Here is a 57,671-nt window from a genome sequence, read left to right on the forward strand (position 1 = left end):
ATTACTGTAGCACTTGGATTCCCTAAAGGCGATAAATTAGAATTTATCAGTGAGAAGGCAACGGAACTTGGTGCAAGTTCAATCTGGGCCGCACCCTTCAAATGGTCTGTGGCCAAATGGGACAACAAGAAGCTTGCTAAAAAGAAGGAAAAATTAGATAAAATTGTTTTAGGGGCTGCTGAACAATCTCGCCGTCAAATATTGCCAGAAATCCGTTTTTTTGAAAAGCTGTCTGAACTAGTTGCTACATTTTCTCAATTTGATCAAGTGTTAATTGCTTATGAAGAATCTGCTAAAGCAGGAGAGCAAGAGAAACTGGCTCAAAGTATGGCGAGTTTAAAAGCGGGTCAAAAAGTTTTACTGCTTTTTGGACCAGAAGGTGGTATTGCGCCGGAAGAGATTACGCTATTTGAGCAAGCAGGTGCCCAGAGTATCGGGCTCGGACCGCGTATTATGCGTGCTGAGACAGCGCCGCTCTATGCCTTGGCGGCCTTTTCAACTTACTTTGATTTATTGAAATAAACCGAACAAAGAAACGAAAACTCGCGATTTAAGGACTAAAAGCGTAAATTAATAGGCAGAAATGTGTTAGAATAGTAAAAATATATCAAGGAGGAAAGTGGAGCTACTTCACAGGAAATAAAACATGCCCTCAGAACCAAATCTTACCGGAGATCAAGTGGTTAAACTTGCCTCCGCATACATGAATGAAAAAGATATCTTGCTGGTGCGTAAAGCTTTGCAGTGTGCCTCAATAGCTCATGCTGAGCAGTATCGTGCAAGCGGAGAACCTTACATTATCCATCCCATCCAAGTGGCGGGAATTTTAGCAAAACTACAGCTTGATGCAGCAACAGTATCGGCAGGTTTTTTGCATGATGTTGTTGAAGACACAAACTTTATACAGTCAGACTTGGTGGAACTTTTTGGTGAAGAGATTGCGAATATTGTTGATGGAGTAACGAAGCTTGGTAAGGTAGAATACAAATCGCATGAAGAGCAGCTTGCGGAAAATCACCGCAAGATGTTGATGGCCATGAGCAAGGATATTCGCGTTATTTTGGTCAAGCTTGCCGACCGTCTCCATAATATGCGCACCCTTAAAAATCTCCGACCAGATAAACAAAAACGGATTTCAAGTGAGACGATGGCGATTTATGCGCCACTGGCACACCGCTTGGGTATTGGAAGCATTAAATGGGAACTTGAAGATCTCTCTTTCCGCTATCTTAATGAAACAGAGTTCTATCGTATCCGCGGCTTAATGAATGAAAAACGTGCAGCGCGTGAAAATTTAGTGGAAGAAGTGATTGAAAAACTAAATGAGCGTATGAAAGATGCACAAGTTGATGCTGAAATCTATGGCCGACCAAAGCATATCTATTCTATTTATCGTAAAATGCACGATAAGAAAAAGCGCTTTGATGAAATTTATGACCTCATTGCCATTCGTTGTTTGACAAATTCGACAAGCGATGTTTACACCACACTAGGTTATATCCATGATTTGTGGAAACCGATGCCCGGGCGCTTCAAGGATTATATTGCTAATCCTAAAGCCAATGGTTACCAGTCGGTTCACACCACGGTTTACGGTCCTAAAGGGCCGATGGAATTCCAAATCAGAACCCATGAGATGCATCAGATTGCGGAGTACGGGGTTGCAGCACACTGGGCTTACAAGCAAGGGCGTAAAGCTAAAGTTGACGTTCATGAGATTTCGGAAACACTGAACTGGATTAACGAATTGGTGGAACTTCAAGAGCAATCAGGTGATTCCGCAGAAGAATTTGTTAAAGCGGTTCAGGAAGATATTCTTGGCGACAAAATTTATGTGTTTACACCAACAGGAGCAGTTCAGGAATTACCAGCTGGCTCTGGTCCGATTGACTTTGCATATGCGATTCATACGCAAGTCGGAGATCATGCAACAGGGGCGAAGATCAACGAGCGGATGCAACCTCTGAATTATGTTCTGAAAACAGGTGATAAAGTGGAAATTATTACTTCCAAAACGTCATTTGGACCAAGTCGTGATTGGATTAAGCTTGTTAAGACCAATAAAGCCCGCAATAAGATTAAACAATTTTTCAAGAGCCAAGATAAGGAACTCTCTATCCATAAAGGGCGTGAAATGCTGCAAACTGAACTTGCAGAAAATGGTTTCACACCGAACCAATATTTGGATAAAAAGCATCTGGACGAAGTACTTGAAAAATTAAGTTATCGGGACAGCGAAGCCCTGTTTGCTGCCGTTGGTTTTGGTGAAATATCAGCGACTTCTGTATTCAATCGTTTGACAGAAAGTGAGCGCCGTAAAGTTGAGAAAGAAAAGCTAAAAGCTGAATCTGAACAACTGATGAAGGGCGAAGTAAAACGCGAAAACAAAAATAAAAATGTCATGAAAATCCGCCATGATGGTGGTGTAAGTGTTTCTGGCGTTGACAGCATGTTGGTGCATATCAGCAAATGTTGTAACCCTGTGCCAGGAGACAAGATTGTCGGCTATATCACTAAAGGTCGAGGGGTTTCCATCCACCGTGCAGACTGTAAAAATGTCCGCAGTCAAGAAGATTATGAAAAACGTCTGATAGATGTAGAATGGGATGATTCACAACACCTTACTAAAGAATACGTCGCAAATATCCACGTGTATGCCTTTAATCGTCCAAATCTGCTTAATGATATCGTCCAAGTGTTGTCTAATACAACAAAAAGTTTGATTTCAATCAATGCTCATCCAACAAAGGATAAGAAAATGGCCAATATCCATCTTTCCATTGGAATAAAAAATCTATCTGATTTGACTTTGATTGTTGATAAGATTAAGATGACACCAGATGTCTATAGTGTAAAACGGACGAATGGTTGATATAAAAACATCAAAAAATTATCCTTTTGGATAGTTTTTTTGATAAAATTAAATTATGAAAATAGTAATCCAAAGAGTTAAAGAAGCTTCAGTAAAAATTGAAAATAAAATTAAAAATCAAATCACATCTGGACTATTACTTCTTGTTGCAGTAGAAGATGCAGATACAGATTTTGACTTAGATTATGCCGTGCGGAAGATCAGTAAAATGCGCATTTTTTCAGATGAAAATGGCAAAATGAACCTATCTGTGCAAGATAACTCTGGCGAAGTACTTTCTATCTCACAGTTTACACTTTATGCAGATATTCGGAAAGGCACGCGACCAAGCTTTTCGCATGCTGGGAATCCTGCTTATGCAGAAGCGATGTACCTTAAATTTAATGAAAAGCTTAACCAGATTGTCCCGACTAAAGCAGGAGAATTTGGTGCAGACATGGAAATCAGCCTAATTAATGATGGACCAGTAACAATAATCATAGATACAAAAGATGCACGAAAATAGAAAGCAGAGGGAAACCGATGACAGTAAAAAACATCATTTTTGATCTCGGCGGTGTGATTCTTGATTTGGATTTTGAAAGAATGGCGCATCAATTCCATAAATTGGGGATTCCGGAGTTTGAAGATTATTTCACCTTGAAAAAGCAGGCGGACTTTTTCGAAGCTTTAGAGTTGGGGCGCATTACACCAGAAGTATTTTGTGACCGTCTTCGAGAAGAAGCAAAAGTCGATGTGGAGAATGAAGCGATAGAAAAAGCTTGGAATCTTATTTTGAAAGATTTTATTCCAGAGAGGATGGATTTTCTGGAAAAAATTTCGGAAAAATATAACATTTTTCTCTTTTCAAACACTAACAGTATCCATGCCAAATGTTTTGAAAAAAGATGCTTAGAACAAATGGGAAGAACTTTGGATTCTTACTTTAAACAGGTATTTTATTCACATAGTTTACACTTGAGAAAGCCTGATCCAGTAGCGTTTGAGGATGTTTTGGAGCGTTCGGGTTTACAGGCGTCGGAAACTTTGTTTATAGATGATAATGCCGCTAATATAGCCGGCGCACATAAGGTTGGGCTCCAAACAATCCATCTCCAAAAGCCTCAGACCATTCTCGACTTAGAACTTGATGAAGGATAAGTAAATCGATAAATAAAAACTCCCAAGGGAGTTTTTTCGCTTTTCTGACTAGCCAAATTGAAGTAAATAGTATAAAATTTATAAAGCTAAATATTTTTAGGAGTATTCTATCAGTTATGTTTTATATATTTTTACGCGGTTTAGTTCGCTTTTTGCTTTTCATATTTAATGGTAAGGCTACATACCACCATACAGAACGCATCCCAGACAAGTCTGAGAATTATATCTTGGTAGCGCCACACCGTATGATCCTTGATCCTGTTTACATGGCTTTTGCGACACGTCCAAAACAGTTTATCTTTATGGCCAAGAAAGAGCTTTTTAAAAATCCTTTCTTTGCGTGGTGGATTAAAAAATGTGGGGCTTTCCCAGTCGATCGTGAAAATCCCGGACGTGAAGTCATTCAGTATCCAGTAAAGATGCTAAAGAAATCAGACAAATCTCTCATCATGTTTCCAACAGGTTCACGGCACTCTAACGAACTCAAAGGCGGTGTTACGATTATCGCTAAAATGGCTAAAGTTCGAATTGTTCCTGCTGTTTATCAAGGGCCTTTATCCATGAAGGGTATTTTTAAGCGTGAAAAAGTACAATTGAATTTTGGGGAACCTATTGATATTTCAGATATTAAAAAGGCAAACGCTGAAGGTATCGAGGAAGTAAATCGCCGTTTAGAAGCTGCATTTGCTCAACTCGATAAGGAAATCGATCCAAATTACAAATACGTTGCTAAATAATACAGTTGTATTTATATTTTTTTGGTAACTATTGGAAAAAACCTTTAAAAATGCTAAAATTAAGGAAATATCCCTTATTTGGATAGTAAACGGAGAATACATGGCAAATATTATTAAAAAATTAGTAGAAAACGACAAAAAAGAGCTCAAAAGATTGCATAAAATGGCTCAAAAAGTCGAAGCATATGAAGAAGAAATGGCTGCCCTTGCCGATGAGCAACTACAAGCCAAAACAGAAGAATTTAGAGAACGTGCAGCTGCAGGTGAGAGTCTTGACGACATGCTGTACGAAGTTTTTGCTGTCTGCCGTGAAGCAGCAAAACGTGTCCTAGGTCTTTTTCCTTTCCACGTGCAAATTATGGGGGGGATTGTCCTCCACAATGGTGACGTTCCGGAGATGCGTACTGGTGAAGGTAAAACTTTGACAGCTACCATGCCCGTTTATTTAAATGCGATTTCTGGCAAGGGTGTACACGTAGTAACCGTCAATGAGTACTTGACAACACGTGACGCAACCGAAATGGGTGAATTATACAACTGGCTCGGTTTGACTGTTGGACTTAACCTTAACTCGAAGTCACCAGAAGAAAAACGTGAAGCATACAACTGTGACATCACTTATTCGACATCATCTGAGCTTGGTTTCGACTATTTGCGTGACAACATGGTCACTCGTTTTGAAGATATGGTACAGCGTCCGCTTAATTATGCGCTTGTCGATGAGGTCGATTCAATCTTGATTGATGAGGCGCGTACACCGTTGATTATTTCAGGTCAAGCAGAAGGCTCTTCTGCGCTTTATTACCGTGCAGATCAGTTTGCTAAAACTTTGGTTGGCCGTGAAGATTATGAAGAAGGCGATGACTATAAGATTGACTTGCAATCTAAAACTATTTCTCTCACAGATGAGGGAATAGATAAAGCAGAACGTTTCTTTGATATTGAAAATCTTTATGACATGGAAAATGTTGCCTTGACTCACTTTGTGGACAATGCACTCCGTGCCAACTATATCATGCTTCATGATATTGATTATATGGTTGATGACCAACAGGAAGTCTTGATTATTGACCAGTTTACAGGTCGTACAATGCCTGGTCGTCGCTATTCTGATGGTTTACACCAAGCGATTGAAGCCAAAGAAGGTGTGCCGATTCAAGATGAATCGAAAACAATGGCTTCAATTACGATTCAAAACTACTTCCGTATGTACAAAAAATTGTCAGGGATGACGGGTACAGCGAAAACGGAAGAAGAAGAATTCCGTGAAATCTATAATATTCAAATTATCCCAATTCCAACGAACCGTCCAATTCGCCGTGTGGACCATCCAGACTTGCTTTATCCAACACTTGAAGCAAAACTGAATGCCGTCTTGGATGACGTGAAGAAACGTCATGCTGAAGGACAACCTATCTTGATTGGTACTGTGGCTGTTGAAACTTCTGAGATCATTTCGAAAAAATTGGTCGAAGCTAAAATTCCGCATGAAGTTTTGAATGCGAAAAACCACTTCCGCGAAGCACAAATCATTATGAATGCCGGTCAACAAGGCGCAGTAACCATTGCGACCAATATGGCGGGGCGTGGTACCGACATTAAGCTTGGCCCTGGTGTTAAAGAACACCCAAATCCAGAATACCAAGGTCTCGCGGTAATCGGTACGGAACGTCATGAAAGTCGTCGTATCGATAACCAGCTCCGTGGACGCTCTGGGCGTCAAGGGGACGCTGGTGTCTCTCAATTTTATCTTTCACTTGAAGATGACTTGATGAAACGTTTTGGTTCTGAACGTGTTTCTGCCTTCCTTGATCGTATGCGTATCAGTGGTGATGATGCCGTCATCAAATCGGGCTTGATCACACGACAAATCGAAGGGTCACAGAAACGTGTCGAAGGAAATAACTACGATTCACGTAAACAAGTCTTGCAATATGATGATGTGATTCGTGAGCAACGTGAAGTTATTTATGCACAACGCCATGAAGTGATTGTAGCGACTGAAGATATGACACCTGCTCTGTACGGTATGTTTAAGCGTACAATTGATCGCCAAGTTGACGGTCACGCAGCAACAGGTGATCTTCAGGAAGAAGCAAATCTGCTCAATCTTTATGAAACTGTTGAAAACACAATGCTTTCAGCGGATGTCTTTAGCATTGAGGATCTTCGTGGTAAAAGCCCACAAGAAATTAAAGATTTTCTTTTTGAAAAAGTCAAAGAACATTATGCAACACAAATGGAACGCTTGGGCGATGAAGAGCGTCAGATTGACTTCCAACGTGCTGTTATCCTTCGTGTAGTAGACAACAATTGGTCTGAGCATATCGATCATCTGGATCAAATGCGTCAGTCTGTAGGCTTACGTGGTTATGCACAAAACAATCCGATAGTTGAATACCAAGAAGAATCACACAAAATGTTTAATAACATGATTGGAGCTATTGAGTTTGAAGTGACGCGTTTGATGATGAAAGCTCAGATTCATCCGCAAACCGCAGTTCAAGAACAAGCGCCGCGTGTAACTGTAACGGCTTCACAAGAAAACTTGACAAATGTGGGTCAATCTTCTGCAGAAGGTATTGATTTCAGTAAAGTTGGCCGTAATGATATGTGTCCATGTGGTTCAGGTAAAAAATATAAGAACTGTCATGGCCGCGTTCACACCGCTTAGATAAAAAAGTGATAAAATAGACGAAACACCCTAAGTTAGGGTGTTTCATTTTTCTAAGTTGATAAATACAAAAGATATCAATAAATTGAAAGGAGAAAGATGTCTTTCAAAATAATAAGCCCAGAGATAAATATTGATGCAGTCAAAATGCTGGGCCACCTTGATAGCGCACAATATCAGCGAAAAGAAGCAAGAGACAGAGAATTAGAAGCAATTATCAAAGGGGAAGATTCCCGACTTTTGCTAATTATTGGTCCATGTTCCTCGGACAATGAAGAAGCTGTTTTGGAGTATGCGCATCGTTTGGCTAAACTCCAAGAAAAAGTAAAAGACAAGATTTTCATGGTAATGCGTGTTTATACAGCGAAACCACGAACAAACGGGGAAGGGTATAAAGGAATCATTCATCAGCCAGATGCATCAGGTGGAGCTGATCTTATCAATGGTATTCGTATGGTACGTGACCTTCACTATAAAGTCATTACACAAACTGGATTGACCACTGCTGATGAAATGCTGTACCCGGAAAACTTGCCTTTAGTAGATGATTTAGTTTCTTATTACGCAGTTGGCGCCCGCTCAGTGGAAAATCAGCAGCATCGCTTCGTGGCCTCGGGTATCGACGCGCCAACGGGGATGAAAAATCCAACTTCTGGCAATATCAAAGTTATGCTAAATGGTATTTACGCGGCTCAGCAAGAACAAGACTTTCTCTTTGGGCGTGCAGAAGTGCAAACTGAAGGAAATCCTTTAGCCCATGCCATTTTACGAGGTGGACAGGATGAGCATGGCAAAAATCTTCCCAATTACTATACGGATAACTTGCAGGAAGTTATTGAAAATTATGAAAAAATGGGTCTGAAGAATCCCTTTATCATCGTGGATGCCAATCACGATAACTCTGGGAAAAAATATATGGAGCAAATTCGAATTGTACGACAAACTTTAGTCAATCGTGATTGGGATGAAAAAATTCGCCGTTATGTACGAGGTTTTATGATTGAGTCGTATTTAGAAGATGGACGTCAAGACCGACCTGAAGTTTTTGGAAAATCAATCACTGATGCTTGTCTTGGCTGGGAGAAAACAGAGGCCTTGATTCAGGAGATTTATCAGGCAGAAATATAAAAATTTCAGCTGCTAAATAAAAAAGCCGGAATGATGAAGATAATTTAATGAAAAAATGATTGCAAACCTTTTCACTTTGTAGTATAATGTTAAAGTATAGATATGCTGAACAAAAAGGCATTATCGAATAAAAATTGAAATAAGGAGATTCCAAAAATGGCATCTAAAGAATTCCACATCGTTGCAGAAACTGGTATCCACGCACGTCCAGCTACATTGCTCGTTCAAACAGCTTCTAAATTCACTTCAGAAATTAACCTTGAATACAAAGGTAAATCTGTAAACCTTAAATCAATCATGGGTGTTATGTCACTCGGTGTTGGTCAAGGCGCTGATGTAACTATCACTGCTGAAGGTGCTGATGCTGATGACGCATTGAGCACAATCGCTGAAACAATGGTTAAGGAAGGTCTTGCTGAATAATGACATCTATGCTTAAAGGTATCGCTGCATCATCAGGTGTAGCCGTAGCGAAGGCATACTTGCTTGTTCAACCTGATTTGTCATTTGAGACAGTGACTGTTGAGAATATCGAAAATGAAGAAGCTCGTCTTGATGCAGCTCTTGCTGCCGCTCAAAGCGAGCTTCAAATCATTAAAGATAAAGCAGTAGATAGCCTCGGAGAAGAAGCCGCAGCCGTATTTGACGCACACATGATGGTTCTTGCAGATCCAGACATGACTGCTCAAATTAAAGCTACTATTGAATCTAAAAAAGTTAATGCTGAAGCAGCCCTTAAAGAAATCACTGATATGTTCATTGCTATCTTTGAAGGTATGGAAGACAATGCTTACATGCAAGAACGTGCTGCTGATATTAAAGACGTTACAAAACGTGTAATGGCAAACCTTCTTGGTGTTAAATTGCCAAGCCCAGCTTTGATTAACGAAGAAGTAATCATTGTTGCTGAAGACTTGACGCCATCAGATACAGCACAGCTTGATAAGAAATACGTTAAAGCCTTTGTTACAAACATTGGTGGACGTACGTCTCACTCAGCGATTATGGCACGTACGCTTGAAATCCCTGCTGTTTTGGGTACAAACAATATTACTGAACTTGTTTCTGAAGGCCAACTTATGGCTGTATCAGGTTTAACAGGTGAAGTTGTTCTTGACCCAACGCCAGAGCAACAAAGCGAATTCCATGCAGCTGGTGAAGCATATGCGGCACAAAAAGCTGAATGGGCTGCTCTTAAAGATGCTGAAACAGTAACAGCTGATGGTAAGCACTTTGAGTTAGCTGCAAACATTGGTACACCTAAAGACGTTGAAGGTGTTAACGACAATGGTGCGGAAGCTGTTGGTCTTTACCGTACAGAGTTCCTCTATATGGATGCTCAAGACTTCCCAACGGAAGAAGATCAGTACGAAGCTTACAAAGCAGTGCTTGAAGGCATGAATGGTAAACCAGTCGTTGTTCGTACAATGGACATCGGTGGTGATAAAACATTGCCATACTTTGACTTGCCAGAAGAAATGAACCCATTCTTGGGTTGGCGTGCTTTGCGTATCTCACTTTCTAATAGTGGTAATGCAATGTTCCGTACACAACTTCGTGCACTTCTCCGTGCATCAGTTCACGGGACACTCCGTATCATGTTCCCAATGGTTGCATTGGTTACAGAATTCCGTGCAGCTAAGAAAATCTACGACGAAGAAAAAGCTAAATTGATCGCCGAAGGCGTTCCAGTAGCTGAAGGTATCGAAGTAGGTATCATGATCGAAATCCCAGCAGCAGCAATGTTGGCTGACCAATTTGCGAAGGAAGTTGATTTCTTCTCAATCGGTACAAACGATTTGATCCAATACACAATGGCTGCAGACCGTATGAATGAACAAGTTTCATACCTCTACCAACCTTACAACCCATCTATCCTTCGCCTTATCAACAATGTTGTTAAAGCAGCGCATGCAGAAGGCAAATGGGCTGGTATGTGTGGTGAAATGGCCGGCGATCAAACTGCTGTTCCACTTCTCATGGGTATCGGACTTGATGAATTCTCAATGTCAGCAACATCTGTTCTCCAAACACGTTCATTGATGAAACGTTTGGACTCAACTAAGATGGAAGAACTTTCAAACAAAGCTCTTACTGAATGTGCAACAATGGAAGAAGTTGTCGCACTCGTTGAAGAATATACAAAATAAGAAAAACGCGAAGAAATTCGCGTTTTTTTGTTTTTAAGCACAATCATATTTTGGCGCTTTTTATTCTAATGAATAAAAGGACTAAAATAAAAAAGCCCTCAGAGGCTATTTTAATTAGAAGGGAAGTCCTTTAGAGAACTTGCTTAGTTTTTGTTCAGTTGTTTTTTCGATTTGAGTGAGCGCATCATTTACAGCATCTGCAACTAAATCTTGCAATGTTTCAGGATCTTCAGGGTCAATCACATCACTCTTGATCGTTAAGCTTGTCAATTTACGATCACCAGAAAATTCAGCGACGACTAAATCTTGTGCTGCTTTACCCAAAAAAGTAGTATTGGCAATTTCTTCTTGTGAAGCTTGCATTTGTTTTTGCAATTTTTGTGCTTGCTTCATCATGTTTTGCATATTCATCATCGTAGTTTATTATCTCCTTATTTCAAGACTTAAGCGCCTTGATTATTGCAAATATATAGTTTCTTGATGTCATTATTATACCATTTTTGTACATGATTTTGAAGCAGGTGAGAAAACAAAAAAACGTCTATTCATTAGACGTTTAAATAATATGCGGAAGGCGGGACTTGAACCCGCACAGCCAAGATAGGCCACAGGATCCTTAATCCTGCGCGTCTGCCAATTCCGCCACTTCCGCGAATTGGTACTTTAATATAATACCATTTTAGGAAGTGAAAAGCAAGAATAAACTGTAATAGGGTGTTCTCGTACTGTCAAAGAATTAACCGTTATAGTTTTTCAAGAATTTTTCAACAGATTGACGGTAGAGTTGAGGATTTGTCTCAAAGGCCTTGGCATGTGCAGCACCTTTAATTAAAAGCATTTCCTTTGGTGTTCCTGCCTTGACCGCTTGGTAGTTTTCCTTAAGCATTGATGTAGGCACATAAGTGTCTGAATCGCCGTGAATAAGGAGAATCGGGCGATCGTTTTGAGAGAGCGCTTGTGTCGCACTTGCTTCTTTTAAAAACCAACCTTGACGCACTTTATTCATAGCGGATAAACTATAGACAAGGGGAAATGGGGGAATATTGTAGGTGGATTTGGCTTGATAGGTGATTTCTGACCAGACATCAGTATATCCACAATCTTCAATAATACTGTTTACAGAGTCAGGTAATTCTGTTTCACTCGAAGCCATCATAACCGTTGCGGCTCCCATAGAAAGTCCAAATAAAGTAATACGGCTTTCAGGATTTTCTTGTGTTAATTTTTTTGACCAGGCAATCACGTCTTTTTTATCGTAGTAACCATAAGTAATGAGCTGACCTTCTGAGGCTCCAGCAGCACGATTGTCAGGCATAAGCACATTATAGCCTAACTCATGGAAGAGTTGCCCATATTGGCGCATCGCTTCTTTATTTTGGCGGAAACCGTGGACAACAATAACTGTTTTATTTGTTTTATGTTCCGCTGGAATATACCAAGCCTTGAGTTTTAAGCCACCATTTTCCATGGTAAGCGTTTTTTTATTCAACTTATCAAATTGTGTGACAAGAGGATAATTTTTACTTGATGCTTGAACTTGGCCCACGGGCGCATCATTTCGGACATAAGCAACAGAGTAGAAATAATAAGTAACCCCTAAATCAACGAGCAACAAAAGGCTTATGATACTAATTGTCCATAAAGCGAAAATTTTCTTTTTACGTTTTTTCATCGCATTATTATACCAAATTTTTTGAGAAAAATAGGAATACGAGCACTTGGGAGACAGGGCGTTTAAACCGGTGCACCCCATTGCGTATGAAAAAACCTTCCCACAAGAGCCAACAAATGTGTGGGAAGGAAAAGGAGTAGTCGGGAATCAAAGGGGATTGATTCTTTGAGCCATTATGTTTAGGGAAGCGAAATGAAGATCACTTTATTGGCTCTTGGCTACATCTATCTTTTATTTATCTTTATTCTAACATGGTTTTGAGCTTCTAAGTAATGATATGCAACAAGAATTAAAGCTGAAAAAGCGCTTTCTTGGAAAAAAGTGACTTTTCCTCTACTTTGTGTTAAAATAATGGAGATAATTTTTAGTATGGGAGAGAGTGGCTTGGCTATAAAAAAGACCTATCGTGTAAAACGCTCGAAAGACTTTGAACAAATATTTTTAGCGAAAAATAGCTTTGCCAATAAGAAATTTGTTGTATATAAACTCGATACTGAGCAACAGCATTTTCGTACAGGGATTTCAGTAAGTAAAAAGATTGGAAATGCGGTCACACGAAATCGTGTGAAGCGGCTCATTAGACATGCAGTTGCAGAGTTTTCTTCTCATTTAGAAGATGAAGATTTTGTGGTTATTGCACGTCCAGGAGTCGAAAAACTCAGTTTTGAGGAAGTAAGAAAAAATCTCAAGCATGTATTGAAATTGTCTAAAATTTATAAAGATGGAGAAAAGAATTGAAAAAGAAAATAACTTTGCTTTCGATGGCAAGTGCTTCTTTACTCTTATTGGCTGCCTGTGGACGTTCTGAGGTTACACAACATTCAACAAACTTTTGGGAACAGATAGTTTATGGATTTGCTCAGGTTATTCGTTTCTTGTCATTTGGTGGTATGACAGCTGTTGGTATTATTTTATTTACCTTGATTATTCGTGCGGCACTTTTGCCTTTGATGAATATTCAAATCAAGTCTAGCCAAAAAATGCAGGAAATTCAGCCTGAAATAAAAAAAATACAAGCGCAATATCCAGGTAAAGACGTGGATTCGCGTCGTAAAGTTCAAGAAGAAACACAAGAACTTTACGCTAAAAACAAGGTTAACCCTTATGCAGGGTGTCTACCACTCTTAGTGCAAATGCCAATATTATGGGCTTTGTACCAAGCTTTGACACGTGTAGATTTCTTAAAGCACGGAACTTTCCTCTGGTTTAATATCGGGGATAAAGATCCAACATTTATCTTGCCAATTTTGGCAGCACTTTTTACATTTGCGAGCTCATGGTTGACAATGAAATCAGCACCTGAGAAAAATGCAATGACAAGTACGATGACATTTGCGATGCCAGTAATGATTTTTGTTTTCGCAATCAATGTCGCAAGCGGTGTTGCTCTTTACTGGGTGGTGTCAAATGGTTTCCAAGTCTTACAAACTTTGCTTATTGCCAATCCCTTCAAAATAATTGCAGCGCGTGAAGCTAAAGCCCAAGCGGAAAAGGATAAAGTAAAAGCACGTGAGAAGGCATTAAAGAAGGCTTTGAAAAATAAAAAGTAAATCAGGAGATAGGAGTTTTAAATCATGACTATTTTTACTGGGAGAACAGTTGAAGAAGCAATAGAACGCGGCTTATATCGTTTAGGTGTAAAGCGCGAGAATGTACATATTCATGTAAAACAAAAAGAAAAACGTGGTTTTTTAGGATTTGGTAAAAAACGAGCCCTCGTAGATATAGAAGAAATCAAAGAAGAAACCATTCGTAAAGCGGATCGTTTAGCAGAACGTGGTGTTGAAGATATCAATCTCGGTGTGCCAAAAGCACAGTCTGCCATGGAAGCAACTCTTGAGTTAAGCCAAATTGTGAAAGCTGTACGTGCAGCTGAAAAAGAACAAGAAGGTGAATTAACTCCAGAAGAACGTGAAGTTATAATTGAAGAAGTTAAAGCAGACATTGCTCAAAGCAAAGATCCGCTTCCAGAAGTTGAAATTCCCGAGAAGGTAAAAGAAAAAGCTAAGGCTGTACCAATGGAATTAACAGCTGAGGAAACAGAGTTTGCGGATAAAATTTCGACTTACTTAACAAACATTACTTCTGAAATGGGTATTGCAATCACTGTAAATGTAGCAAAAGAAGGCACTTTGCTTGTTTTTAACTTAAATTCGAATCAAGATGCTTTACTCATTGGTAAACATGGGAAGATTTTGCAAAGTTTACAAACCTTGGCTAAAGCTTATGCGAACAGTATTTTAAGTACACGTGTAAATATTGCTGTCAATGTTGGCGATTATCATGAAAAGCGTAAAGCATATATTACAAGTTTGGCGCATCGTGCAGCAGAACGTGCCCGTTCTGGTGAAACGGTCTATATTAATGATTTACAGTCCAATGAACGCAAGATTGTACACACAATTATTTCGAAAGAAGAAGGTGTTTCTAGCCATTCTGAAGGTAACGAATACAATCGTTATATCACCGTTACAAAAGAAATTTGACATTTCCGATGATTTGGTGTAGAATATTTTAGTATGCTTTAAGCACAGAAATGAAAGAAAGGAACACCGCAAGAACGGTGGAGCTACTTTCCCAAGTGAAGTAGCCCAGGGATTTAACAAATGAAACGTACTTACCAACCACATAAAAAACCTCGTAAGACTACTCACGGATTCCGTGCACGCATGGCAACTAAAAACGGACGTCGTGTACTTGCAGCTCGTCGTCGTAAAGGACGTGCTTCACTTACAGTTTAATTGTAAAAAGATGCTCACCCTCGGGTGGGTTTTTTTCTTTTGGAAACATGATTCATAAAAAGGAACAAAAATAACTCTTGAGAAAGTAAAGCGTTTACTTTTATTGTGATATAATGAATTTATTGTAAAAGAAGAGGAGTTGTTGTTAATGAAAAAAATTCAGATTGCCGATATGCAAGCTTCACAAATTATCTTGGGCTGTATGCGTATCATAGAACCAGGAAAGAATCCCGTTAAAGTTATTGAGACAGCTTATGAAAATGGCATTAACTTTTTTGACCATGCGGATATTTATGGCGCGGGACAGTGTGAAACGGTTTTTGCTGAGGCTTTAGCACAAACCTCTATTCGACGGGAAGATATTTATCTCCAGTCGAAATGCGCCATCCGTCCAGGTATCGCCTTTGATTTTTCAAAAGAACATATTATCCAATCGGTAGAAGGGTCTTTAAAACGGCTACAGACAGATTATCTTGATACTATGCTCTTGCATCGCCCCGACACGTTAATGGAGCCAGAAGAGGTCGCAGAGGCCTTCTACGAGCTCGAGAAATCTGGAAAGGTTCGCTATTTTGGCGTTTCCAATCAAAACCCAATGCAGGTGGAGTTGCTTAAAACAGCAGTGAAGCAGCCGTTACTCTTTAATCAGCTTCAATTTGGCTTAAAACATACCGAAATGGTTGATGCAGGCCTCAATGTGAATATTCCTAATCAAGCCAGTCATATGCAAGATGGTTCAGTATTAGAGTATTCCCGCATTAATAAGATGACGATTCAAGCTTGGTCTCCTTTCCAACATGGTTATTTTGATGGCCCTTTTGTTGGCAATGATAAATTCCCTGAATTAAACAAAAAACTTGAAGAATATGCTGAAAAATACAATCTTACACCTTCAGGGATTGCGATAGCGTGGATTAATCGCCATCCAGCACGTATGCAGACGATAATTGGTACGATGACGGAACAACGGATTGAGGAAGTAACAAATGCGAGTGATCTGGTTCTCAGCCGTGACGAGTGGTATGACTTATATATGGCAGCCGGAAATATTCTCCCTTAAGCCCGTAAATTGATAGTTTAGCATTGAGCGACAAATGGCTCTAATAGAACCGTCTAGAGTGCCATTTATTCGAGTTGCTAGACGAAATAGATTGAATTAGTGTCAGAAATGATGTATAATTAGAGAGCATTATTAGAAAAAATTAATTAAAAGGATTTTTAAGCAGTTTGCTTGAACCTACCCCAAAGGAGGTACATATTATGAGTTTTACAGATGAAACAGTCCGCTTTGAATTTGATGATTCAAGTAAAAAAGAAATCGGCGAAACACTTGTAAATGTTTATCGTGCACTTGATGCTAAAGGTTACAATCCTATCAACCAAATGGTAGGTTATGTTTTGTCAGGAGATCCAGCTTATATTCCACGTCACGACGATGCGCGTAACAAAATCCGTCGTTTTGACCGTGATGATATTGTTGAAGAATTGATTAAAGAATACTTAAAAGCACACGGTGTACAACTTTAATGTACAGTAGAATTTTAGGTTTGGATGTGGGTACGAAAACTGTTGGTGTAGCTGTGAGTGATTTATTGGGAATGACGGCTCAGCCTGTCGAAACAATAAAGATTGACAGTGAAGCTGGTGAATTTGGTTTTGAACGCTTAGCAGAACTGATTACAGAATATAAGCCTTCAAAAATCGTACTCGGTTTACCCAAACATATGAATAATGATGAAGGTATTCGTGCGGAAGCTTCAAGAAACTATGGTGAAAAAATTACCGAAACGTTTGATGTCGCTATAGAATACCAAGATGAACGCTTGACGACAATGCAAGCAGAAAAAGTATTGATTGATGGTGGTGTCCGTCGTAAGGACCGTAAAAAATCAATTGATAAACTCGCCGCTGTCTTGATATTACAAAATTATCTTGATGCGCACAAATTATTTTAGAAGTAGGAAGTATTATGTCAGAACATACACATGACCATGACCACGAAGACCGTTTTATCACTCTTATTGATGATAACGGTAATGAAAGCCTTTTTGAAATCTTGATCACTATTGATGGCCAAGAAGAATTTGGTAAAAATTACGTCCTCGTTATGCCTGTTGATGGTGCAGAAGATGATAATGGTGAAGTTGAAATCCAAGCCTATTCATTTACTCAAAATGAAGACGGCACTGAAGGTGATTTACAGCCTATCGCTGAAGATTCAGATGCTGAATGGGATATGATTGAAGAAGTTTTTAATAACTTTATGGAAAATCAGGACGACGAAGTTTATTGATAAATCAAGAGTCAAAGCCTCTTTTTTTATTGCATTAATATTGAAATATTATAAACTATTCCAAAAAATTTTTAGCAAAAATTGAGTACTTTGAAGAAATTTGTTATAATTTAGTGATTACTCTTTGAAGGAAAATTAAATGAAAAAAAACTATGGTTCACGTTCACTAAGGCATGAACATAAAAAACAATTAGAACAAGCGGAAGAGATCGAGGAGCTTGAGGTTAGTGAAGACCTCGAACTTCCTGCGGAAGAGACTGGTTTTTATTCACGTCGTCATAAATCAGAAGCAAGTTTTGTACCAACCCGAGAAAAAAAGCCACGGCTTATGCCAGCCGACTGGTTATTTATTGGGCTTGTGTCCTTGGTGCTTAGTCTAAGTTTCTATGCTTTCCCTATATTTAATCTCCAACCTACAGGTGTACAGTCGCAATACCTCTATTCGGGAATGGCAATGCAGGCGGGCTTGGTCCCTTACAATGATTTTTGGGGCTCTGGCGGAATTGTCTTTTACCTGATTAATTGGATCGGTCATTTTGGTCAAACCACATGGCTCCTGTACCTTTTCCAAATTCTGGCTTTATTTATGAGCGGTGTGCAGGTCTATCGTTTGATTTCACAGCGCACACGTAGCCGATTGGCAGCACGTATTATCACAGGTTTTACCTTGGTTTCGATTGCAGGTTTGGCTCAAGGAGGCACAGCGCCAACCTTGATCGCTCTGCCTTTTGCATTATGGGCATTACAGTTTTTGGACCGTTATCTACGTCAAGATGCACGTGATGAAGCTTTTATCATCTTTGGTATGACTGGAGCTCTTGTTCTTGTCATATCCCCAATCATGACGATTTTATGGCTTCTGTCTTGTCTCGCTTTGCTTGTCTTTAATATTCAGAATAAAAGAATTGGTCGTGGTATTTATCAATTTTTAGCAATTTTATTTGGTGTATTATTGGTAGGTTATACTGTTGCTTTTTACTCCTTAAATGCACAAGTGCTGTATACATCAATCGAACAGTCCATTATCATTCCGCTGACGACATTAGGCTTTACAGATAATTTCTGGATGTCGCTTCTGAAAGCTCTTGTTTATCTTTTAGTATTTGGACTTGCAGCCAATTTCGTACATGGGGTGCGTAATATTAAAAGTTCGGGACAAACCTTTATCTGGCAACTTTTACTCTTATTGAGTTCAATTCTTGTGTTAGGATTTGTTGTTTTTTCTCAAGTATTCGAAAGTTCAAATTTACTTGCCATCCTGCCCTTACTTTTATTATTCGTGAGCGATACCATACAAGATGCGGTGGATCAACGCCAGAATATCTTACAAGATTATATGAAGGCCAAGCTTTTTGCGCCAATTTTGGCTCTACTCTTTGTGATAGGAGCCCCTATTGTTACACAAACGATGCATCAACAAGTTTTCTCTGAAGAACAACAAGTTGCGCAGTTTGTGAAAGCTGATACAACAAAAGAGGATAAGGTGTTGGCGATAGCGTCGGATAAAAACATTAATTTGCGGTCACAGCGTGTGGGAGGCATAGATGATTTCCCTCGCCATTATCCCGTTAGATTCCATCAGAACTTTGATTTGCTCTTTGCCAACGCAGGGAATAAGTATGTCGTGGTGCAAAGTGGACAGGATCTTTCAAATTCAGTACAAGAAACTCTTAAAGATTCTTACAAAAAAGTGGAAGTTGGTAACGTTAGTCAATTTTCTGTATATAAAAAGAAATAAGATATACATAATTGTATATCTTGTTTTATTATAATGAAAAAAGCGAATTTTCTGACTATTCCTGTTGTTTTTTGAATTTTTTTGTGTTATAATTCATTAAGAGTTTATTTAGAAAATAATATAATAGGAGAAAACCGTGGCTACTTTATTAGAAAAAACCCGCAAAATTACATCAGTTCTGCAAGATGGAGTAACTGATTTAAAGCAGGAGTTACCCTATGATAACATGACAGAGCGTTTAGCCAACGTGATTGACTGTAATGCTTGTATCATTGATACAAAAGGGAAACTTTTGGGCTATTCACTGCCATACGAAATTAACAACGATCGTGTTAATGAACTTTTCCATGTACAAAAACAATTGCCAGAAGATTATGCACGTGCGGCTATCCGTATCTATGACACTTTAGCAAATATCACGATTAACGAACCTTTGTCAGTATTTCCTGCAGAACTTTTAGGTGAGTATCCTAATGGTTTGACAACATGTGCACCAATCTATGGTAGCGGTATGCGCTTGGGAACATTTATCTTATGGCGTACAGACGGGAAATTCAGTGATGATGACCTTGTGCTTGCAGAACTTGCAACAACAGTTATCGGTGTTCAACTTTCCAATCTTAAACTTGAACAAATGGAAGAAAATATCCGTAAAGACACGATGGCCAATATGGCAGTCAATACACTTTCATATTCAGAAATGAAGGCTGTGAAAGCAATTCTTGAAGAACTTGATGGTGAAGAAGGACACGTTATCGCTTCAGTCATTGCCGATAAGATTGGCATTACCCGTTCAGTAATCGTTAATGCACTGCGTAAGCTTGAATCTGCCGGTGTTATTGAAAGTCGTTCGTTGGGAATGAAAGGAACTTACCTCAAAGTTCTTAACCAAGGTTTGTTTACAAAACTTGAAGGCCGTAACTTCTAACCTTAAAAGTAATAAAAAACTTCTCGTGGAGAGAGGTTTTTTACTTGTGGTAAATGCAGTAGGCAGTAAAGCCTAGCTGTATCAGTTTTTAAAGATTTTTGCTATAATTGAGAATGAAAATCTTTAATAGTTAGGGAAAATAACATGAGCAAGATTACAAAAGAACAAGTGGAGCATGTGGCAACTTTGTCAAAGCTCAAATTTGAGGAAAATGACCTTGATGCTGTGACGGATAAACTCGATAAGATTATCGAAATGGTGGAGCAGTTAGAGGAAGTCAATACGGAAAATGTAGAATTTACGATGAGCGTTGCGGATAACTTAAACCGCATGCGTGAAGATATTGCTGTACCAGGTGATGACCGTGATGAATTAATGCGTAATGTACCAACGAAGCAAGACGGCTTTATTAAGGTTCCCGCAATGTTGGCTGATGGAGGAGATGCATAATGGCATTGAATAATAAAACAATTAAAGAGTTGCATGACCTCTTGGTGAAAAAGGAAATCTCTGCTGTTGACTTGACACGGGCGACATTGGAAGATGTACATGCACGTGAAGCAGCAATGGGCAGCTTTATTTCTGTATTAGATGAAGAAGCGCTAGCGCAAGCAGCTGCTATTGATGCACGAGGGATTGATGCAGCAAAACTCACCGATGGTATTCCCTTAGCAGTTAAAGACAATATTGTCACTAAAAATATTGAAACAACTGCGGCAAGTAAGATTCTTTCTGGTTTTATCCCACCTTATGATGCAACTGTGGTTGAAAAACTTTATGATAATGGCATGGTTATTATTGGTAAAGCCAATATGGATGAGTTTGCAATGGGAGGCTCAGGGGAAACTTCTTCTGTTAAACCAACATACAATGCTTGGGATCAAACAAAAGTTCCCGGAGGTTCATCGTCAGGTTCAGCGAGTGCTGTTGCGAGTGGACAAGTACGCTTGTCATTGGGGTCCGATACAGGTGGGTCGATTCGTCAGCCGGCTTCTTTCAGTGGTATCGTGGGTCTGAAACCAACTTACGGACGAGTTTCGCGTTATGGTTTAATTGCTTTTTCGAGTTCACTTGACCAAATTGGTCCTTTTTCAGCTACTGTTGAAGAGAATGCACAACTTTTAAATGTTATCTCAGGTAGTGATGCTAAAGATGCCACAAGTTCAGAAGTAGCTGTGCCAGATTTTGGTTCAAAAATTGGGCAAGACATTAAAGGAATGAAGATTGCTTTACCTAAAGAATACTTTGGCGAAGGCATTGATCCAGCCGTTAAAGAGCAAATTATGGCGGCAGCGAAACACTTAGAATCTTTAGGTGCTATTGTTGAAGAAGTGAGCTTGCCACATAGCAAGTATGGGGTAGCTGTTTACTACATCATCGCTTCTTCAGAAGCAAGCTCAAATCTCCAACGTTTCGATGGTATTCGTTATGGTTATCGTGCACAGGATATTGAAAATCTTGAAGATGTCTATGTGAAATCACGTTCAGAAGGCTTTGGTGATGAGGTAAAACGTCGTATTATGCTGGGGACATTTAGTCTTTCTGCAGGTGCCTATGACAAGCACTTTAAAAAAGCTGGTCAAGTGCGTACACTGATTATTGAAGACTTTAATAAAGTGTTTGCTGATTATGACTTGATTCTTGGCCCAACAGCACCAACGGTTGCTTTTGGCTTTGATGAAAAATCAAAAGACCCTGTTCAAATGTATCTTTCAGATATTTTAACCATTCCAGTCAACCTGGCGGGATTACCAGGAATTTCGATTCCGGCGGGTTATGTTGAAGGCTTACCTGTTGGGATGCAATTGATTGGTAAACGTTACGATGAGGAAACAATTTATCAAGTCGCAGCAGCTTTTGAAGCAACGACAGATCATCATAAGAAAAAACCAATTATCTTTACAGAAGGAGGGGCAAAATAAGATGAACTTTGAAACAGTCATTGGACTTGAAGTCCATGTTGAGTTAAATACGAACTCAAAAATTTACAGCCCAACTCCAGCTGAATTTGGTTCTGAACCAAATGTGAATACCAATGTTATTGATTGGGGGATGCCAGGGGTTTTACCGACACTGAATAAAGGTGTTGTAGTGGCAGGGATGAAGGCTTCTCTTGCTATGAATATGTCGATTCAAAAGAGTATGCATTTTGATCGTAAAAATTATTTTTACCCTGATAACCCGAAAGCCTACCAAATTTCGCAAGCAGATGAACCTATTGGCTACAACGGCTCTATTGAAATTGAGCTTGAAGACGGTACAAAATCGACGGTGCGTATTGAGCGTGCACATATTGAAGAAGATGCTGGTAAAAATACGCACGGAACAGATGGCTATTCTTATGTTGATTTGAACCGTCAAGGGGTACCCTTGATTGAAATCGTCTCTGAGCCAGATATGCGAAGCGCTGATGAAGCTTATGCTTATTTGACCGCCTTACGTGAATTAATCCTCTATACAGGTATTTCTGATGTGAAGATGGAAGAGGGTTCTATGCGCTGCGATGCCAACATTTCATTGCGTCCTTATGGCCAAGAAGAGTTTGGTGTTAAAACAGAAGTGAAGAACATGAACTCTTTCAGTAATGTCAAGAAAGCCTTAGCCTTTGAAATTGATCGCCAAGCGAAGATTCTGCGTGCTGGTGGTGAAATTCGTCAAGAAACACGCCGTTTTGATGATAAAACAGGTGAAACGATCTTGATGCGTGTTAAAGAAGGTGCTTCTGATTACCGTTATTTCCCAGAACCAGATTTGCCACGTATTGAAATTTCTGAAGCTTGGATTGATGAAGTACGTGCTGAACTTCCTGAGTTTGCAGCAGCGCGCCGTGTACGTTATGTAGAGGAAATGGGTCTCAGTGAATACGATGCACGCCAGTTGACAAGCTCAAAAGATGTCTCTGATTTCTTTGAAGCAGCTGTGAAATTAGGTGGTGATGCCAAATTGGTATCCAACTGGCTTCAAGGTGAGGTTGCTCAGTACTTGAACACAGCACATCTGGAACTTAAAGATATTCACTTAACGCCAGAAAATCTCACAGAAATGTTGCGTTTGATTGCGGATGGGACAATTTCATCGAAAATTGCGAAAAAAGTCTTCCTCGAATTAGCTAAAAACGGCGGTTCAGCAGAAGCTTTCGTTAAAAAGGCCGGCTTGGTTCAAATCTCCGATCCAGCTGTACTCTTGCCAATTATTCATGAAGTGTTTGCTAAAAATGAGCAATCTGTTGCGGATTACCGTGGTGGTAAAGAAAATGCAGCTAAGGCTTTAGTTGGTCAGTTAATGAAAGCAACAAAAGGACAAGCTAATCCGACAGTAGCACAAAAACTGCTCTATCAAGAATTAGATAAAGACTAATAAAAAAATCGTTCAAGGAAGAACGATTTTTTCTTGTATATTTTCACGATTAAAGCGGCGAACCATGCGAATGGTTGTAGGAATCAAAATAGCAGTTGATCCTATCCAAGCAGCTGGGTTGGATGAAATAATCACGGTGTAATTTAAGAGGTTAACTCCGATGATGGCCACTGCGGCACGCATGACCAATTCTGCCACGCCACAAATCGTCGGAATGCGCGCATTGCCCAAACCTTGTAGTGTGGAGCGCGTGACGAAGAGAATAGCAAGTAGCCAATAGAAGCCACCATTCACAACATAGTAATGTCTAGCCATATCGATAACAGCTGTTTGACTCGGTGAGATAAAAGCAGTCGTGAAGTAGTAGTTCAAACTTACCAAAAGAATGGCGAAGCCAATCGCCCAGGAAACAGCTATGAGAAGAGCTTGGAAAAGCCCTTGATTTATGCGGCGGTATTGTTTTGCACCAAAGTTTTGGGCCCCAAAGGTAGCCATAGCAAGTCCAATCGACATCATTGGCAACATCGCGATTTGATCAATCTTAGATACAATAGCTTGAGTTGCGACAGCGTTTGTGCCCATAGTGTTAAGTGCTACTTGAAGTGTAATAGAACCAATAGCGATAATACTAGACTGAAATCCCATGGGGATACTCAGGCGTGCATGTGTGCGAATTTCTTGGGTATCGTAAGCAAGAAGTTTTCGATTAAGGTGTAACTCAGGCACCTTGCGTTTAATATGTAAAACGAGATAGAGAACAGAGATACATTGGGCTAAAATGGTAGCTGCACTTGCTCCTGCTAAGCCTAAATGGAGAACGAGGATTGCGAAGTATTCAAAGCCTATATTTAAAATACTGGCGACGATAAGTGCATAAAGTGGTGTCTTGGAATCACCCAGTGCGCGCAGTGCATTTGAATAATAAGCATACAGTGTTGTCGCTGTAAGTCCGCCTAACATAATGCTTAAAAAAGTATGTGCGCCTTGGTAAATCTCAGCGGGAGTCTGCATAAGTTGCAGCAACTGACCCACAAACAGAACAGACAAGACACTGAGCAAGAGTGAGATAGCTATCGTAAAATACAGCCCTGTCACAAAGGACTTTTTGACAGCATGTGCATCTTTGGCACCAAAGCGTTGCGCAGTAATAATCGTAAGTCCTGCGGTCATTCCTTGAGCAAAACCAACGATTAAAAAGTTGATGGAACCCGTAGCACCCACTGACGCAAGAGCATTTTTTCCTAGCGTTTGACCAACAATCAGTGTGTCTGCAGTATTATAGAGCACTTGAAAAAAGTTTCCCAAGAGCAGGGGAAGGGTGAAGGTAATTAAACCTTTGAGAATGTTTCCTTTTGTTAAATCTTTCATAATATTCCTAAATTCTTTGCTTTATACATTGTAAACTTTTTATATCTATAAAACAATAGCACAACTGCTTTTATTGTGGTCTTTAAACAAAAAGAAAAAGCACCGTAAAGGTGCTTTAATTACCATTATTTAGTAACGTTGATTGCTTGAGGTCCACGTGGGCCTTCTTCAAGATCAAAGCTAACTTTTTGGCCTTCATCAAGAGTTTTGAAGCCATCAGTTTGAATAGCTGAGAAGTGTACGAATACATCGTTGCCTTCTTCAGTTGTAATGAAGCCAAAACCTTTAGTAGCGTTAAACCATTTTACAGTTCCTTGTGCCATTTGAATACATCCTTTCTTTAGTTTGGTAAATCTTATCTTCGGAAAGCGTGTAACAAAAAGCATAAACGTTAACTTGAAAAAAACTTACAGCTTTATGATACCATATAAAGTATGGAAAAGAAAGCGCTAATTCGAAAAGAAATGATAAATTTACTGAAAAGTTTTGATTTTGCTGACAAAAGCCACCAAAGTCAGAAAATTATTACAAAACTGCTTGAATCTGAACAATGGAAAAGCGCAAAAACCGTGGCGCTCTACATGCCGCAAGAGTTTGAATTTGATTTGCATCCCCTTTTCGAGCAGGACGATAAACAAATTGTTATACCAAAAACTTTGGCTGATCGTCACATGATTTTTGTAAAATACGACAAAAATGACTTAGAACGCACAAAATTTGGTATACTAGAACCTAAGTCTAAAAACGAAGTTGTGCCTGATTTAATTTTGGTCCCCGGCTTGGCTTGGAATAAGGAAGGCTATCGGATTGGTTTTGGCGCGGGATATTATGACCGTTATCTGACAAGCTTTTCTGGACAAACAGTGAGTCTATGTTATGATTTCCAGCACAAAGACTTTCATCCAGAACCTCATGATATAAGCATAGGAGAAATATTTACTTATGAACATTGATATGATAAAAAAAGACTTTATGAAGCATAAAGCGACTTATATTTTATCACTTTTAACAACGATGGTTTGGCTTTATCAATTTTTACGTTATGGTTTAGCTGCAACCTCAGCAATTAACCTTTTTAATACTGGTGCATTATTCCCACCAGCCATTTTAGCTGATCCAACTCAATTGTGGCGCCTCGTTACACCAATTTTTATTCATATTGGATGGACACACTTCCTCATGAATACTCTGACGCTCTTTTTTATCGGCCGTCAGGTTGAAGCTGTATTTGGGAGTCTTAATTTCAGTTTGATATATATTCTTTCAGGAATTTTTGGCAATGCAGCAACCTTTATCTTTTCGCCCAATTCCTTATCTGCAGGAGCATCAACTTCGATCTTTGGTCTTTTTGCAGCTATTGCAGGGATAGGCTTTTTTACAGGGCATCCGATGCTAAAACAGATTGGTAAGACCTTTACCATCTTGATTGCGATTAATCTATTCTTTAATATGTTTAATCTTAGCTCCGTCAATATTTGGTCACATGTTGGAGGAGCAGTGGGTGGACTTCTTTTAGCTCCTGTGTTTCCACCCAAATATTTCAAAAATTCTGTACCCATGCAAAATCGTATTTTATCAGGAGTAACGGTTGTTGTTTTATTTATCGTTTTTCTGATTTTGCCATTTATAAAATAAATAGATTAAAATAAGCAATAAGGAGTAATTATGAAAACTCGTGGATTTGAAATAGTAAGTAAATACAAAAATGAAAACCTAGAACTACCAAGACGTGCAACCAAGCATGCGGCAGGCTATGACTTATCTGTGGCTGAAAATATTACCATTAAACCTGGGGAAATCAAGCTGGTTTCGACAGGACTGAAGGCATATATGCAAGCAGGAGAAGTTCTGTATCTCTATGATCGCTCATCAAACCCGCGTAAAAAAGGTTTAGTGATGATTAACTCGGTAGGCGTCATTGACGGTGACTATTATAATAACCCAGGCAATGAAGGCGAGATATTTGCTCAAATGCAAAATATTACGGAATCAGAAGTGGTCTTGGAAAAAGGTGAGAGAATTGTCCAAGCGGTCTTTATGCCTTTCTTGGTTGCTGATGGAGACGAAGAAGTGACTAAATCTACACGAACTGGCGGCTTTGGTTCCACAGGAAAATAGGAATAATGTCTTTCTTTTGGTTGAAAGGCGTAAGTATAAAAAGTACAAAAACTACCGCTTTAGCGGTCTTTTTTGTGCTATAATGGTAAAATGAATTCATTGCGCATTATTCACTTGAACGATTTGCACTCGCATTTGGAACGATTTCCAGTGATTGAGCGTTTTTTTGCGGAAAAATCAGTTGGGCATCCAGATGTCTTACGCTTTGACTTAGGGGATAATGTTGATCGGGTACATCCTTTAACGGAGGCAACAGGAGGGCAGATTAATGTTGCTTTGATGAATGAGCTGGATTTGACAGCAGCGACCCTCGGCAACAATGAAGGTTTAGGCTTAACTCATGATATGCTAAGCCGTTTATATAATCAAGCAGACTTTGATATCTTGCTTTCAAATATCACGAATATGCCTTTTACCCAAGGCCCTAAAATTATAAAGAGCAGTTGGGGGATGCGTATTGGAATTCTTGGCTTGACAGCTCCTTATCTCGCCTATTTACAAACAGGTTGGGATATTGTTGATCCTTTTGTTTGCTTGGATCAGCTCTTGCCACTGGATTGTGACTTTACGATTCTTTTGAGTCATTTGGGTAAGGCCATTGATGAAAAAATCGCCAAAAATTACGATATCGATTTAATTATTGGAAGCCATACGCATCATCTTTTTGAACACGGAGCCGAGTTACACGGAACCTTACTTGCAGCTGCTGGAAGGTATGGAGAGCATGTCGGTGAAATCAATCTTACCTTTGATCAAAATAATAAAATAATTGCTTCAGAAATTTCCACGATTGCTACCAATACGCTGAAAAAAAAAAGTGACGCTTTACATATCAACTCGTGGGAATTGGAAGGGCGGAAAATGTTGCAAGGCAGGGCTGTCGCCGAAATTCCGCAGAGTTTGACCAATGTTTATCCTGACTATGAGGCAAGCTATTTTATTGCGGAGTTACTTGCCCGATATGGCAAGGTGGGTGCTTGTGTTTTCAATACTGGACTCTTAGTTACAGAAGCATTGCCAAGCCAATTTACTTTAGACGATTTACACCAATTTCTGCCGCATTCCATGCGTTTGGTGCGGCTTACGATGCGGGGGAAGGAACTGAAAGAAGTTTTACGTGAAATGCTTGATGTATCTGCAATGCTGTCGGGACAAAACATTCGCGGTATGGGTTTTCGAGGGAAACGATTTGGGCAGCTTATCTTTCAGGGAATAAGTTTCGATAGAGGGAGATTTTATTATAGAAATACGGCTGTGCGCGATGCGGAGTCTTATAGCATAGTCGTCCCTGATCAGTATCTCTTTGCTTGGTATTTCCCTTTATTGAAAAAACAAGAGAAAACAGAAATACTTTTTCCGTATTTTCTACGAGAAATAGTAGCAAATGAATTAAAAAACGAGAAAATGAACAAAAAGAGAAAGGGAGAGGAAAGTGCCAAAAGAAGTTGACGAATCAAAATTAAATTATAATCGTTTTCCTGGCGAGCAGGTGACTGCTACAGAAGACATTGTAAAAGTAGGTGGTAAGACTTTTCATCTGGTTTACAATTATCGTGAAGGGTTCGATGCTGAAAAGCTGGAGCAGCGATTTAGCGATATTTTCGATAAGTATGATTACATTGTGGGAGATTGGGGCTTTGAGCAGCTCCGTTTAAAAGGTTTTTTCTCAGTGAGTCGAAAAAAAATGCAATCTGAAAACAAGATTGATCGACTGGAAGATTATCTCAATGAATATTGCAATTATGGCTGTGCCTACTTTGTTTTACGTCGTGTCCGCTCACAAGATGAAGCTTACACATCAGAACGTGTTTTTGAAGATAAGCCGCGACAACCTAAATTTGAAAAACCACGACGTCGTAATAATCGCAACAAAAATCGGAGTACTCAAGAAAAGCAAAAGAAAAATGAGAAAAAGACTTTTGAGATTCGCGATAAAGCAGGCAAGAAGCCTGCTAAAATAAAACAAAATGAGAAAAATGAGAAAGATATACCCTCTAAATCTAATTTTGTAATACGAGAACGTTCAAAAAAATAAAATAGACAAATGTTATAAATGTGTCTAAAAAGTTATTGAATAATATGCAAAAAAGTTCCCTCAAAAATTTTTTTGTGAAAACTATCGGAGATATAATGGAAAAACAAACAATTTACGGCTTAACACGTGATCAACTTATTGATTGGGCGATTGAAAATGGTGAAAAAAAATTTCGTGCAACCCAAGTATGGGATTGGCTTTACCGAAAACGTGTCCAAACGTTTGAAGAAATGACAAACCTCTCCAAGGATTTTATTGCAAAGTTGAATGAACATTTTATTATGAATCCTTTGGAGCAAGTCGTTGTACAAGAGTCAGAAGATGGCACGGTTAAGTATCTTTTTATGTTACCAGATAAAATGATGATTGAAACTGTGTTGATGCGCCAATCCTATGGTTTATCTGTATGTGTGACTACACAGGTGGGATGTAATATGGGATGTACGTTCTGTGCCTCTGGTATTCTAAAAAAAGAGCGTGACGTGACAGCTGGAGAGATAGTCGCTCAAATCATGTTGGTCCAAAAATACTTTGATGAAAAAGGCCAAGATGAGCGTGTTTCTCATGTTGTAGTTATGGGTATCGGTGAACCCTTTGACAACTATGTAAACTTGATGAACTTTTTACGTACGATCAATGATGATAACGGTCTTGCTATTGGGGCACGTCATATTACAGTGTCAACCTGTGGTTTCATGCCAGCAAAAATTAAAGAGTTTGCAAATGAAAACTTACAGGTGAACTTGGCTATTTCTTTACACGCACCAAACAATGATTTACGCACAAGTCTGATGCGTATCACACGTAGCGCGCCACTCGAAAAACTTTTTGATGCGATCGATTATTATACTGAAACAACAAATCGTCGGGTAACCTATGAGTACATCATGCTTTCTGGAGAAAATGATACACCGGAAATTGCTCAAGAATTAGCTGATTTAATAAAACCCCGAAATAAACTTTCGTATGTCAATCTGATTCCCTATAACCCTGTCGCTGAACATATCAAATATGAACGTTCAACTCGAAATGATACGGCGAAGTTTTACGATGTGCTCAAGAAAAATGGTATCAACTGTGTTGTGCGCCAAGAGCACGGTACAGACATTGATGCCGCTTGCGGACAACTCAGAAGCAAGCAAATTAGAAAAAATAAAGAAAAGTAATAAAAAAATAAAAGAAACCGGCATAAAGGCTCAACCTTGGTATTGCTGGTTTCTTTTTGTATATTTATTATTTTTTATAAAATGAAAGCGCATTATTATAATAGTGTTCCATTTGCATTCAAAAAAAGATTAGACTATAATAAAAGATGTTGAAAGCGCTTTTACAATTTTAATATATAGTTTTATATAAAAGAAAGGATGCTTATCTCATGGAAAAAGCAATCAATGTCAACTCAGAAATCGGAAAACTTAAATCAGTTCTCCTTCATCGTCCAGGTGCTGAAGTCGAAAACATCACACCAGACACAATGCATCAGCTCTTGTTTGATGATATCCCTTACTTGAAAATTGCTCAGAAGGAACACGATTTCTTTGCTCAAACATTGCGTGATAATGGAGCCGAAACAGTCTATATAGAAGATCTTGCCGCAGATGTTTTTCAAACTGAAAGCGTTAAAAAAGATTTCTTGGCTCGACTCTTGCATGAAGCGGGCTATCGCCCAGGACGTACACTTGAAGGTTTGACAGAGTACTTGACAAGCATGGATACAAAAGCAATGGTTGACAAGATTTATGCAGGTGTTCGTAAAAATGAATTGGATCTGAAACGTACAGTTCTTAGCGATATGGCCGGTTCTGATGCTGAAAACCATTTCTATCTCAATCCATTGCCAAATGCTTACTTTACGCGTGACCCACAAGCATCTATGGGTGTAGGGATGACCATTAACAAAATGACTTTCCCAGCACGTCAACCAGAATCATTGATTACAGAATATGTAATGGCAAACCACCCACGTTTTAAAGACACTCCAATTTGGCGTGACCGTAACCATACAACTCGTATTGAAGGTGGTGATGAACTCGTATTAAACAAACATACCGTAGCTATTGGTGTTTCTGAACGCACTTCATCTAAGACAATTCAAGCTTTAGCTAAAGAATTGTTTGCAAACCCATTGTCAACCTTTGACACTGTACTTGCTGTTGAAATTCCACATAATCACGCAATGATGCACTTGGATACTGTATTTACAATGATTAATCATGATCAGTTTACAGTCTTCCCAGGAATCTTTGATGGCTCTGGAAATATCAATGCATTCATCTTACGTCCAGGTAAAGATGGCGATGTGGAAATTGAACATTTGACAGACCTAAAAGTTGCTCTTAAGAAAGTGTTGGAACTCTCAGAACTTGACTTGATTGAATGTGGTAATGGTGACCCAATCGTTGCCCCTCGTGAACAATGGAATGATGGCTCAAATACATTAGCGATTGCTCCAGGTGAAATCGTTACTTATGACCGTAACTATGTCACAATCGAATTACTTAAAGAACACGGTATCAAAGTACATGAAATTCTTTCAAGCGAGTTAGCACGTGGTCGTGGTGGAGCACGTTGTATGTCTCAACCATTGTGGCGTGAAGATATTTAATCAGATATCCGCCACTATTTGCTTGGTTTACAGCTCTGTCAACCTCGTTGACATCTTATTGCTTACAACACAAGCAAATGTCCTTATTTCAAAAAATACAAAATTTATATTTAGGAGAAAATTAAATGCAAACACCAAAAATTAACTCAGTTTTCCAAGGTCGTTCATTTTTAGCAGAAAAAGATTTTACACCTGCAGAAATTCAATATCTTGTTGACTTCGCTATTCACTTAAAAGCGTTGAAGAAAAATAATATTCCTCACCACTATCTTGAAGGAAAAAATATTGCCTTACTTTTTGCTAAGACTTCTACACGTACGCGTGCCGCATTTACAACAGCAGCTATCGACCTCGGTGCTCACCCAGAATACCTTGGTAAAGATGATATTCAACTTGGTATCAAAGAATCTACTGAAGATACAGCGCGTGTTCTTGGCTCAATGTTTGATGCGATTGAACGTCGTGGTTTCTCACAAAAAGAAGTTGAAGACTTGGCAAAATACTCAGGTGTTCCCGTATGGAATGGTTTGACTGATGATTGGCACCCAACTCAAATGATTGCAGACTATATGACAATCAAAGAAGAATTTGGTTACCTTAAAGGTCTTAAATTGGCTTATGTTGGTGATGGTCGTAACAACATGGCTAACTCTCTTATCGTCACAGGAGCGATGCTTGGAGTTAGCGTAACTATCGTAGCGCCTGAATCACTTCAACCTTCAGAAGAAGTTATGGAAATTGCGCGTAAATTTGCAGCTGAATCAGGTGCAAAACCAGAAACAACTGCAGATATTGAAGCAGGGGTTAAAGGCGCAAACATTATCTACTCAGACGTATGGGTATCAATGGGTGAATCAAACTGGGAAGAACGTGTAGAACTTCTCACTCCATACCGTATCACCATGGATATGATGAAATTGACTGGAACTCCAGATGAAGAACTGATCTTCATGCACTGCTTACCAGCTTTCCACGATACTGAAACTGAATACGGTAAAGAAATTAAAGAAGAGTATGGCTTGACTGAAATGGAAGTTACTGACGAAGTGTTCCGTTCTAAATATGCACGTCAATTTGAAGAAGCTGAAAACCGTATGCACTCTATCAAAGCAATTATGGCAGCAACTTTGGGTAACCTCTTCATTCCAGATGTACCAAGTATCAAATAATAAATTTTGAATTTGATTTTTTCCGGATTTGACAGACTTTCCACTTCCTAATACCGGTGGGAAGTTTGCACAAATCTGGAAAAAATATTTTTGGTTCCCTCTATAACTCTTGTTTTGAAAAGGTCAGACCTCGTATATTTTCATAATTGGAGACTTTTTTAAAGCATATGACTTTATGAAAAAAATAGGAAGTAATATGGAAGTAGAAAACAAAAAAGGAATAGGGCTCATGGCCCTCGTAGCAATTATCGTATCCGGAGCTATCGGTGGTGGGGTATTTAACCTCTCGAACGACTTGGCAAATGGAGCTACACCAGGTGGTGTGGTCATTTCATGGCTCTTTATTGGTTTTGGTATTCTTATGCTCGTTTTGAGCTTAAATCATCTCGTGGTTAATAAACCAGAACTCTCCGGTGTTTCAGATTATGCCCGCGCAGGATTCGGTGATTTTGCCGGCTTCTTATCAGGTTGGGGTTATTGGTTGTCCGCTTGGGCAGGTAACGTAGCTTTTGCTGTCTTGATGATGACGTCTGTCAATTATTTCTTTCCTGGTATTTTTGCTAATGAAGACGGTTCATTGACCTTTTTATCAGTCATCGTTGTTTCAGTCGTGTCATGGTCGTTAACTGCACTTGTTATTCGTGGAGTTGAAGGAGCAGCAGTAATTAATGCTATTGTTCTCATTGCTAAATTAATTCCAATCGCAATTTTTGCCGTTGTAGCTATTGTTATGTTTAGAGCCGGCGTCTTTACAGAGCATTTTTGGCAAAATGTCGTCATTAATGCAGATGGATCAGCAGCATTTACTCATATGACAGCCTCAGGATTAGTCGGACAGATTCAAAGTTCCTTGATGGTTATGATCTGGGTGTTCGTGGGTATTGAAGGTGCGGCAATGATGGGCGACCGTGCGAAGAAAAAATCAGATGCTGGTAAAGCTTCAATTATTGGATTGTTCACTTTGCTTGTGATTTATATCCTGCTCTCTCTCTTACCTTATGGGTACTTGGATCAAGCACAACTTGCAAGTATGCCGCAACCAGGTATGGTGGGTATCTTACGTGAAATGGTTGGCCCTTGGGGTGGTAATTTGATGGCTATTGGGCTTATCATCTCACTTCTCGGCGCTTGGTTATCATGGACGATGCTTCCAGTTGAGTCAACTTCTCAGTTGGCTTCACAAAAGCTCTTGCCTGCTTGGTTTGGTAAAGAAAATGAAGCTGGTGCACCTGTTAATTCATTGCTTTTGACTCAAGGTTTTGTACAACTCTTTATCATTATTACTTACTTTGCCTCAGATGCTTATAATGTCTTTGTTTACCTCTGTACTGCAGTAATTATGGTCTGCTACGCTCTTGTCGGAGCATATCTATTAAAAGTTGGTTTAGTTGAAAAATCAACTAAAAATGTTTTGATTGGTTTCTTTGCCATGGCATTCCAAGTTATTGCCCTCTACCTGAGTGGCTGGCAGTTTGTCTGGATGGCTTCTATTCTGTATGTGGTTGGTTTTGTCCTCTATATCCGTGCAAAACGTGAAAACAACAGAACGATTTCAACAGGCGAATGGGTTGCGATCATTATCTTTACTCTTGCCGCTTTGCTCGCTCTTTATGGCTTGCTTGCTAATCAGTTTGGTTTGAGAGCGTTACTTGGTATTTAAAAAGAAAATTTAGAGTAAAATTTTTGAGCAATCAAAAGTTTTATTCTTTCAAGCGCAAAGTAAGCGCTTCAATAATATAAATATAGGAGATATTAATTATGGTTAGACGTATTGTGGTTGCTCTTGGCGGGAACGCTATTTTGACAGATGATCCAACAGCTCAAGCACAACAAGAAGCGCTTGAAGTTACAGCTCGTCAATTGATCCCGCTTATTAAAGATAACGATGTGGAAATAGTTGTTACCCATGGTAACGGTCCTCAGGTTGGTAACTTGCTGTTGCAACAACTGGGATCAGACAGTGCTAAAAATCCTGCCATGCCTCTAGATACAGCTGTGGCTATGACTCAAGGACAAATTGGATACTGGATGACTCAAGCCTTTACTAAAGCTTTGATCAAAGAAGGCTTGGAACGTATTCCTGTTGCTTCTGTTGTCACACGTGTCGTGGTGGATAGTCATGATCCTGCATTTGAAAACCCAACAAAACCGATTGGCCCATTTTACGATGAAGCACAAATGAACAAAATGTTGGAACAATATCCTGATTGGAAATTTGTCGAAGATTCAGGCCGCGGGTATCGTCGTGTCGTTGCCAGTCCAAAACCAGAACGTATTGTAGAAGCAGAAGCCATCAAGCCATTGCTAGATGCTGCGGTTTTAACTACCGTATCAGGCGGCGGCGGCATTCCTGTGGTTGCAAATGAAGATGGCACATATACAGGTGTGGAAGCTGTTATTGACAAGGACTTTTCAGCAGCTAAACTTGCAGAACTTGTAGATGGTGACGAGTTGGTGATTTTGACAGGTGTGGACAATGTTTTTGTCAATTACAATACTCCAGATCAAAAGAAATTGGAAAAAGTTACTTTGTCTGAAATTGGTGCCTACTTGGAAGATGGCCAATTTGCTGCAGGCTCCATGAAACCAAAAGTGGAAGCAGCTATGGCTTTTGTAGAACGTACAGGTCGTGCCGCAACAATTACTTCCCTTGAAAACCTTGAAGATTTCTTGGCGAACGGTTCAGGAACAACAATTGTAGCTGATTAAAATTTAAAAGGTCGTGTTTTGCGCGGCTTTTTTCTTATATGAGGAGGCTGAATGAGAAGCTTTAAAGAAGTAGAGAAGTTAATGGCTGAGCTCAAAATTCCCTATAAAATTGTTGAGCATCCGGCCAGTCATTCTACAGAAGAATCTGACCAATATATTGAAGGTCATGAAGGTTGTAGGTCAAAGACTTTAGTTTTGGCTAATAAAAAATCCACGCAATTCTATATGGTTATTATGGATGATAGTAAGCGAGTTGAAATGAACAAACTGGGGGAGATACTTGGAGTAAATCGACTTCATTTTGTATCAGAAGAACGTTTGGAAAGCATGTTGGGACTGCAGCCTGGGATTGTTTCTCTTTATGGTTTGGTTGATAATAAAATGGATAATATGCACGTTTACTTTGACCGAGAGATGCTTGAGGAGCATGACATCATGACGTTACACCCCAATGACAATACAAAGACAATCTTTTTTCCAATAGAAGATTGCTTTAAAATACTGGATGCACAATGCTATACTTATACTATTATTGATATTTAGGAGGGCACATATGAAGATAGATGGTTTTGGAGTAGAAGAATGGCTCAATGTATGGGAAAAAGATGCAGTTTATGACATTGCTCAATCCACGATTTCATCCATGACACTGCAGGAAATATTAAATCTGGAAGAAGACAAGGGCCAAAGTTTTATGTCTCACTTAATGCAGGAAAAATTTAACTACGGATGGATTGAAGGCTCTCCTGAATTTAAGCAAGAAGTAGCCAAGCTTTATACGAAAGTTCCCCCAGAAAATATTTTGGCGACAAATGGCGCAACGGGTGCCAATCATTTGGTCTTGTATGGATTGATCGAGCCGGGAGATCATGTGATTGCAGAGTATCCAAGCTACCAGCAGCTCTATGATATCCCACGTTCTTTAGGTGCCGAAGTTGAGTTTTGGCAAATTTATGAATCAGAAAACTGGTATCCGCGCTTGGAGGAACTCCGTCAGATGATTCGTCCAAACACAAAGATGATTTGTTTGAACAATGCCAATAATCCGACGGGGACAACCTTAAACCGGGCCTTTTTGGAAGAGGTCATTCAGCTGGCTCGAACAGTTGGGGCTTATGTCTTGGTCGACGAGGTTTATTTGCCTCTTGATGATTCGGAAGATTATGCGCCAATTGTTGACTTGTATGAAAAAGGTATCTCGACGAACTCACTTTCTAAAACATATTCTGTACCTGGTGTACGTTTAGGTTGGGTAGCGACTCAAGATGAGAAGCTCGCAGATGAGTTTCGAAAATACCGCGATTATACAATGATTTGTTGTGGCGTCTTTGACGATGCATTAGGAACTTTAGTCTTAAAGCACCGTGATCAAGTACTGGCGCGGAATAAAGAAATCGTCACTAATAATTTGCGGATACTCCGGGAGTGGGTGGAAAATGAGCCCCTGGTATCCATGATATATCCCAAAGCGGTATCGACAAGTTTTGTGAAATTTGAAGCGCTGGATCCGGCCCAAACAGAAGAATTTTGCGTGGCCTTGCTTAAAAATAAAGGCGTCCTTTTAGTACCGGGGAATAGATTTGACTTGCCAGGCTATGCACGTTTAGGCTATTGTACGGATGAAAAGACATTACGCAAGGGTTTGTCTGCTTTGTCTCAATTTTTGCGAGAATATAACAAATAGGATAATAGAGGGGATTTGCCCCTTTTTTGTATACTAAAAATATGCAAATTTGGTACAATAATGAGAGGAGGATATTCATGGATTTTGTAAAAATTAATAAAGAACGCCACGCTGTAAAAACATTTGACGGTAAAAAAATACCAACAGTAGATGTGAAACAGATTATTTCTGCTGCGAGTTTAGCACCTTCTGCACATAATATTCAACCTTGGCATTTTGTCATTGTTGAGAGTGAACAAAAACGTCAAGAACTTCTATCCGTTGTGCATGGAAAAAATGGTCAACAAGTGAAAGAAGCTGGAGCAGTCATTGCTATCTTTAGTGACACGAATCTTTCCGAACGCTCTAGTGAAATTGCACGCACCGGAGCTGGAGAAATGGACAGTGAACAACTGCAACGTTTCAATAGTCGCTATCCACAAATGTTCGAAAATATGGACGAGATGATGGAAGCAAGTTATTTGTCATTGAATATTGGCTTTGTGACGATGAATCTCATGTATGTCATCAAAAATAGAGGCTATGAAGGCAATATTATTCTAGGTTTTGAACGCACTGAGCGCGTGAACGAAATACTCGAAGTCGATAAACGTTACCGTCCAGAGCTCTTGGTTGTACTGGGTTCATCAGAAGCAAAAGGTCAAGCAAGTTACCGCTTGCCACAACAAAATATTATTGAAATTCGATAATAAGTAATAAGAGAAAAAAGTGAGTCGTTTATATCGAAATTTAAGGTGGATTTTGCTAGAATAATAGAGATATAAAAACGATAGATATAAGGTAGTAAGGGGAAAAAGTGCTAGATTTTTGGCAGGACTATCCTGAAATTAAGGAAAAACTTATCGCAGTACAAACTATGATGACAGAACGTTTAGCGGTAAATAATACAGATATACGTGACGCATTACAAAAGTTTACGACGCGCGGAGGTAAAATGGTTCGGCCAGCGCTTTTTTTTCTATTCTCTGGCTTAGTTGATGAGGAGATAGAAGACGAAGAACGTTTGGTTAAAATAGCAGCCAGTTTGGAGTTGTTACATTCGGCAACACTGATCCATGATGATGTTATTGATGATTCCCCTTTACGTCGCGGACTGCCGAGTGTTGAAGCACAATTTGGCAAGGATGTTGCAGTATACACAGGTGATTTTATTTATACGGTTTACTTTGAGTTGCTTTGTGAAACAATGGCTGCGACACCATTTTTGCCGCGTAATGCAAGGTCGATGAAAAAGATTCTTCAAGGTGAACTTACACAGATGCAATCCGCTTTTAATGCAGACAACAGTATCAGACGCTATCTTAAAGCTATCAGTGGTAAAACTGCAGAGCTCTTGAGTTTAGCTTGCTTAGAAGGTGTGTATTTCTCTGGTGGTGATAAGCAGATGCAACGGTCTGCACGAAAGATTGGCTTAGCGATTGGTCTGGCTTTTCAGATTTATGATGATGTACTGAATTTTACAGTCGGTTTGGAAGAAGCTGATAAACCAATATTGACCGATTTTCGTCAGGGGATTTATACCTTACCCTTGTTGCTGGCAAAAGAAGAAGCACCTGAGAAAGTCATGCCCTATCTGGAAGCGCCAGAAGGACTGAGTCGTCAAGAATGTATCCAATTTTCCGAACTGGTCACTGATCTAGGAGGGATTACAGGAAGTCTCTTCTTAGCAAAACACCTTACAGATCAAGCACTACTTGAAATAGAAAAATTCCCAGAATCTCGTAACCGCGAAATTTTGATGGAAGTTACCCAAACCTTATTACAAAGAAATTATTAAAAAATGAACTTTAAAATATTTGCTGAGCTTATTGAGCTGAAAGCTAAAACAGCGAGCGTTTTTCCTTTTATACTGGGAGTTGCTTATTCACTTTATCATTATCAAATAGCCAATTTTGGCCCATTAATCATCTACTTTGTGGCTATGTTCTGCTTTAACTGTTTTGTAGATATTTGGGACAACTACAATGATTACCATAAGGCTGTAGATACCGAAGATTACAAGAAAAATACCAATATCATTGGACGGGAAAATCTATCTCTTTCACTGATAAAGGGCTTGCTCCTTTTCTTCTTCTCTATTTCCTTGATTTTAGGATTAATTGTGGCAGGGCTTGTGGGCTGGCCTGTGTTTTGGCTAGGACTTTTTTGCTATTTCATCGGTATTTTTTATTCGGCAGGTCCGAAACCCTTATCAAGTTTACCTGTAGGTGAGCTTGCCAGTGGTTTAACAATGGGCTACTTGATTTTTCTGATTTGTGTGTATATCAATACGAGTGGTGTTTTTGTTTGGGATTTTGCAACTTTGGCATCAACCTTCCTTGTTGCTTTACCAAGTACCTTGTTAATTGCTAACTTGATGCTGGCGAATAACACTTGTGATTTGGAAGAGGATGAAGGTAATCATCGTTATACTATCGTGCATTACATCGGGAGAAAGAATGCTTTGCGCTGGTGGACATTAGCCATTATATTGGCTTATATCTCGATCGTTGGGGCAGTAGTTCTGGGACTGATTTCACCACTCATGTTGCTCATGTTTATACTTTTGCCTTTCATTATCAAACAAGCGCGTCCTTACCTCCAAAGACAAGTAAAAAGTGAAACTTTTATTGCTTCAGTAAAAATATTAATGGTCTTCTCGCTATTGCAAGCGGTACTCATGCTGCTTGCTTTAGTTCTCTGAGAATAAGAAAAAACCTTCTCTTAAGGAAGGTTTTTTCTTATTCACAACAATCTTTTTTCGATGGGCTTTCTAAGGCAGAAATACCCTTAACAGGACAGGTTGTAGTTGTACAGTCATCGCAAGCTCCTTTGCTCCGCACTGTTTTGCGTACTGAAAAGAAGGCTGCGATTAAAATAAGGGATAAAAGAACGATACTAGCTAAGTTCAAGAGAAAGTTCCTCCTTGTTCGATGTATATTTTGGCCGGCGGAAGATAAGATAAAGACCGAAAACCAAGAGAAGTGCTGCTAGCAATGTACTGATGCTAATGGACTGCGTAAGAAAGGCCGAGCCCAACTGATAAATGATAAAACTCATGCTGTAAGCCACAGCAGTTTGAAAGCCCACAGCGCGTAAGGTCCATTTCACTTCACCCATTTCCTTATAAATTGCCGAAATCGCAGCAATACAGGGTGCGCATAACAGGTTGAAGACAAGTAAAGAATAAGCAGCCAGTGGGGTGTAGCTATTTTGTAGAGCAGTCCAAATGGCTCGGCCGTTATTTTCTGCCTCTGCACCTTGGGCGTACAATTGGCTCATCGTTCCGACAATAGTTTCTTTGGCAATTAGACCAGTCAAAGTAGCTACCGTTGCTTTCCATTCTCCAAAGCCCAGAGGAGCAAAAAGAATGCTCAAGTATCCTCCGAGCGTTGCCAAGATTGATTGGCCGGGTTCGACCTGGTGCAAAGTGAAACTATAGTTTGACAAGAACCAGAGTGCAACATTGAGCGCAAAAATAATTGTCCCGGCGCGCTTAATAAAGCTCAGTCCCCGATCAAACGCATATTTAAAGACTGTCGGAAAATGAGGCAGATGGTAAGTAGGTAATTCCAAGATGAAAGCGGAAGTATCTCCTGCAAACATTCTCGTTTTTTTCAAAATAATTCCTGAAAGGATAATCATGGCCATGCCTAAGAAGTAAGCGCTAGGTGCAACCCAACTGGTGGAGTGAAAAAAGGCACCTGAAACTAAAGCAATGATCGGCAACTTGGCTGAACAAGGCATGAAGGTGGTCACCATGATGGTAATTTTTCTGTCCCTTTCTTGTTCAATGGTACGGGTAGCCATAATGCCTGGTACACCACAGCCAGAAGAAATCAGCATGGGAATGAAGGATTTACCTGACAAGCCAAATCTTCTAAAGATACGGTCCATCACAAATGCGACACGAGCCATATAACCTGAATCTTCAAGAAAGCCTAACAGGAGGAAAAGAACAAAGATTTGTGGAACAAAACCTAAGATAGCACCAATTCCAGCGAGGACACCATCAAGTAGTAGAGATTGGACCCAAGGAACAATCGCCAAGCTATCCATTACTTGGTGTAAAACATCGGGCAGAAAGCTGCCAAAAAAGTTATCATTGAGCCAATCGCTAGCGGGTGTACCGATGACCTGTATCGCTAAAAAGTAAACGAACCACATGATAAGGATAAAAATAGGAAGCCCCAACCATTTGTGGGTAACAATGCGGTCGATTTTATCTGTTACATTAAGTTGTCCTTTATGAGTGCTTGTAACAACCAAACGCACAATTTGACCAATTAAATCATAGCGCTCGTTGACGATGATTGATTCCCGATCGTCACCCATAATTTTTTCGGTGATTGCTACGATTTCATCTAATTCTTGCCCTTGTGAGGCAGTGAGGGAGGCCAAAGCTAAACTGTCCCCTTCAAAAAGTTTGATTTGTTCAAAATGATTCTTTGCTTGAGGACAAATTGCTTGAATTTCTGCCAACGCACTTTCAAGACGGTGGTCATAATCTAAAGGAGTAACTTTAAGAGGCTGACAAGCTTTTCGAATAGCTTCGTCTAGACCTTTCTTCTTTAAAGCACTAGTAAGTACAACAGGTAGTCCTAAACTGTAAGATAGTTTTTCGATATCAACCTGTTTACCTTGATATTCTAGCAAGTCGCTCATATTTAGAGCGATAACGATAGGGATATTAAACTCCATCAGCTGCAATGTGAGGTACAGTGAGCGTTCGAGATTTGTTGCATCTATAATATTGAGAAGTACGTCGGGTGGTGTTTCTCTGAGATAATTTCGTGTGACTTGTTCTTCTAAAGTATAAGGAGAGAGGGAGTAAGTTCCGGGTAAATCTTGAATGGCGATGTTTTTGTCTTTTTTATAACGTCCCGTTTTACACTCGACTGTCACACCTGGCCAGTTTCCCACCTGCTGATTACTGCCGGTTAATATATTGAAAATACTTGTTTTCCCACTGTTTGGGTTTCCGAGTAAAGCGATTTTAGTCATCTTTATTTCCTTTTAGTCTTGGACAACAATTTTTATTTTTTCAGCATCTTTCTTTCTTAAAGAAAGAGAATAACCACGCAGATGAAGTTCCATAGGATCTCCTAGGGGTGCAAGCTTATGTACAGAAATACTTGTGCCCCTCGTAATTCCCATATCCATAAGCCGGCGCTTTATTTCGCCTTGCCCCTCGAGTAATCGGACCACGCCACTTTGACCGATGTTCAAAGACGAGAGAGGTACAAGTTCCTCATTTGATTGTTCATCTTTAATTAAAATCGTATTGAGGTAGAAACTGCTCAACGCTAAACGGGTCTGACCAATTTTTAAACGCGCATTTTCCTCATCTATGGAAAGTAAAACGACTTCCTTATCTGGGGCAAACCCAAGCTCTCGAAGTTTTCCCGCGTGCTCAGACTTTAATATTTTATTTACATAATATATTTGGCCAATACGGGCAGTATTCAGTGTTTTCATGCGCGCTCCTTCAAGAGAATGTAAAAAGTATTTGACATTACAATAAGTATAACACGAATTACTTGTAATTTCGAGGAAATTTGTGTATGGGCAGTGTGGTTGATAAAAAAGAAATGTTTCACGTGAAAACAAACACACAAAAAAACTAGCATTGAGAGGCTAGTTTTTTGTTTTATTCTACAGAGAAGATGTATGGATAAACAGGTTGCTTACCATCATGAATCTCTACTTCCAGTTCTGGGTAACGTTTTACTAGTTCTTTGGCAATACGTTCCGCATTTGATTTCTTACCGTCTTCACCAATGTAAATTGCTGCAATTTCGCTGTCTTCATCAATCATTTTTTCAAAAGCAGCAAAGATGGCATCGTTCATTTTTTTGGTTGATGCGACAATTTTATTATTGACCATGCCAAGTGTATCTTTTTTGTGAATGTCAATACCATCAATATTAGTGTCACGAATAGCTTGTGTCACTGAACCAGATTGTACGTCTGCTAAAGAAGCAGTCATATTTTCTTTGTTTTCTTCAATTGATTTTGTTGGGTCAAAGCTGAGTAAAGCAGTAAAACCTTGAGGAACAGTCGCTGTTTCAATCACTTCAACAGGAATATCTGAAACTTCAGCGGCAGATTTGGCAGCCATGAAGATATTTTTATTATTCGGAAGAATAATAACCTTTTCGGCATTGACAGCTTCAATAGCTTTGAGGATATCTTCTGTCGATGGGTTCATTGTTTGACCACCAGAAACGACATGTTGTACACCCATTTCACGGAAAATATCAGCAAGACCATCACCAGCAGCGATGGCAATCAAGCCCCAGTCAGATTTAGAAGTAGAAGTGCTGATGTTGTTTGTTTTTTCTTTTTCAACAACGCCTTCGTTTTGGAGACGCATGTTATCAACTTTAACCTTAACCAAACGACCATACTTAAGACCTTCTTGCATAACAAGACCTGGATCTTCAGTATGGACATGGACTTTAACGATTTCTTCGTCATCCACAACTAAAAGCGAATTACCGATACCGGCCAAGTAGGCTTGGAAATTATCGTGATCATAGCCCTCACGTGCTGTGGGACCTTGGCCTAATTCGACCATAATCTCTGTACAGTAGCCGTATTTGATATCGCTTGTGGAAGCACCCGCAACACTTGTTTCAGACTCGTGTTCCATGTTAATCATACGGTCCATAGCACCTAAGCCTTGTTCAGGATTTTCAGGGACAAATTCACCATTGATAGCCATCAAGAAGCCTTCATAGATGTAAACTAAACCTTGACCACCTGAATCGACAACACCGACTTCTTTAAGGACCGGCAACATATCTGGAGTTTTCGCTAAAGCGATTTTAGCTCCTTCAAGAGCAGCTTCCATAATAGCCGTTGCATCGTCGGTCTCATTGCTTTTACGATTTGCAAGTTCTGCAGCACCGCGCGAAACAGTTAAGATTGTCCCCTCAACAGGTTTCATAACCGCTTTATAAGCGACCTCAACACCGTTTTGCAAGGCATTAGCTAAATGAATACCATCAAGTTCATCGTAGTCTTTAGCATATTGTCCAAAACCGCGGAAGATTTGACTAAGGATAACACCAGAGTTACCACGAGCCCCCATGAGCAAACCTTTGGAAAGAATTTGAGCAACTTGACCAACAGTTTCGGCTGGTTTTTCAGCGACATCTTTGGCACCATTTGTGATTGTCATCCCCATGTTTGTTCCTGTATCTCCATCTGGGACAGGAAAGACATTCAGAGAATTGACATATTCAGCTTGTTCGTTAAGGCGACTTGCTGCCGCCTGAATCATTTCTTGAAATTTACTTGCGTTAATATTTGACACTAGTCTTCGACCACCTTCACATTTTGTACATATACATTGACTTTAGCTGCTACAATGCCAAGTTGATTTTCCAGATTGAAACGGATACGTTCTTGGATGTTTTTGGCAACTTCGCTAATTTTAACACCATAGCTGACAACAACATAAACACCAATGATTGTTTGGTTATCGGTTGTCGTAACGACAACACCTTTAGAATAGTTTTCTTGTCCGAGGATATTACGGAAATTGTCTTTGACAGCATTTTTGCTTGTCATGCCGACAACGCCGAAAATTTCAGTAGTGCTTGCACCTACAACAGTAGCGATAACATCTGTTGCAATGTCAACATTACCATGTTGAGTATTAATAGTAACGGTCATTTTCATATGCGTGCTGTTGAATCATACAGCACTTTCCTCCATAATAATTTATGTATCACTTCATTTTATCATAATTTTGTAAAATAGAACAGTTGTTTTATTGGTTTTTTGGTCAATTTCGCCTTGTAAGTGCTTTAGGGAAAGCTCCTAAATCGAAAGAGCTATTAGAAAGCAAAAAACCAAAGATCAAGCGTTAGTCATGACCTTTGGTTTTTAAAGTGTTGAAGAAGGAGAAGAAAATAAAAAAAAGACCAGTAAATAAAATTCACTAGCTTTTTTATTTTTTCCAATTATACACGCTCAACGCCTGCAGGCAATTTTTTCAATGCTTTAGCTGAAGCCCATACAGTTTTGAGTTCACCGTTTTCAAGAATTTGAACTTTTTGAAGATTAGGTTTAACTACACGTTTAGTTTGGTTCATAGCGTGTGAACGGTTATTACTTGATACAGTCTTACGACCAGTAAAATAACATTCTTTTGACATGGTTTGGTTCCTCCTTAAAAATTTTATGCTTTTTTTTTAAAGAGCATCTCTAAAAATTCAGATCTGAAACACAATTCTTACAGAAACCCTCAAAATAACATACCAAATTAGTATAACATTTTTTTATTAAAAAAATCAAGTTTTATTTCCAAATTTCACCAAAAATTTTATATAATAGGAGATATGGAAAATCTAATCGAGCAACTCACTGCCAAAAATAGCGAATATGTACATAATGTAACAAAGCAATTGATGCTTTTAGGAAAATCAGACGAGGAAATCAAAACAATTCTCGCTGAAATCTTGCCTAAAATCATCGAAGGACAAAAGGAAGGCATCCTGGCCCGCAAATTATTGGGTGCACCTATGGAATTTGCGACACAGTATAAACCTGAAGAAGACAAGGTAAAACGTCAGGAAACAGCGAAAAATGAATCCCCCTTCTTGATGTGGCTAGATAGTGCGTTACTCTTCTTTGGTGTGATTTCAGTGGTAATGGGACTGATGGGTCTCTTCCAACCACAAGCAAGTGTTTACGGTCTTTTGACAACGCTGGCATCTTCTGCTCTAGCTGGTTTGGTGATGTACTGGATGTATAAATACTTTTACAGTGCACAACGCCCACAGAAAAAAGGTAAAGGTTTTGCGATGTTAGCTGTCGCAATGGTGGCATGGGCAGGCGTTTCTGTCTTGGTTGCCCTCTTGCCAAAATCCATCAACATCGTACTTGCTCCTTACATTACAATTATTCTTGGGGCAGCTGTGATGGGAATTCGCTTCCTTATTCAACGTAAATTCAATGTGCAGTCTTCGATGGCACGTCAAACAAAGTAAACCCACTCACCTCGTCCTTATTGGGACGGGGTTTTATTTCGAAATTGTAAGGTATTTGCTTCTCTAATGATGTTAGGATAGAATAAGAGTTAGGAGAGAGCTTATGCCATTTAAATATGAAGGTTTGACACAAAAAGAAGTTGAAAAACGTTTAAAATCAGGTCAAGTAAATATCGCAAAGAACGAGAGCAGTAAAACATACGGCCAGATTTTTGCGAGTAATTTGCTGACTTTTTTTAACTTAATCAATATTTTCCTTTTTGTTTTAGTGCTTTCCGTGGGCTCGCATCGAAATGCACTTTTCATCATTGTTGTTGCTGTGAATGCAGGGATTGGTTTATACCAGGAAATTAAGGCACGTCGTTTGCTCGACAAACTCTCTTTATTGAATACAAGTAAAGTCAAGACTTTTCGCCAAGGAAAACAGGTGGAACTCAAACAAGAAGAGCTTGTGCTTGATGACATTATTCTTCTGGAACTTGGAGATCAAATTCCATGTGACAGTCAGATCATTGAAGGCCAAGTGGAAGTAAATGAAGCTCTGCTTACTGGAGAGGCTGACGCGCTGACTAAAAAAGCAGATGCAGAACTTTTTTCTGGCAGTTTTGTCACCAGCGGGACAGCAGTTGCACGGGTTATTCATGTAGGAAAAGACAATTATATTCATCAATTGGCCCATGAAGCTCAAAAAATAAAGAAACAGAAACGAATGTTGCGTGACAGTTTGGCAAAAGTTGTACGTATCGTGAGTTTTATTATGATTCCCTTGGGGATTTTACTTTACCTCAAGTTGTTTTATGTCATTGATACGGGCCATAAACAAGCTGTGCTAGGAACAGTTGCTGCTCTGGAGGGCATGTTCCCTCAAGGTTTGATTTTATTGACCAGTATGGCTTTAACATTAGGGGTTATCAACTTAGTGAAGCAAAAAGTATTGGTACAAGAGCTACATACAATTGATGCACTTGCACGCGTGGATGTGCTATGTTTGGATAAAACAGGGACCATCACGACGGGTGAAATGAAAGTGGAAAAGATTGAAAGTCTGACTGAACACTCTGAGTCACACATTGCCCGTGTTATGGGGAATCTTCTAGAAAATCTTCCCGATCAAAACATCACCGCACAAGCCTTAAGAAAGTATTTTGCTTCATTAAAGGATTACAATGTTTCTCAAGTGCTGCCCTTCTCTTCGGAGAGGAAATACAGTGCCGTTGAATTTACAGAAGGTACTTTTTACTTAGGGGCTTGGCAGTTTTTATTTCCTAAGGGAAATGCTGTCTTAGAACAGCACGCACAAAAGTATGCAGAAAAGGGCTATCGTGTGTTAGTTTTGGCTTGCTCAAAACAAGCACTTGATAGAGATCGACTTCCCGAAGACTTAACTGCAGAAGCGCTCATTGTTATTTCTGATATTCTACGTGACGATGCCAAACAGACTCTAGCCTATTTTAAAAAGCAAGGTGTACGTTGTAAAATCATCTCCGGAGATGATCCTGTGACAGTATCGGCAATTGCGAAGGCTGTTTCCTTACCGGATGCCGAGCAATATGTTGATGCCAGTCAAATAAAAACAGAGGCAGAACTAGAGTTTGCAGTAGAAAATTTTCAAATTTTTGGTCGTGTCTCCCCACAACAGAAAAAGATGATGGTGCAAATTCTGAAGAAGCAAGGGCATACAGTAGCGATGACCGGAGATGGTGTCAATGATATTTTGGCCTTTAAGGAGGCTGATTGTTCGATTGCCATGCGTGAAGGGAGTGAAGCAGCGAAACAAACCGCCAACCTTATTTTGATGGACAATAACTTCTCGGCGATGCCCTATATTGTTAATGAGGGACGGCGGGTGATTAATAATTTAACACGTACAGGCTCCTTATTAATGGTGCGTATGATGTTTTCAATAGCTTTGACGGTATTGACTTTATTTGCAGGGAATGTCTATCCTTTCGAACCCATCCAACTTACTGTTTTGACTGCCTTTTTTGTCGGAATTCCCTCTTTTTTCTTGAGCTTTGAATCAGACTTTTCAAAAGTCGAAGGCCGTTTTTTGCGGACGCTGTTTGAGCGTGCATTTCCGGTTGGCTTCAGTATTGCTGTTGGCGCAATACTTATCGTTACAATAGGCGGTAGCTTGGGCATTACACATCCTGAACTTGCGATGATGACGGTTCTCTTTTCTGCATGGAACTATGTTTTGATGCAACGTAAGATATTTTGGCCTATTAAGCGCTATCGTTTATGGATTTTCACAATCACACAGCTTTCGTTTCTCGTAGCCTTAATTGTGGGTACAGATTTCCTAAATTTGGCATGGCCAAGTCCAATTCATTTTACATTACTCATCCCATTTCTTATCGCAGCACCGCTTGTACAATATTTACTGACAAGGGGAGCATTATTTATATTTAAAAAATTGTAATTGAAACACAAAAAAGTACATACGATATATATTGTTCTTTTTGTCTTCAGAGCTATAAAACAAACCAGTCAAGAATATTTTCTGACTGGTTTGTTTTATTTTCTTACTGAAGCTTCTTATCTCACTCCTCTAACTCAGAAAAAGTAGTTTCAAAAGCGTTGGCTGTTATTTCCCAAGTGAAATTTGTCATAATATGTGTGGATATTTTTTCTTGCATACTTTTGCGTTTTTCTGGATGAGTAATAAGGTCTCTGAGTGCATCCATTAAAGCTTTTTCGTTATTTTCGATAATGAATCCGTAGGAATCATTTGGGTGAAGTTCTCCAGCTCCTCCTACATTCGTCCTTATAAGTGCATTTTTTAAGAGCCAGCTTCGAGTAAGGCCGTAGAAAACCCTTCGATTTTTGAAAGTAAAACAAAAATATCGGATACACTATTCATTTGCTTTACCCAACCATGAGAAACTTCTCCTAGAAAAATAATATTATCTTGAGGGTATTTTGCTACCATATCTTCATAAATGGGCCCATCACCAGCTATTGTTAACTCTAGATTATCAAATTCTTTGGAGAGTTTGGCAAAAGCCGCGAGAAGAGTTTCTACCCCTTTAAAATGAGCTTGCAAACGGCCAGCGCAACTAATCCTTATTTTATCCTCACATTTTTCTCCTTAAAATATTTTGGAAAATCATTGCTGTCAATAGCGTTATACAGGACACCCTTGGCTGTTATGTTAAACTCTGATAACCAGTTGGCTGCTTCTTGAGAGACGCCATAGAATATTTTAGAATTCTTTTTAACTTGAGCAATGAGAAGTTTTTCGATAATATGTAATATTTTATCGAAAAATTTACTATTGATTGTAAGATAGGTCGTCCCATGCTCTGTAACAATAGCTTGCTTTCCTTGCTCTTTCGCTATTTTTGCTCCAATTAGTGAGGGGAGTTGGAAACGAGTGTTGATAACAAAATAATCAATGTTTTCAGCTTTAATTTTTTTTAATAATTCTTTATACATTTTATTTTTTCGGGGAAATGGGTAGCGTTTCTTACCAAAATTATAGATAGGAAGTCGGTATATTTTAATTCCTTCTTCAATAGATTCATGAGAAAGGTCATTTGAATGCTTCGAGGTTATAATGATTACCCGATAACCGCGAGCTACCAATTTTGAAATGTTATAAGTATACCTTTCAATGCCTCAAAAAAAAGCGACTGTTCGCGTCATCTCGCCTCCTTATTTGAAAATCACAACCTAGATGATGTTCTTCCTTTTGGAAATCTTGCTTTGGTTTTGAGTACGATAGAGTTAAATTCTTCCCCATTATAAGACATTCTTAATTACAACTTGAAAAGCTTCATGTAGCAAGTTGGAATGAAATAAAACAAAAATTATGCTATAATTATGCTGATTAACTATAATAAAAAATAAAGTGAGGTACCTCATGAAAGGGATTATTTTAGCAGGTGGATCGGGAACGCGTTTGTATCCACTGACTCGTGCAGCAAGTAAACAATTGATGCCCGTCTATGATAAACCAATGATTTATTACCCATTGTCTACACTGATGCTGGCTGGGATCAAAGATATTTTGATCATCTCCACACCAGAAGATACACCGCGTTTCCAAGAACTCTTGCAAGATGGTTCTGAATTCGGTCTAAATTTGCAGTATGCTGTTCAACCAAGTCCAGATGGTTTGGCTCAAGCCTTTATCATCGGCGAGGACTTTATTGGGGATGACTCCGTTGCTCTAATCTTAGGAGACAACATTTATCATGGTCCAGGAATGTCTAAATTACTTCAAGCAGCTGCAGCTAAAGAAAAAGGTGCAACTGTGTTTGGTTACCAAGTACCAGACCCAGAACGCTTTGGTGTTGTCGAGTTTGACAAAGACATGAATGCTGTTTCGATTGAAGAAAAGCCTGAAGCACCAAAATCTGACTATGCTGTAACAGGACTTTATTTCTACGATAATGATGTTGTGGAGATTGCCAAGAATATCAAACCTTCACCACGTGGAGAATTAGAAATCACGGATGTGAATAAGGCCTATCTTGAGCGAGGTGATCTCTCTGTAGAACTTATGGGACGTGGTTTTGCATGGCTCGATACAGGGACACATGAAAGCTTGCTTGAAGCAGCGCAATATATTGAAACAGTTCAACGTATGCAAAACGTTATGGTTGCTAACCTTGAAGAAATTGCGTGGCGTATGGGCTACATTTCGGAAGAAGCCGTACGTGAACTTGCACAACCGCTTAAGAAAAACGCATACGGTAAATATTTACTTAAATTGGTAGGTGATAAATAAATGACGGATAACTTTTTTGGAAAAGAACTTGCAGCGCGTAAAATCGAGGCTATTCCAGGTATGTTAGAATTTGATATTCCTGTTCATGGTGATAATCGCGGCTGGTTTAAAGAAAACTTTCAAAAAGAAAAAATGCTCCCCCTCGGTTTCCCAGAGAAATTCTTCGCAGAAGGAAAGTTACAAAATAATGTTTCTTTCTCACGTAAAAATGTTTTGCGCGGTTTACACGCGGAACCATGGGACAAATACATTTCTGTAGCAGATGGTGGACGTGTTCTAGGTTCTTGGGTAGATCTCCGTGAAGGGGAGAGTTTTGGCCATGTTTATCAAACAGTGATTGATGCCAGCAAGGGTATTTTTGTGCCACGTGGTGTTGCCAATGGTTTCCAAGTTTTAAGTGATACCGTTTCTTACTCTTACTTAGTGAATGATTATTGGGCTTTGGAACTTAAACCAAAATATGCCTTTGTCAATTATGCAGATCCAACTTTAGGTATCGAATGGGAAGACCTTGCGAATGCTGAAGTGAGTGAAGCAGACAAAAATCACCCATTGCTTGCAGATGTAAAGCCCTTGACCGCAGATTTACTCGGCTAAAATGAAGGCGAAGCATCTACAAAGTAAAAAAATACTAGAGTTTTGGCAAGTGAATAAAGAAAATGCGCAACCTGCATGGGTAAAGAAGGCCTTTACTTCAGGGGGATTTTCTTGGTTAAACGAGAAATCATTACGTATTGTTAATACGGGTGGATTGATCAAAATCAATGCTGTTCAAGATGAGTTTCTTGTGTTCAATGGCAAATATTTAAAAATTGTATCAGCGCAGAAATTTAGACAAGACTATCGCTTGCAATAAAAAATATACTAGAGGAAAAACAATGACTGAATTTAAAAATATCGTAGTCACTGGTGGTGCTGGATTCATCGGTTCAAATTTCGTACACTACGTTTATAATAATCATCCAGATGTACATATTACCGTTTTAGATAAATTAACGTATGCGGGAAATCGTGCCAATATTGACATGATTCTTGGAGATCGTGTAGAGCTTGTGGTTGGTGATATTGCAGATCCAGAGATTGTGGATCAAGTTGCTTCTAAGGCAGATGCGATTGTGCACTATGCGGCAGAAAGCCACAACGACAACTCACTTAAATCACAAGATGAGTTTATCCAAACGAACTTTATCGGGACTTATACCCTGATTCAAGCGGCGCGTAAATATGATTTACGTTTCCACCATGTGTCAACAGATGAAGTGTATGGTGATTTGCCTTACCGCGAAGATTTACCAGGACACGGCGAAGGGGAAGGTGAAAAATTCACGGATAAAACACCTTATAATCCATCAAGTCCTTACTCTTCGACTAAAGCGGCATCGGACCTGATTGTTCGTGCTTGGGTGCGCTCGTTTGGTTTGAAAGCGACAATTTCAAATTGTTCAAATAACTATGGACCTTACCAACACATCGAAAAATTCATCCCACGTCAAATTACAAACATCTTATCAGGGATTAAACCAAAACTTTATGGTGATGGTAAAAATGTGCGTGACTGGATCCATACAGAGGACCACTCTTCAGGTGTTTGGGCGATTTTAACCAAAGGTCGTATGGGTGAAACTTATCTTATCGGAGCCGATGGCGAAAAAAATAATAAAGAAGTTTTAGAAGAAATCTTAACGGAAATGGGACAAGCACCTGATGATTATGATCGTGTAACTGATCGTGCGGGCCATGATTTACGCTATGCTATTGACAACACAAAACTTCGTACAGAACTTGGTTGGGAGCCTAAGCACACAGACTTTGAGTCAGGCTTGAAGGCAACGATTGATTGGTATACTGAAAATCAAGACTGGTGGAAAGCAGAAAAAGCTGCTGTTGAAGCGAAATATGCTGAAAGCCAAAAAGTTCTCTAAGATAAAGGAAGAAATATGATTTTAATTACTGGTGGAAATGGCCAACTTGGTACAGAGTTACGCCATCTTCTTGATGAACGTGATGTAAAATACTTTGCAGCAGATGTCAATGAACTTGACATTACGGACAAAGCTGCTGTTGATGCTTTCTTTGACAAAAATAAACCAGAATTGGTTTATCACTGCGCAGCATACACTGCTGTAGATAAAGCTGAAGATGAAGGCAAAGCTCTCAATGAAAAAATTAATGTTGAGGGTACACGAAATGTTGCGAACGCAGCTGCTCGTGTAGGTGCAACCTTGGTTTACATCTCAACAGACTATGTTTTTAATGGTGACTTACCTGTTGGTCAAGAATGGGAAGTAGATGCGCCAGCAGACCCTCAATCTGAATATGGTCGTACGAAACGATTAGGTGAACTTGCGGTGGAAGAATCAGGAGTGAAATTTTACACGATTCGTACCGCTTGGGTTTTCGGTAACTACGGACATAATTTCGTTTTTACTATGCAAAACTTAGCAAAAACGCATGATACATTGACAGTAGTAAATGATCAGCATGGTCGTCCCACATGGACACGTACGCTGGCAGAGTTTATGGTTTACTTGGTTGACAATGATGTAAACTTTGGTTACTATCACTTAACAAATGATGCTGCAACGGATGAAGATGTGACATGGTTTGATTTTGCAACGGAAATTCTGAAAGATACGGATACAAAAGTAACACCTGTAGATTCCAGCGCTTTTCCAGCAAAAGCGAAACGTCCTTTCAATTCGACAATGAGCCTAGAGAAAACAAAAGCCACTGGCTTTAAAATTCCATCATGGCAAGATGCTTTAGCTCAAATGGTTGCAAAGGGTGATTTACGTCCAGATAAAGCTGGTGTAAAAGGCGATATTAATAAAAAATAAAACGATATTCTGTCGGAAACGGCAGAATTCTCGTTTTGAGAGGCTATAAGTATAATGGTAAAACATATTTTTATTATTGGGAGTCGTGGACTCCCTGCTAAATATGGTGGTTTTGAAACTTTTGTGGAAGAGCTCGTTAAACATCAAAAAAACGAAAATATTAAATATCATGTAGCTTGTCAAAGCGAGAATTCCGATTTGGCTCGTCTTTCGGATGGACATTTTGACTACTTAGGAGCAGATTGTTTTGCTATTGATGTGCCTAATATAGGTCCAGCTCGTGTTATCGCATACGATATCTTAGCTATAAAAAAATCTCTCGAAATCATCAAACAAGAAGGAATAGAAAAGCCTATTTTTTATATTCTGGGAAATACTATTGGTGGAGTTATTGGCACTTATGCTAAAAAAATACATAGCGTAGGTGGAAAGCTTTTTGTTAATCCAGACGGATTGGAATGGCGCCGGACCAAGTGGGCGGCACCCGTTCGTAAATACCTTAAGCTTGCTGAGAAAAAAATGGTTAAATATGCAGATTTAATTATCTCTGATAACGCAGGAATCAAAGAATATTTGACTGAAGAATATGGTCCTGTAAAGTCCGAAATTATTGCTTATGGCACTGAAACTGAGATATCCAGTTTGGATTTTTCTACAACTCTAGAAAAATTTGGTGTTAAAGATTATTATCTAATTGTGGGGCGTTTTGTTCCTGAAAATAATTATGAGGCACTGATTCGCAGTTTTATGGCATCAAATACAGAAAATGACTTGGTCATTATCACCAACTATGAAGGGAATGCTTTTTATGAGGCACTGCTTCAAAAAACAAAATTTGACCAGGATAAGCGAATAAAATTTGTTGGAACAGTTTATGATCAAAATGAGTTAAGGTATATACGAGAACATGCACTTGCATACTTGCATGGGCATGAAGTAGGGGGGACTAACCCAGGACTTCTTGAAGCGATGTGGTCCACTTCGGTTAATCTCGTTTTAGATGTTAATTTTAATCGTGAAACAGCAGGGGATACAGTACTCTATTTCTCTAAAGATGAATTAACTCAAAAAATAAATCAAGTTGAAAATTTGAGCGATATAGAACGAAATGACCTACAAAAAAAATCAAGAAGTAGGATTCAAGAAAGATATATGTGGGACTTGATATGTACCCAGTATGAGGAGCTTTTTGTTGAAAGTTAATATTTTAATGTCGACCTACAATGGTGAAAAGTATGTCGGTCAACAAATAGAAAGTATTCAGAAGCAAAGTTTTACCGAATGGAATTTGTTAGTGCGAGATGATGGCTCAAAAGATAAAACGTGTGATATCGTTGCTTCATATGCACAACTTGACCCACGGATTCAGCTCATTCAGGCTGAAAATAAAGGTGTGATTGAATCTTTCTATGAACTTGCTAAATATAATCAGGCAGATTACTATTTTTTCTGTGATCAAGATGATTATTGGTTGCCGGAAAAATTGCAAACAATACTTGATGAGGCAGTTAAGCATGATAATAAGAAGGCAAAACTTTACTATACAGATCTGAAAATTGTTGATAAAAATTTGCATATCATCAACGAATCAATGATTAGGAGTCAATCGGGGCATGCCAATACAAAACTAGTTCAGGAACTTACTGAAAATTCTGTAACCGGCTGTACAATGATGGCAAATAATGCTTTGATTAGACTGTGGAAGGACACTTCTGACATCATTATGCATGATTGGTATCTGGCTCTCCTTGCAGCTTCACAAGAAGGGTTGATTTATATTGATCAGCCCACAATACTTTATCGTCAGCATGAGGATAATGTTTTAGGGGCACGTACGCTTAATAAAAGGATCAAGAAATGGCTTCGACCTTATCTTTGGTTTAAAAAATATTGGTGGCTGATTATAGAAAGTCAAAACCAAGCAAAAAAATTACTTGTAGATGACATACAAATTTCAGAAGAAAATCGTGATTTGATTCAAAACTACATAAGCATTTTAGAACAGAATCAATCAACGCGATGTGCCTGGATTAAAAAGCATAACTTGCGCAAAAATAAATCAGGGCATACACGGATATTCCGCGCTTTGATTATTACAAAATTTGCCTATAAGGCCTTTCTGCGCTCAGATCGCAAGGATATTAAATAAAATTTGCAACAGCAAATTCTCGGAGGACTCTATGAATTTCTTTAACCGTAGAAACCAAATTCTACTCAAAGAATTGATTAAAACAGATTTTAAATTAAGATATCAAGGAAGCATCATTGGTTATTTATGGTCAATTCTTAAGCCTGTCATGCTCTTTGTAATTATGTATATGGTATTTGTGCGCTTTTTGCGTTTCGGATCAGCGGTACCCCACTTTGCTGTCGCACTTCTTTTGGCATTGACACTTTGGAATTTCTTTGCAGAAACAACAAATATGGGTATGCTTTCCATTGTATCGCGTGGAGATTTATTACGTAAAATTAATTTTTCAAAGCAGGTGGTTATCTTTTCGGTGGCAGCAAATGCGATGATTAACTTGATTATCAGCTTGTTTGTGGTTATTATATTTGCTCTTTTAAATGGCGTACAAATGTCTTGGACTGTTATTTGGGCGGTTCCTTTAATTTTTGAATTACTACTTTTTGCAACAGGTATCGCTTTTATCTTATCTACAATTTTTGTACGTTTTCGCGACTTGGGTCCCATCTGGGAGGTGGCAATGCAAGCGGGATTATATGGTACACCTATCATTTACCCCATTACACAAGTGTCAGCTACGCACCCTACAATTGCTAAAATTTTGATGATGAATCCAATGGCACAAATTGTACAAGATATGCGTTACATTCTAACGTTTAGTAATAATACAAATCCAACAGTATGGCAAATGATAGATAATCCTTTTATAGTAGTGATTCCTTATATTATTCCTGTCATCATATTTGGATTAGGCCTCTTTATTTTCACAAAGAATGCTAAGAAATTTGCGGAGATTATATAATGAACGATAATATAGCAGTAAAGATAGATCATGTCAGCAAGTTTTTCCGTTTACCAACTGAAGCAACAAATAGCTTGCGGACTCTTCTGGTTAATCGCTTACGCGGTATCAAGGGATATAAGGAACAGCATGTGCTGAAAGATATTTCTTTTGAAGTCGAAAAGGGTGATTTCTTTGGAATTGTTGGTCGTAACGGCTCGGGCAAGTCGACACTCTTAAAAATTATTTCTCAAATATACACGCCAGAGCAAGGGAGTGTAGAAATAGATGGTAAATTAGTTTCCTTTATTGAACTTGGTGTAGGTTTTAACCCAGAGTTAACAGGTCGGGAAAATGTTTACCTAAATGGTGCAATGCTTGGCTTTTCAAGAACAGAAATAGATGCTATGTATGATGATATCGTCGATTTTGCTGAATTGCATGAATTCATGAATCAAAAATTAAAAAATTATTCATCAGGGATGCAGGTACGTTTAGCCTTTTCTGTAGCAATCAAGGCTGAAGGTGATATTCTAGTTCTTGATGAAGTATTGGCAGTGGGTGATGAATCTTTCCAACGGAAATGTAACGACTATTTCTTGGAACGTAAAGCTGCAGGGAAAACGACGATTCTTGTTACTCATGATATGGGAGCTGCTAAAAAATACTGTAATAAAGCAGTTCTCATTGAAAAAGGATTGGTTAAAGTTTCCGGAGATGTCGATGAAGTAGCCAACCAGTATAGTTTAGATAACTTACAAACAGAAGTCTCGGATGGTGCGACACCAGAAACAGCAGAGGATTTAATTGAAAATCTTCAACTGAATATCCTCAACAATTCTAAAATAAGACCAGAAGATGATATTAAGTTTGAAATCAGCTATGATGTGAAAAAAGATATTGAAACTTATATTGCCTTTTCAATGACAGAGGTTGACCGTAATATCTGGATTTATAATGACAACTCCCTTGACTACATGACTCAAGGCCCAGGACAAAAAAAGGCAGTATATTCTTGTAAGCTTGATCAG

General features: G+C 39.1%; 59 protein-coding genes and 1 tRNA gene (2 of these 60 cut by a window edge). 48 read left to right on the forward strand and 12 right to left on the reverse strand.

The window, feature by feature from the left end:
* The 9 genes from PYW30_RS00270 to ptsP all read left to right on the forward strand — a co-directional run.
* Positions 1–522, forward strand: partial view of a 16S rRNA (uracil(1498)-N(3))-methyltransferase gene (locus tag PYW30_RS00270; RefSeq protein WP_042218115.1) — the 3' portion only. It extends 234 nt beyond the left edge of the window; only the last 522 of its 756 coding nucleotides appear in the window; its start codon lies off the left edge, out of view; it ends in the stop codon at positions 520–522.
* A 124-nt stretch (positions 523–646) separates the two neighbouring features.
* Positions 647–2,872 carry a RelA/SpoT family protein gene (locus PYW30_RS00275; protein ID WP_003133614.1) on the forward strand — a complete coding sequence of 742 codons (2,226 nt, stop codon included), beginning with the start codon at positions 647–649 and terminating at the stop codon, positions 2,870–2,872.
* Positions 2,873–2,927: 55 nt separating this feature from the next.
* Positions 2,928–3,377: a D-aminoacyl-tRNA deacylase gene (dtd, locus tag PYW30_RS00280; protein WP_014024118.1), complete on the forward strand. Its 450-nt coding sequence runs from the start codon at positions 2,928–2,930 to the stop codon at positions 3,375–3,377.
* A 17-nt stretch (positions 3,378–3,394) separates the two neighbouring features.
* On the forward strand, positions 3,395–4,012 hold the full coding sequence (locus PYW30_RS00285; protein WP_042218113.1) for an HAD family hydrolase: 618 nt from the start codon (positions 3,395–3,397) through the stop codon (positions 4,010–4,012).
* A gap of 116 nt (positions 4,013–4,128) precedes the next feature.
* On the forward strand, positions 4,129–4,749 hold the full coding sequence (locus PYW30_RS00290) for a lysophospholipid acyltransferase family protein (RefSeq protein ID WP_019291927.1): 621 nt from the start codon (positions 4,129–4,131) through the stop codon (positions 4,747–4,749).
* Between the two features lie 100 nt (positions 4,750–4,849).
* Positions 4,850–7,423 carry a preprotein translocase subunit SecA gene (secA, locus tag PYW30_RS00295; protein ID WP_003133618.1) on the forward strand — a complete coding sequence of 858 codons (2,574 nt, stop codon included), beginning with the start codon at positions 4,850–4,852 and terminating at the stop codon, positions 7,421–7,423.
* 99 nt (positions 7,424–7,522) lie between these two features.
* The gene (locus PYW30_RS00300; RefSeq protein ID WP_003133619.1) at positions 7,523–8,551 is read left to right on the forward strand and encodes a 3-deoxy-7-phosphoheptulonate synthase; all 1,029 of its coding nucleotides are present in this window, start codon (positions 7,523–7,525) and stop codon (positions 8,549–8,551) included.
* 156 nt (positions 8,552–8,707) lie between these two features.
* On the forward strand, positions 8,708–8,974 hold the full coding sequence (locus PYW30_RS00305; protein ID WP_003133620.1) for a phosphocarrier protein HPr: 267 nt from the start codon (positions 8,708–8,710) through the stop codon (positions 8,972–8,974).
* Positions 8,974–10,701, forward strand: a complete 1,728-nt coding sequence (gene ptsP / locus PYW30_RS00310) for a phosphoenolpyruvate--protein phosphotransferase (RefSeq protein WP_042218109.1) — start codon at positions 8,974–8,976, stop codon at positions 10,699–10,701. Before PYW30_RS00305 ends, ptsP begins: the two co-directional genes overlap by 1 nt.
* A 114-nt stretch (positions 10,702–10,815) precedes the next feature.
* Here the strand turns inward: ptsP and PYW30_RS00315 are convergent, their stop codons facing one another.
* The 3 genes from PYW30_RS00315 to PYW30_RS00325 form a co-directional block, all read right to left on the reverse strand.
* The gene (locus PYW30_RS00315) at positions 10,816–11,115 is read right to left on the reverse strand and encodes a YbaB/EbfC family nucleoid-associated protein (RefSeq protein WP_042218108.1); all 300 of its coding nucleotides are present in this window, start codon (positions 11,113–11,115) and stop codon (positions 10,816–10,818) included.
* Between the two features lie 152 nt (positions 11,116–11,267).
* Positions 11,268–11,353: transfer RNA gene (locus PYW30_RS00320), tRNA-Leu, on the reverse strand.
* Positions 11,354–11,437: 84 nt separating this feature from the next.
* On the reverse strand, positions 11,438–12,373 hold the full coding sequence (locus PYW30_RS00325) for an alpha/beta hydrolase (protein ID WP_042218106.1): 936 nt from the start codon (positions 12,371–12,373) through the stop codon (positions 11,438–11,440).
* 369 nt (positions 12,374–12,742) lie between these two features.
* Between PYW30_RS00325 and rnpA the strand changes: the two genes are divergently transcribed.
* The 13 genes from rnpA to gatB all read left to right on the forward strand — a co-directional run bounded on the left by rnpA (position 12,743) and on the right by gatB (position 23,430).
* Positions 12,743–13,111: a ribonuclease P protein component gene (gene rnpA, locus PYW30_RS00330; RefSeq protein WP_016171030.1), complete on the forward strand. Its 369-nt coding sequence runs from the start codon at positions 12,743–12,745 to the stop codon at positions 13,109–13,111.
* Positions 13,108–13,923 carry a YidC/Oxa1 family membrane protein insertase gene (locus PYW30_RS00335; RefSeq protein WP_003133626.1) on the forward strand — a complete coding sequence of 272 codons (816 nt, stop codon included), beginning with the start codon at positions 13,108–13,110 and terminating at the stop codon, positions 13,921–13,923. Before rnpA ends, PYW30_RS00335 begins: the two co-directional genes overlap by 4 nt.
* A 24-nt stretch (positions 13,924–13,947) precedes the next feature.
* Entirely contained in the window at positions 13,948–14,859 is a 912-nt protein-coding gene (gene jag, locus PYW30_RS00340) for an RNA-binding cell elongation regulator Jag/EloR (protein ID WP_003133627.1), read from the forward strand.
* A gap of 120 nt (positions 14,860–14,979) precedes the next feature.
* Complete coding sequence (rpmH, locus tag PYW30_RS00345) at positions 14,980–15,114, forward strand: 50S ribosomal protein L34 (RefSeq protein ID WP_003135255.1); 135 nt, start codon at positions 14,980–14,982, stop codon at positions 15,112–15,114.
* Between the two features lie 148 nt (positions 15,115–15,262).
* The gene (locus tag PYW30_RS00350) at positions 15,263–16,174 is read left to right on the forward strand and encodes an aldo/keto reductase (protein WP_003133628.1); all 912 of its coding nucleotides are present in this window, start codon (positions 15,263–15,265) and stop codon (positions 16,172–16,174) included.
* A gap of 200 nt (positions 16,175–16,374) precedes the next feature.
* Positions 16,375–16,641 (forward strand): IreB family regulatory phosphoprotein, encoded by a 267-nt coding sequence (locus tag PYW30_RS00355; protein ID WP_003133629.1) that lies wholly within the window; start codon positions 16,375–16,377, stop codon positions 16,639–16,641.
* Positions 16,641–17,069 carry a Holliday junction resolvase RuvX gene (ruvX, locus tag PYW30_RS00360; RefSeq protein WP_042218102.1) on the forward strand — a complete coding sequence of 143 codons (429 nt, stop codon included), beginning with the start codon at positions 16,641–16,643 and terminating at the stop codon, positions 17,067–17,069. The genes PYW30_RS00355 and ruvX overlap by 1 nt, the downstream gene beginning before the upstream one ends.
* Positions 17,070–17,083: 14 nt before the next feature.
* The gene (locus PYW30_RS00365; protein ID WP_003133632.1) at positions 17,084–17,407 is read left to right on the forward strand and encodes a DUF1292 domain-containing protein; all 324 of its coding nucleotides are present in this window, start codon (positions 17,084–17,086) and stop codon (positions 17,405–17,407) included.
* A 139-nt stretch (positions 17,408–17,546) separates the two neighbouring features.
* Positions 17,547–19,145, forward strand: coding sequence for a hypothetical protein (locus PYW30_RS00370; RefSeq protein WP_042218100.1), 1,599 nt, complete (start codon positions 17,547–17,549; stop codon positions 19,143–19,145).
* Between the two features lie 136 nt (positions 19,146–19,281).
* A complete protein-coding gene (gene codY, locus PYW30_RS00375) occupies positions 19,282–20,073 on the forward strand; it encodes a GTP-sensing pleiotropic transcriptional regulator CodY (protein WP_003133634.1) in 792 nt (263 codons plus the stop codon).
* Positions 20,074–20,217: 144 nt separating this feature from the next.
* Positions 20,218–20,523 carry an Asp-tRNA(Asn)/Glu-tRNA(Gln) amidotransferase subunit GatC gene (gene gatC / locus PYW30_RS00380; RefSeq protein WP_003133635.1) on the forward strand — a complete coding sequence of 102 codons (306 nt, stop codon included), beginning with the start codon at positions 20,218–20,220 and terminating at the stop codon, positions 20,521–20,523.
* The gene (gene gatA / locus PYW30_RS00385) at positions 20,523–21,995 is read left to right on the forward strand and encodes an Asp-tRNA(Asn)/Glu-tRNA(Gln) amidotransferase subunit GatA (protein WP_003133636.1); all 1,473 of its coding nucleotides are present in this window, start codon (positions 20,523–20,525) and stop codon (positions 21,993–21,995) included. Before gatC ends, gatA begins: the two co-directional genes overlap by 1 nt.
* 1 nt (position 21,996) lies before the next feature.
* Positions 21,997–23,430 (forward strand): Asp-tRNA(Asn)/Glu-tRNA(Gln) amidotransferase subunit GatB, encoded by a 1,434-nt coding sequence (gene gatB, locus PYW30_RS00390; protein ID WP_003133637.1) that lies wholly within the window; start codon positions 21,997–21,999, stop codon positions 23,428–23,430.
* A gap of 12 nt (positions 23,431–23,442) precedes the next feature.
* On the opposite strand, the gene PYW30_RS00395 is transcribed toward gatB, so the two are convergent.
* On the reverse strand, positions 23,443–24,798 hold the full coding sequence (locus tag PYW30_RS00395; protein WP_042218098.1) for an MATE family efflux transporter: 1,356 nt from the start codon (positions 24,796–24,798) through the stop codon (positions 23,443–23,445).
* 125 nt (positions 24,799–24,923) lie between these two features.
* Positions 24,924–25,121 carry a cold-shock protein gene (locus tag PYW30_RS00400; RefSeq protein WP_003133641.1) on the reverse strand — a complete coding sequence of 66 codons (198 nt, stop codon included), beginning with the start codon at positions 25,119–25,121 and terminating at the stop codon, positions 24,924–24,926.
* 111 nt (positions 25,122–25,232) lie between these two features.
* Here PYW30_RS00400 and PYW30_RS00405 point away from each other — a divergent pair, with 111 nt between their 5' ends.
* The 15 genes from PYW30_RS00405 to PYW30_RS00475 all read left to right on the forward strand — a co-directional run bounded on the left by PYW30_RS00405 (position 25,233) and on the right by PYW30_RS00475 (position 39,801).
* On the forward strand, positions 25,233–25,751 hold the full coding sequence (locus tag PYW30_RS00405; protein WP_003133643.1) for a 5-formyltetrahydrofolate cyclo-ligase: 519 nt from the start codon (positions 25,233–25,235) through the stop codon (positions 25,749–25,751).
* Complete coding sequence (locus PYW30_RS00410; protein ID WP_014024129.1) at positions 25,741–26,433, forward strand: rhomboid family intramembrane serine protease; 693 nt, start codon at positions 25,741–25,743, stop codon at positions 26,431–26,433. Before PYW30_RS00405 ends, PYW30_RS00410 begins: the two co-directional genes overlap by 11 nt.
* A 30-nt stretch (positions 26,434–26,463) precedes the next feature.
* Positions 26,464–26,916 carry a dUTP diphosphatase gene (locus tag PYW30_RS00415; protein ID WP_042218096.1) on the forward strand — a complete coding sequence of 151 codons (453 nt, stop codon included), beginning with the start codon at positions 26,464–26,466 and terminating at the stop codon, positions 26,914–26,916.
* 90 nt (positions 26,917–27,006) lie between these two features.
* Positions 27,007–28,365, forward strand: coding sequence for a bifunctional metallophosphatase/5'-nucleotidase (locus PYW30_RS00420; protein ID WP_042218094.1), 1,359 nt, complete (start codon positions 27,007–27,009; stop codon positions 28,363–28,365).
* A complete protein-coding gene (locus PYW30_RS00425) occupies positions 28,349–28,951 on the forward strand; it encodes a YutD family protein (RefSeq protein WP_042218092.1) in 603 nt (200 codons plus the stop codon). Before PYW30_RS00420 ends, PYW30_RS00425 begins: the two co-directional genes overlap by 17 nt.
* Before the next feature lie 95 nt (positions 28,952–29,046).
* Positions 29,047–30,117, forward strand: a complete 1,071-nt coding sequence (gene rlmN / locus PYW30_RS00430; protein ID WP_035000566.1) for a dual-specificity RNA methyltransferase RlmN — start codon at positions 29,047–29,049, stop codon at positions 30,115–30,117.
* A 209-nt stretch (positions 30,118–30,326) separates the two neighbouring features.
* Positions 30,327–31,556: an arginine deiminase gene (arcA, locus tag PYW30_RS00435; protein WP_003133654.1), complete on the forward strand. Its 1,230-nt coding sequence runs from the start codon at positions 30,327–30,329 to the stop codon at positions 31,554–31,556.
* A gap of 125 nt (positions 31,557–31,681) precedes the next feature.
* Positions 31,682–32,725 (forward strand): ornithine carbamoyltransferase, encoded by a 1,044-nt coding sequence (gene argF, locus PYW30_RS00440; RefSeq protein ID WP_003133656.1) that lies wholly within the window; start codon positions 31,682–31,684, stop codon positions 32,723–32,725.
* Between the two features lie 196 nt (positions 32,726–32,921).
* Positions 32,922–34,385: a basic amino acid/polyamine antiporter gene (locus tag PYW30_RS00445; RefSeq protein WP_014024135.1), complete on the forward strand. Its 1,464-nt coding sequence runs from the start codon at positions 32,922–32,924 to the stop codon at positions 34,383–34,385.
* A 98-nt stretch (positions 34,386–34,483) separates the two neighbouring features.
* Complete coding sequence (arcC, locus tag PYW30_RS00450; protein ID WP_014024136.1) at positions 34,484–35,434, forward strand: carbamate kinase; 951 nt, start codon at positions 34,484–34,486, stop codon at positions 35,432–35,434.
* A 51-nt stretch (positions 35,435–35,485) separates the two neighbouring features.
* A complete protein-coding gene (locus PYW30_RS00455) occupies positions 35,486–35,977 on the forward strand; it encodes a prolyl-tRNA synthetase associated domain-containing protein (RefSeq protein WP_042218088.1) in 492 nt (163 codons plus the stop codon).
* 10 nt (positions 35,978–35,987) lie between these two features.
* A complete protein-coding gene (locus tag PYW30_RS00460) occupies positions 35,988–37,118 on the forward strand; it encodes an aminotransferase (RefSeq protein ID WP_042218085.1) in 1,131 nt (376 codons plus the stop codon).
* Between the two features lie 77 nt (positions 37,119–37,195).
* Positions 37,196–37,807 (forward strand): nitroreductase family protein, encoded by a 612-nt coding sequence (locus PYW30_RS00465; protein WP_019293036.1) that lies wholly within the window; start codon positions 37,196–37,198, stop codon positions 37,805–37,807.
* Between the two features lie 107 nt (positions 37,808–37,914).
* On the forward strand, positions 37,915–38,895 hold the full coding sequence (locus PYW30_RS00470; protein WP_014024140.1) for a polyprenyl synthetase family protein: 981 nt from the start codon (positions 37,915–37,917) through the stop codon (positions 38,893–38,895).
* A 3-nt stretch (positions 38,896–38,898) separates the two neighbouring features.
* On the forward strand, positions 38,899–39,801 hold the full coding sequence (locus PYW30_RS00475; protein ID WP_042218082.1) for a prenyltransferase: 903 nt from the start codon (positions 38,899–38,901) through the stop codon (positions 39,799–39,801).
* Positions 39,802–39,995: 194 nt separating this feature from the next.
* Here PYW30_RS00475 and feoB read toward each other — a convergent pair whose 3' ends face one another.
* The 5 genes from feoB to rpmB all read right to left on the reverse strand — a co-directional run bounded on the left by feoB (position 39,996) and on the right by rpmB (position 45,265).
* Complete coding sequence (feoB, locus tag PYW30_RS00480; RefSeq protein WP_042218080.1) at positions 39,996–42,101, reverse strand: ferrous iron transport protein B; 2,106 nt, start codon at positions 42,099–42,101, stop codon at positions 39,996–39,998.
* Positions 42,102–42,113: 12 nt separating this feature from the next.
* Positions 42,114–42,575: a FeoA family protein gene (locus PYW30_RS00485; protein ID WP_003133673.1), complete on the reverse strand. Its 462-nt coding sequence runs from the start codon at positions 42,573–42,575 to the stop codon at positions 42,114–42,116.
* 172 nt (positions 42,576–42,747) lie between these two features.
* The gene (locus tag PYW30_RS00490; protein WP_042218078.1) at positions 42,748–44,418 is read right to left on the reverse strand and encodes a DAK2 domain-containing protein; all 1,671 of its coding nucleotides are present in this window, start codon (positions 44,416–44,418) and stop codon (positions 42,748–42,750) included.
* Positions 44,418–44,780 carry an Asp23/Gls24 family envelope stress response protein gene (locus tag PYW30_RS00495; RefSeq protein ID WP_026063759.1) on the reverse strand — a complete coding sequence of 121 codons (363 nt, stop codon included), beginning with the start codon at positions 44,778–44,780 and terminating at the stop codon, positions 44,418–44,420. The genes PYW30_RS00490 and PYW30_RS00495 overlap by 1 nt, the downstream gene beginning before the upstream one ends.
* A gap of 290 nt (positions 44,781–45,070) precedes the next feature.
* Positions 45,071–45,265, reverse strand: a complete 195-nt coding sequence (gene rpmB, locus PYW30_RS00500; RefSeq protein WP_003133678.1) for a 50S ribosomal protein L28 — start codon at positions 45,263–45,265, stop codon at positions 45,071–45,073.
* Positions 45,266–45,448: 183 nt separating this feature from the next.
* Between rpmB and PYW30_RS00505 the strand changes: the two genes are divergently transcribed.
* Positions 45,449–46,099, forward strand: a complete 651-nt coding sequence (locus PYW30_RS00505; RefSeq protein WP_003133681.1) for a DUF1129 domain-containing protein — start codon at positions 45,449–45,451, stop codon at positions 46,097–46,099.
* Between the two features lie 103 nt (positions 46,100–46,202).
* Positions 46,203–48,521 carry an HAD-IC family P-type ATPase gene (locus tag PYW30_RS00510; RefSeq protein ID WP_042218076.1) on the forward strand — a complete coding sequence of 773 codons (2,319 nt, stop codon included), beginning with the start codon at positions 46,203–46,205 and terminating at the stop codon, positions 48,519–48,521.
* Positions 48,522–48,881: 360 nt separating this feature from the next.
* Here PYW30_RS00510 and PYW30_RS00515 read toward each other — a convergent pair whose 3' ends face one another.
* Together PYW30_RS00515 and PYW30_RS00520 are read right to left on the reverse strand one after the other, a co-directional pair.
* A complete protein-coding gene (locus PYW30_RS00515) occupies positions 48,882–49,145 on the reverse strand; it encodes a glycosyltransferase (protein WP_014024147.1) in 264 nt (87 codons plus the stop codon).
* 20 nt (positions 49,146–49,165) lie between these two features.
* Entirely contained in the window at positions 49,166–49,687 is a 522-nt protein-coding gene (locus PYW30_RS00520) for a glycosyltransferase family 4 protein (RefSeq protein WP_042218073.1), read from the reverse strand.
* A gap of 277 nt (positions 49,688–49,964) precedes the next feature.
* Here PYW30_RS00520 and rfbA point away from each other — a divergent pair, with 277 nt between their 5' ends.
* The 9 genes in view from rfbA to PYW30_RS00565 are tightly spaced (at most 54 nt apart) and all read left to right on the forward strand, a layout consistent with a single transcriptional unit that may run on beyond the window.
* Positions 49,965–50,834: a glucose-1-phosphate thymidylyltransferase RfbA gene (rfbA, locus tag PYW30_RS00525; RefSeq protein ID WP_042218071.1), complete on the forward strand. Its 870-nt coding sequence runs from the start codon at positions 49,965–49,967 to the stop codon at positions 50,832–50,834.
* Positions 50,835–51,431 carry a dTDP-4-dehydrorhamnose 3,5-epimerase family protein gene (locus tag PYW30_RS00530; RefSeq protein ID WP_014024150.1) on the forward strand — a complete coding sequence of 199 codons (597 nt, stop codon included), beginning with the start codon at positions 50,835–50,837 and terminating at the stop codon, positions 51,429–51,431.
* A 1-nt stretch (position 51,432) separates the two neighbouring features.
* A complete protein-coding gene (locus tag PYW30_RS00535) occupies positions 51,433–51,690 on the forward strand; it encodes a hypothetical protein (RefSeq protein ID WP_042218069.1) in 258 nt (85 codons plus the stop codon).
* A 22-nt stretch (positions 51,691–51,712) separates the two neighbouring features.
* On the forward strand, positions 51,713–52,756 hold the full coding sequence (rfbB, locus tag PYW30_RS00540; protein ID WP_014024152.1) for a dTDP-glucose 4,6-dehydratase: 1,044 nt from the start codon (positions 51,713–51,715) through the stop codon (positions 52,754–52,756).
* Positions 52,757–52,771: 15 nt separating this feature from the next.
* The gene (gene rfbD / locus PYW30_RS00545) at positions 52,772–53,671 is read left to right on the forward strand and encodes a dTDP-4-dehydrorhamnose reductase (protein WP_014024153.1); all 900 of its coding nucleotides are present in this window, start codon (positions 52,772–52,774) and stop codon (positions 53,669–53,671) included.
* Between the two features lie 54 nt (positions 53,672–53,725).
* Positions 53,726–54,874 carry a beta 1-4 rhamnosyltransferase Cps2T gene (gene cps2T, locus PYW30_RS00550; RefSeq protein WP_014024154.1) on the forward strand — a complete coding sequence of 383 codons (1,149 nt, stop codon included), beginning with the start codon at positions 53,726–53,728 and terminating at the stop codon, positions 54,872–54,874.
* A complete protein-coding gene (locus PYW30_RS00555; protein WP_080719668.1) occupies positions 54,864–55,820 on the forward strand; it encodes a glycosyltransferase family 2 protein in 957 nt (318 codons plus the stop codon). The genes cps2T and PYW30_RS00555 overlap by 11 nt, the downstream gene beginning before the upstream one ends.
* Positions 55,821–55,851: 31 nt before the next feature.
* Positions 55,852–56,661 (forward strand): ABC transporter permease, encoded by an 810-nt coding sequence (locus PYW30_RS00560; RefSeq protein ID WP_023889993.1) that lies wholly within the window; start codon positions 55,852–55,854, stop codon positions 56,659–56,661.
* Positions 56,661–57,671, forward strand: partial view of an ABC transporter ATP-binding protein gene (locus tag PYW30_RS00565; protein ID WP_023889994.1) — the 5' portion only. 180 nt of this gene lie beyond the right edge of the window; only the first 1,011 of its 1,191 coding nucleotides appear in the window; it begins with the start codon at positions 56,661–56,663; its stop codon lies off the right edge, out of view. Before PYW30_RS00560 ends, PYW30_RS00565 begins: the two co-directional genes overlap by 1 nt.

It is taken from the genome of Lactococcus garvieae subsp. garvieae (assembly GCF_029024465.1).
GTDB classification, from domain to species: domain Bacteria; phylum Bacillota; class Bacilli; order Lactobacillales; family Streptococcaceae; genus Lactococcus; species Lactococcus garvieae.

Excerpts from the sequence above, each read along its gene's own strand:
- PYW30_RS00275 (WP_003133614.1), top strand. The coding sequence starts at position 647 with ATGCCCTCAGAACCAAATCTTACCGGAGATCAAGTGGTTAAACTTGCC.
- dtd (WP_014024118.1), top strand. The coding sequence starts at position 2,928 with ATGAAAATAGTAATCCAAAGAGTTAAAGAAGCTTCAGTAAAAATTGAA.
- PYW30_RS00285 (WP_042218113.1), top strand. The coding sequence starts at position 3,395 with ATGACAGTAAAAAACATCATTTTTGATCTCGGCGGTGTGATTCTTGAT.
- PYW30_RS00290 (WP_019291927.1), top strand. The coding sequence starts at position 4,129 with ATGTTTTATATATTTTTACGCGGTTTAGTTCGCTTTTTGCTTTTCATA.
- secA (WP_003133618.1), top strand. The coding sequence starts at position 4,850 with ATGGCAAATATTATTAAAAAATTAGTAGAAAACGACAAAAAAGAGCTC.
- PYW30_RS00300 (WP_003133619.1), top strand. The coding sequence starts at position 7,523 with ATGTCTTTCAAAATAATAAGCCCAGAGATAAATATTGATGCAGTCAAA.
- PYW30_RS00305 (WP_003133620.1), top strand. The coding sequence starts at position 8,708 with ATGGCATCTAAAGAATTCCACATCGTTGCAGAAACTGGTATCCACGCA.
- ptsP (WP_042218109.1), top strand. The coding sequence starts at position 8,974 with ATGACATCTATGCTTAAAGGTATCGCTGCATCATCAGGTGTAGCCGTA.
- PYW30_RS00315 (WP_042218108.1), bottom strand. The coding sequence starts at position 11,115 with ATGATGAATATGCAAAACATGATGAAGCAAGCACAAAAATTGCAAAAA.
- PYW30_RS00325 (WP_042218106.1), bottom strand. The coding sequence starts at position 12,373 with ATGAAAAAACGTAAAAAGAAAATTTTCGCTTTATGGACAATTAGTATC.
- rnpA (WP_016171030.1), top strand. The coding sequence starts at position 12,743 with ATGGGAGAGAGTGGCTTGGCTATAAAAAAGACCTATCGTGTAAAACGC.
- jag (WP_003133627.1), top strand. The coding sequence starts at position 13,948 with ATGACTATTTTTACTGGGAGAACAGTTGAAGAAGCAATAGAACGCGGC.
- rpmH (WP_003135255.1), top strand. The coding sequence starts at position 14,980 with ATGAAACGTACTTACCAACCACATAAAAAACCTCGTAAGACTACTCAC.
- PYW30_RS00350 (WP_003133628.1), top strand. The coding sequence starts at position 15,263 with ATGAAAAAAATTCAGATTGCCGATATGCAAGCTTCACAAATTATCTTG.
- PYW30_RS00355 (WP_003133629.1), top strand. The coding sequence starts at position 16,375 with ATGAGTTTTACAGATGAAACAGTCCGCTTTGAATTTGATGATTCAAGT.
- ruvX (WP_042218102.1), top strand. The coding sequence starts at position 16,641 with ATGTACAGTAGAATTTTAGGTTTGGATGTGGGTACGAAAACTGTTGGT.
- PYW30_RS00365 (WP_003133632.1), top strand. The coding sequence starts at position 17,084 with ATGTCAGAACATACACATGACCATGACCACGAAGACCGTTTTATCACT.
- PYW30_RS00370 (WP_042218100.1), top strand. The coding sequence starts at position 17,547 with ATGAAAAAAAACTATGGTTCACGTTCACTAAGGCATGAACATAAAAAA.
- gatC (WP_003133635.1), top strand. The coding sequence starts at position 20,218 with ATGAGCAAGATTACAAAAGAACAAGTGGAGCATGTGGCAACTTTGTCA.
- gatA (WP_003133636.1), top strand. The coding sequence starts at position 20,523 with ATGGCATTGAATAATAAAACAATTAAAGAGTTGCATGACCTCTTGGTG.
- gatB (WP_003133637.1), top strand. The coding sequence starts at position 21,997 with ATGAACTTTGAAACAGTCATTGGACTTGAAGTCCATGTTGAGTTAAAT.
- PYW30_RS00395 (WP_042218098.1), bottom strand. The coding sequence starts at position 24,798 with ATGAAAGATTTAACAAAAGGAAACATTCTCAAAGGTTTAATTACCTTC.
- PYW30_RS00400 (WP_003133641.1), bottom strand. The coding sequence starts at position 25,121 with ATGGCACAAGGAACTGTAAAATGGTTTAACGCTACTAAAGGTTTTGGC.
- PYW30_RS00405 (WP_003133643.1), top strand. The coding sequence starts at position 25,233 with ATGGAAAAGAAAGCGCTAATTCGAAAAGAAATGATAAATTTACTGAAA.
- PYW30_RS00410 (WP_014024129.1), top strand. The coding sequence starts at position 25,741 with ATGAACATTGATATGATAAAAAAAGACTTTATGAAGCATAAAGCGACT.
- PYW30_RS00415 (WP_042218096.1), top strand. The coding sequence starts at position 26,464 with ATGAAAACTCGTGGATTTGAAATAGTAAGTAAATACAAAAATGAAAAC.
- PYW30_RS00420 (WP_042218094.1), top strand. The coding sequence starts at position 27,007 with ATGAATTCATTGCGCATTATTCACTTGAACGATTTGCACTCGCATTTG.
- rlmN (WP_035000566.1), top strand. The coding sequence starts at position 29,047 with ATGGAAAAACAAACAATTTACGGCTTAACACGTGATCAACTTATTGAT.
- arcA (WP_003133654.1), top strand. The coding sequence starts at position 30,327 with ATGGAAAAAGCAATCAATGTCAACTCAGAAATCGGAAAACTTAAATCA.
- argF (WP_003133656.1), top strand. The coding sequence starts at position 31,682 with ATGCAAACACCAAAAATTAACTCAGTTTTCCAAGGTCGTTCATTTTTA.
- PYW30_RS00445 (WP_014024135.1), top strand. The coding sequence starts at position 32,922 with ATGGAAGTAGAAAACAAAAAAGGAATAGGGCTCATGGCCCTCGTAGCA.
- arcC (WP_014024136.1), top strand. The coding sequence starts at position 34,484 with ATGGTTAGACGTATTGTGGTTGCTCTTGGCGGGAACGCTATTTTGACA.
- PYW30_RS00455 (WP_042218088.1), top strand. The coding sequence starts at position 35,486 with ATGAGAAGCTTTAAAGAAGTAGAGAAGTTAATGGCTGAGCTCAAAATT.
- PYW30_RS00460 (WP_042218085.1), top strand. The coding sequence starts at position 35,988 with ATGAAGATAGATGGTTTTGGAGTAGAAGAATGGCTCAATGTATGGGAA.
- PYW30_RS00465 (WP_019293036.1), top strand. The coding sequence starts at position 37,196 with ATGGATTTTGTAAAAATTAATAAAGAACGCCACGCTGTAAAAACATTT.
- PYW30_RS00475 (WP_042218082.1), top strand. The coding sequence starts at position 38,899 with ATGAACTTTAAAATATTTGCTGAGCTTATTGAGCTGAAAGCTAAAACA.
- feoB (WP_042218080.1), bottom strand. The coding sequence starts at position 42,101 with ATGACTAAAATCGCTTTACTCGGAAACCCAAACAGTGGGAAAACAAGT.
- PYW30_RS00485 (WP_003133673.1), bottom strand. The coding sequence starts at position 42,575 with ATGAAAACACTGAATACTGCCCGTATTGGCCAAATATATTATGTAAAT.
- PYW30_RS00495 (WP_026063759.1), bottom strand. The coding sequence starts at position 44,780 with ATGACCGTTACTATTAATACTCAACATGGTAATGTTGACATTGCAACA.
- rpmB (WP_003133678.1), bottom strand. The coding sequence starts at position 45,265 with ATGTCAAAAGAATGTTATTTTACTGGTCGTAAGACTGTATCAAGTAAT.
- PYW30_RS00505 (WP_003133681.1), top strand. The coding sequence starts at position 45,449 with ATGGAAAATCTAATCGAGCAACTCACTGCCAAAAATAGCGAATATGTA.
- PYW30_RS00510 (WP_042218076.1), top strand. The coding sequence starts at position 46,203 with ATGCCATTTAAATATGAAGGTTTGACACAAAAAGAAGTTGAAAAACGT.
- rfbA (WP_042218071.1), top strand. The coding sequence starts at position 49,965 with ATGAAAGGGATTATTTTAGCAGGTGGATCGGGAACGCGTTTGTATCCA.
- PYW30_RS00530 (WP_014024150.1), top strand. The coding sequence starts at position 50,835 with ATGACGGATAACTTTTTTGGAAAAGAACTTGCAGCGCGTAAAATCGAG.
- PYW30_RS00535 (WP_042218069.1), top strand. The coding sequence starts at position 51,433 with ATGAAGGCGAAGCATCTACAAAGTAAAAAAATACTAGAGTTTTGGCAA.
- rfbB (WP_014024152.1), top strand. The coding sequence starts at position 51,713 with ATGACTGAATTTAAAAATATCGTAGTCACTGGTGGTGCTGGATTCATC.
- rfbD (WP_014024153.1), top strand. The coding sequence starts at position 52,772 with ATGATTTTAATTACTGGTGGAAATGGCCAACTTGGTACAGAGTTACGC.
- cps2T (WP_014024154.1), top strand. The coding sequence starts at position 53,726 with ATGGTAAAACATATTTTTATTATTGGGAGTCGTGGACTCCCTGCTAAA.
- PYW30_RS00560 (WP_023889993.1), top strand. The coding sequence starts at position 55,852 with ATGAATTTCTTTAACCGTAGAAACCAAATTCTACTCAAAGAATTGATT.